Source organism: Nocardia vulneris (assembly GCF_001613425.1).
Lineage (GTDB): Bacteria > Actinomycetota > Actinomycetes > Mycobacteriales > Mycobacteriaceae > Nocardia > Nocardia vulneris.
The window spans coordinates 1-48235 of record NZ_BDCI01000006.1 but is presented as its reverse complement, the minus strand read 5'-3'; the positions used below and the strand labels follow the sequence as shown (position 1 = coordinate 48235).

Annotated in this window: 40 protein-coding genes; 23 read left to right on the top strand and 17 right to left on the bottom strand. The window is 69.4% G+C overall.

Features of this window, described 5'->3' with window-relative positions; all coding sequences use genetic code 11:
- Together NVU01S_RS09265 and NVU01S_RS09260 are read right to left on the bottom strand one after the other, a co-directional pair.
- A partial coding sequence (locus NVU01S_RS09265) for a hypothetical protein (protein ID WP_063048092.1) occupies positions 1–2018 on the bottom strand: 2018 nt, incomplete at its 3' end.
- Positions 2011–3756 (bottom strand): Hsp70 family protein, encoded by a 1746-nt coding sequence (locus NVU01S_RS09260; RefSeq protein WP_043670483.1) that lies wholly within the window; start codon positions 3754–3756, stop codon positions 2011–2013. The genes NVU01S_RS09265 and NVU01S_RS09260, both read right to left, overlap by 8 nt.
- Before the next feature lie 294 nt (positions 3757–4050).
- On the opposite strand from NVU01S_RS09260, the gene NVU01S_RS09255 reads away from it, so the two are divergent.
- From NVU01S_RS09255 to NVU01S_RS09245, 3 genes are read left to right on the top strand one after another with little or no spacing between them, the layout of a single operon-like run.
- Complete coding sequence (locus NVU01S_RS09255; protein WP_156161579.1) at positions 4051–5961, top strand: IniB N-terminal domain-containing protein; 1911 nt, start codon at positions 4051–4053, stop codon at positions 5959–5961.
- 47 nt (positions 5962–6008) lie between these two features.
- The gene (locus tag NVU01S_RS09250) at positions 6009–7871 is read left to right on the top strand and encodes a dynamin family protein (RefSeq protein ID WP_043670488.1); all 1863 of its coding nucleotides are present in this window, start codon (positions 6009–6011) and stop codon (positions 7869–7871) included.
- On the top strand, positions 7868–9412 hold the full coding sequence (locus tag NVU01S_RS09245) for a dynamin family protein (protein ID WP_052280597.1): 1545 nt from the start codon (positions 7868–7870) through the stop codon (positions 9410–9412). Before NVU01S_RS09250 ends, NVU01S_RS09245 begins: the two co-directional genes overlap by 4 nt.
- A 35-nt stretch (positions 9413–9447) precedes the next feature.
- Here the strand turns inward: NVU01S_RS09245 and NVU01S_RS09240 are convergent, their stop codons facing one another.
- The gene (locus tag NVU01S_RS09240) at positions 9448–10038 is read right to left on the bottom strand and encodes a TetR/AcrR family transcriptional regulator (RefSeq protein WP_043670490.1); all 591 of its coding nucleotides are present in this window, start codon (positions 10036–10038) and stop codon (positions 9448–9450) included.
- A 74-nt stretch (positions 10039–10112) separates the two neighbouring features.
- On the opposite strand from NVU01S_RS09240, the gene NVU01S_RS09235 reads away from it, so the two are divergent.
- Positions 10113–11351, top strand: a complete 1239-nt coding sequence (locus NVU01S_RS09235) for an FAD-dependent monooxygenase (protein WP_043670493.1) — start codon at positions 10113–10115, stop codon at positions 11349–11351.
- A gap of 65 nt (positions 11352–11416) precedes the next feature.
- Here the strand turns inward: NVU01S_RS09235 and NVU01S_RS09230 are convergent, their stop codons facing one another.
- Complete coding sequence (locus NVU01S_RS09230; protein ID WP_043670495.1) at positions 11417–12577, bottom strand: zinc-binding dehydrogenase; 1161 nt, start codon at positions 12575–12577, stop codon at positions 11417–11419.
- Between the two features lie 62 nt (positions 12578–12639).
- Positions 12640–13086, bottom strand: coding sequence for a winged helix-turn-helix transcriptional regulator (locus NVU01S_RS09225; RefSeq protein WP_043670498.1), 447 nt, complete (start codon positions 13084–13086; stop codon positions 12640–12642).
- 83 nt (positions 13087–13169) lie between these two features.
- Here NVU01S_RS09225 and NVU01S_RS09220 point away from each other — a divergent pair, with 83 nt between their 5' ends.
- Positions 13170–14615: an MFS transporter gene (locus NVU01S_RS09220; RefSeq protein WP_244467240.1), complete on the top strand. Its 1446-nt coding sequence runs from the start codon at positions 13170–13172 to the stop codon at positions 14613–14615.
- Between the two features lie 66 nt (positions 14616–14681).
- On the opposite strand, the gene NVU01S_RS09215 is transcribed toward NVU01S_RS09220, so the two are convergent.
- Complete coding sequence (locus NVU01S_RS09215) at positions 14682–16283, bottom strand: FAD-binding oxidoreductase (protein ID WP_043670501.1); 1602 nt, start codon at positions 16281–16283, stop codon at positions 14682–14684.
- A gap of 437 nt (positions 16284–16720) precedes the next feature.
- Between NVU01S_RS09215 and dnaK the strand changes: the two genes are divergently transcribed.
- From dnaK to NVU01S_RS09190, 5 genes are all read left to right on the top strand, one after another.
- The gene (gene dnaK / locus NVU01S_RS09210; RefSeq protein WP_029896915.1) at positions 16721–18568 is read left to right on the top strand and encodes a molecular chaperone DnaK; all 1848 of its coding nucleotides are present in this window, start codon (positions 16721–16723) and stop codon (positions 18566–18568) included.
- Positions 18565–19212, top strand: coding sequence for a nucleotide exchange factor GrpE (gene grpE, locus NVU01S_RS09205; protein ID WP_043670509.1), 648 nt, complete (start codon positions 18565–18567; stop codon positions 19210–19212). The genes dnaK and grpE overlap by 4 nt, the downstream gene beginning before the upstream one ends.
- Before the next feature lie 48 nt (positions 19213–19260).
- Entirely contained in the window at positions 19261–20421 is a 1161-nt protein-coding gene (gene dnaJ, locus NVU01S_RS09200; RefSeq protein WP_043670512.1) for a molecular chaperone DnaJ, read from the top strand.
- Entirely contained in the window at positions 20421–20828 is a 408-nt protein-coding gene (locus tag NVU01S_RS09195) for a heat shock protein transcriptional repressor HspR (RefSeq protein WP_014988845.1), read from the top strand. The genes dnaJ and NVU01S_RS09195 overlap by 1 nt, the downstream gene beginning before the upstream one ends.
- Before the next feature lie 552 nt (positions 20829–21380).
- Positions 21381–22550, top strand: coding sequence for an FAD-binding oxidoreductase (locus tag NVU01S_RS09190; protein ID WP_042258527.1), 1170 nt, complete (start codon positions 21381–21383; stop codon positions 22548–22550).
- A gap of 94 nt (positions 22551–22644) precedes the next feature.
- Here NVU01S_RS09190 and NVU01S_RS09185 read toward each other — a convergent pair whose 3' ends face one another.
- The 3 genes from NVU01S_RS09185 to NVU01S_RS09175 all read right to left on the bottom strand — a co-directional run bounded on the left by NVU01S_RS09185 (position 22645) and on the right by NVU01S_RS09175 (position 25761).
- Complete coding sequence (locus tag NVU01S_RS09185) at positions 22645–23427, bottom strand: FAD-binding oxidoreductase (protein WP_052280598.1); 783 nt, start codon at positions 23425–23427, stop codon at positions 22645–22647.
- 14 nt (positions 23428–23441) lie between these two features.
- A complete protein-coding gene (locus tag NVU01S_RS09180; RefSeq protein ID WP_014988842.1) occupies positions 23442–24599 on the bottom strand; it encodes a globin domain-containing protein in 1158 nt (385 codons plus the stop codon).
- A gap of 226 nt (positions 24600–24825) precedes the next feature.
- The gene (locus tag NVU01S_RS09175; RefSeq protein ID WP_052280599.1) at positions 24826–25761 is read right to left on the bottom strand and encodes an NADP-dependent oxidoreductase; all 936 of its coding nucleotides are present in this window, start codon (positions 25759–25761) and stop codon (positions 24826–24828) included.
- 156 nt (positions 25762–25917) lie between these two features.
- Between NVU01S_RS09175 and NVU01S_RS09170 the strand changes: the two genes are divergently transcribed.
- The 8 genes from NVU01S_RS09170 to NVU01S_RS09135 all read left to right on the top strand — a co-directional run bounded on the left by NVU01S_RS09170 (position 25918) and on the right by NVU01S_RS09135 (position 35774).
- A complete protein-coding gene (locus NVU01S_RS09170; protein ID WP_052280600.1) occupies positions 25918–27639 on the top strand; it encodes a Clp protease N-terminal domain-containing protein in 1722 nt (573 codons plus the stop codon).
- A 212-nt stretch (positions 27640–27851) separates the two neighbouring features.
- The gene (gene clpB / locus NVU01S_RS09165) at positions 27852–30407 is read left to right on the top strand and encodes an ATP-dependent chaperone ClpB (protein ID WP_043670519.1); all 2556 of its coding nucleotides are present in this window, start codon (positions 27852–27854) and stop codon (positions 30405–30407) included.
- Between the two features lie 122 nt (positions 30408–30529).
- On the top strand, positions 30530–31327 hold the full coding sequence (locus NVU01S_RS09160; protein ID WP_043670520.1) for a DUF5666 domain-containing protein: 798 nt from the start codon (positions 30530–30532) through the stop codon (positions 31325–31327).
- Between the two features lie 76 nt (positions 31328–31403).
- A complete protein-coding gene (locus tag NVU01S_RS09155) occupies positions 31404–32540 on the top strand; it encodes a TtfA family protein (RefSeq protein ID WP_244467241.1) in 1137 nt (378 codons plus the stop codon).
- A gap of 46 nt (positions 32541–32586) precedes the next feature.
- A complete protein-coding gene (locus NVU01S_RS09150; protein ID WP_043670526.1) occupies positions 32587–33399 on the top strand; it encodes an SDR family NAD(P)-dependent oxidoreductase in 813 nt (270 codons plus the stop codon).
- A 2-nt stretch (positions 33400–33401) separates the two neighbouring features.
- On the top strand, positions 33402–33983 hold the full coding sequence (gene pyrE / locus NVU01S_RS09145; RefSeq protein WP_052280601.1) for an orotate phosphoribosyltransferase: 582 nt from the start codon (positions 33402–33404) through the stop codon (positions 33981–33983).
- 44 nt (positions 33984–34027) lie between these two features.
- The gene (locus NVU01S_RS09140; RefSeq protein WP_014988834.1) at positions 34028–35086 is read left to right on the top strand and encodes a beta-ketoacyl-ACP synthase 3; all 1059 of its coding nucleotides are present in this window, start codon (positions 34028–34030) and stop codon (positions 35084–35086) included.
- Between the two features lie 4 nt (positions 35087–35090).
- A complete protein-coding gene (locus tag NVU01S_RS09135) occupies positions 35091–35774 on the top strand; it encodes a lysoplasmalogenase family protein (RefSeq protein ID WP_043670529.1) in 684 nt (227 codons plus the stop codon).
- Between the two features lie 9 nt (positions 35775–35783).
- Here NVU01S_RS09135 and NVU01S_RS09130 read toward each other — a convergent pair whose 3' ends face one another.
- The 3 genes from NVU01S_RS09130 to NVU01S_RS09120 all read right to left on the bottom strand — a co-directional run bounded on the left by NVU01S_RS09130 (position 35784) and on the right by NVU01S_RS09120 (position 38349).
- Entirely contained in the window at positions 35784–36230 is a 447-nt protein-coding gene (locus NVU01S_RS09130) for a DUF3592 domain-containing protein (protein ID WP_014988832.1), read from the bottom strand.
- 95 nt (positions 36231–36325) lie between these two features.
- A complete protein-coding gene (locus tag NVU01S_RS09125; protein ID WP_014988831.1) occupies positions 36326–36979 on the bottom strand; it encodes a LuxR C-terminal-related transcriptional regulator in 654 nt (217 codons plus the stop codon).
- Entirely contained in the window at positions 36976–38349 is a 1374-nt protein-coding gene (locus NVU01S_RS09120; RefSeq protein ID WP_043670533.1) for a sensor histidine kinase, read from the bottom strand. Before NVU01S_RS09120 ends, NVU01S_RS09125 begins: the two co-directional genes overlap by 4 nt.
- Positions 38350–38440: 91 nt before the next feature.
- Between NVU01S_RS09120 and NVU01S_RS09115 the strand changes: the two genes are divergently transcribed.
- The 3 genes from NVU01S_RS09115 (at position 38441) to NVU01S_RS09105 (ending at position 40835) form a co-directional block, all read left to right on the top strand.
- Complete coding sequence (locus NVU01S_RS09115; protein ID WP_014988829.1) at positions 38441–38779, top strand: DUF4190 domain-containing protein; 339 nt, start codon at positions 38441–38443, stop codon at positions 38777–38779.
- Positions 38780–38822: 43 nt separating this feature from the next.
- Positions 38823–39509 (top strand): TrmH family RNA methyltransferase, encoded by a 687-nt coding sequence (locus NVU01S_RS09110; RefSeq protein ID WP_043670536.1) that lies wholly within the window; start codon positions 38823–38825, stop codon positions 39507–39509.
- Between the two features lie 237 nt (positions 39510–39746).
- A complete protein-coding gene (locus tag NVU01S_RS09105) occupies positions 39747–40835 on the top strand; it encodes a glycoside hydrolase family 76 protein (protein WP_043670749.1) in 1089 nt (362 codons plus the stop codon).
- Between the two features lie 34 nt (positions 40836–40869).
- Here NVU01S_RS09105 and NVU01S_RS09100 read toward each other — a convergent pair whose 3' ends face one another.
- Together NVU01S_RS09100 and NVU01S_RS09095 are read right to left on the bottom strand one after the other, a co-directional pair.
- The gene (locus tag NVU01S_RS09100) at positions 40870–41520 is read right to left on the bottom strand and encodes a DedA family protein (RefSeq protein ID WP_052280610.1); all 651 of its coding nucleotides are present in this window, start codon (positions 41518–41520) and stop codon (positions 40870–40872) included.
- A gap of 52 nt (positions 41521–41572) precedes the next feature.
- Positions 41573–42232, bottom strand: coding sequence for a DedA family protein (locus NVU01S_RS09095; RefSeq protein ID WP_244467247.1), 660 nt, complete (start codon positions 42230–42232; stop codon positions 41573–41575).
- 373 nt (positions 42233–42605) lie between these two features.
- On the opposite strand from NVU01S_RS09095, the gene fbaA reads away from it, so the two are divergent.
- Both fbaA and NVU01S_RS09085 read left to right on the top strand, forming a co-directional pair.
- Positions 42606–43640 carry a class II fructose-bisphosphate aldolase gene (gene fbaA / locus NVU01S_RS09090; RefSeq protein ID WP_042258509.1) on the top strand — a complete coding sequence of 345 codons (1035 nt, stop codon included), beginning with the start codon at positions 42606–42608 and terminating at the stop codon, positions 43638–43640.
- A 34-nt stretch (positions 43641–43674) separates the two neighbouring features.
- Complete coding sequence (locus NVU01S_RS09085; protein ID WP_043670546.1) at positions 43675–44793, top strand: BTAD domain-containing putative transcriptional regulator; 1119 nt, start codon at positions 43675–43677, stop codon at positions 44791–44793.
- 6 nt (positions 44794–44799) lie between these two features.
- On the opposite strand, the gene NVU01S_RS09080 is transcribed toward NVU01S_RS09085, so the two are convergent.
- The 3 genes from NVU01S_RS09080 to NVU01S_RS09070 form a co-directional block, all read right to left on the bottom strand.
- Positions 44800–45105: an excalibur calcium-binding domain-containing protein gene (locus tag NVU01S_RS09080; RefSeq protein ID WP_244467242.1), complete on the bottom strand. Its 306-nt coding sequence runs from the start codon at positions 45103–45105 to the stop codon at positions 44800–44802.
- A gap of 62 nt (positions 45106–45167) precedes the next feature.
- Positions 45168–46241, bottom strand: coding sequence for a fused (3R)-hydroxyacyl-ACP dehydratase subunits HadA/HadB (locus NVU01S_RS09075; protein ID WP_043670549.1), 1074 nt, complete (start codon positions 46239–46241; stop codon positions 45168–45170).
- Positions 46242–46480: 239 nt separating this feature from the next.
- A complete protein-coding gene (locus tag NVU01S_RS09070) occupies positions 46481–47494 on the bottom strand; it encodes an Rv0361 family membrane protein (protein ID WP_244467243.1) in 1014 nt (337 codons plus the stop codon).
- Between the last annotated feature and the right edge of the window lie 741 nt (positions 47495–48235).

Here is a 48235-nt window from a genome sequence, read left to right as displayed (position 1 = left end):
CCGTACCAGTGGAAGGCGTTCGCCCAGGGCGGTGGTTCGCCCACCCGGCGCAGCAGCGCGAGCGCGGCGTCGACCAGCGGCGCGATCCGGCGTTCGTCGCGTAACCGGATGCCCGCCAGCCACAGCTCTCCGATCGGCAGCAGCGTGAGCAGATCGGTCTCGACGTCGTCGAACATCGGATGCGCGGACTGCCAGGCCCGGGCCAGCGCGACGTGGTCGCCGGTGCGCCGGGCCAGGCCGACGGCGACACCGTGTGCGAGCAGCCGGTCGCGCGGGTCGAGCGAATCGTGCTCGAGCGTGGCGACGGTGGCGGCCGCGGCGCGCTCGTCGCCGCCGAGCATCGCCGTCCAGGCGGCGAGCACCTGCAGTTGATGGCAGCGCAGGCCGCTGGCCGTGGCGCGGCGCAGTGCGTCACCGGCCCGGCGCGGCTCGCCGGTGCCGAGGCACAGCAGCGTCGCGATGGACACCGCGGTGCACGGGAGGAAGCGGTCGACACCGGAGTCCGCGTGCGCGGCCTGCACGAGCGCGGAGACCGCCGCGGCGCAGCGATTCGCGGATCGCGGTGCTGCGTCCGGGGTTTCGTGCCCGGTCAGGGTGTCCGCGAGCGCGCCCGCGATCAAGCGGGCGTGCGCGGTGGCCTCGGTGGGCGGCCACTGGGTCGCCGAGGCGGACATCTCCGCCGCGCCCGCCACGTCGCCTGCGAGCGCGAGCACGGTGGCGCCGACCGCCCAGTCCGCGCCGACCCGCTGCGCGCCGAGCCACGAATACAGTTGTGCCGCACGGGCGACCAGTCCCCGCCGGGTCAGCACGGCGGCGCAGATCCGCACCGCGTCGGCGAGCTCCGCGCCGGAGACGCCGGGGCGGGCGAGTACCGGCTCGGCCAGGCGCATGGCGGTCTCACCGTCCCCGTTGCGGCCGGCGGCCTCGGCCCAGCGCAGCGCGATACGGTCCGGGTCGGCGCCTGTGGCCGCGGCCGCCGCGTAATAGCGCACCGCCTCCCGGCCCGCCTTTTCCGCTGCCGTGGTGAGGAATTCGGCCAGGCGCGGATCGCGCACGCCCGATTCGGCCAGCAGCAGCGCGGTGTGGTCGCGCAGCAGGCCCGCGTCGAGCCGCGCGCCGAGCAGCTTGCGCTGCACGCCGACGAACCGGCGATCGCCGAGCAGGGTGCGCAGCGGTCCGACCGCGGGCGTGAGCAGCAGGTCCGCGTCGGTGACCAGGGCGCTGGCCCGGGCCCGATCGATGAGGTGCTGTGCGGCACCGGGTTCCACGCCCAGCACCTCGGTGAGTTCGCTGGCGTCCAAGCCGGTGCCCGTGGTGGCGACGACGAGGGTCTCCAGCAGATCCGGCTCCAGGTTGTCCAGCAGGGCGCGGGCCCAAGCGGCGACGGCGGCGTCCACCGCGCCGATGCCCGCGTCCAGGCGGGCCGAACAGGCGGCGGTCAGCGCGGCGACGACGCCACCGCGGATGCCGTCGGTCTGGCGGTGGATGTGCTGAGCCACCTGGCGCGGCACCATCATGCCGAGTTCCCGGGCGAACGGCGCGATATCGGTGACGCCGAGCGCGCGCAGCTCGACCACCCGGCCGCGCCGGGCGACGGTGTCGGCCAGGACGCGCAGGCGCGGATCGTGGGGCCGCTGCTGGGTGGCCAGCACCACCGTGCGGGTTCCGGATTCGATGGCGGTGCAGAGGAAGTCGAGATCGGACCGGCTCAGCGTGTGCGCGTTGTCGATGACCAGTGCCGGGCGGGGCGACCCGGCCGTGCGGGCGCCGCCGAAGCCGTTGCCCGCGACGGTGATCGGCTCGTCGGCGGTGGCGGCGGGCGCGGTCTCGGCGACCAGCGCGTCCTGTAGCGGGATGCCGCGGGCCCGCAGCCTGGTGCGAATCTCGTTGAGCAGGGTCGACTTACCGGTCTGCGAACGGCCGCGGATGAGATAGACGATCGGCTCCCGATCGGCGGTCTCCAGCTCCCGCAGGATCTCCCGCGCCGAGGGCAGGGTGTCGAAGGCGATATCAGCCACCGTTTCCTCCGAGGATCTGGCCGGGTGCGCGCAGGACGGTGCCGACCGTGCCGCCGACCTGATCGACGGTGTCGTTCAAGACGCCGGTCGGCAGGCTCGGCACGGTGGGCGCGGTCGGCGGCTGCGGCTGCGGGCCGGGACCCGGTGCTGGAGCCGGAGCAGGGGCGGGCTGAGGTTGCGGGGCCGGTTGTGCCGCACCGGGTTCCGCGGGCGGCGCCGCGGGCTGACCCGCGGCGGGCTGGCTGTTCACCACGGCGACGGTGGTCGCCGCCGGTGTGCCGGGCTGCCCCGCTTCGGTTTTCGGGCGATTCGCGGTCGGGGACGCCGGATCCGCCACCGCGACCGGCGCATTCGGATCCGTGGGGTCGCCCGGCGGGGCGCCGACGGTCGCGGCGATCTCGCCGGCTCGTGCGGGCGTCGAGGTATTCGTCGAAGCCGGATTCGATTGAATGCCAGTGCCGATCGCGACGGTGCCGGTGGCGAGCAGGCCGAGTACGACGACCGCGCCCGCGACCACGGCGAGTCGTCGCTTGCCGCTGCGCGGAGCGGCGGCCGCCGTCGGCAGGGGCGGCGTTGCCGAGGCAGCGGCAACCGCGGGCGTGGCCGAAAGTGCCACCGTGGGCAGCTCTTCGGTGTCCGACCCGATCGAGGCCGGTGGTGCGGCGGGTACCCGGGCCGCGGCGTCGGCCAGGTCCGCGGCCAGCAGTGCGGCGCCGCGGGCGCTGGTCTGCGCCGGCGCGGGCGCGGCCAGCACCGGGAGCCCGAACTCGGACGAGATCAGTTCGGCGACCAGCGGTATCGCACCGCCGCCACCGGTGAGCAGCACACCGCCGATATCGCCGATCGTCAAACCGGCCCGGTGCACCGCGTCACGGACCAGATCGGTCGAGCGCAGCAGCGGCGCGCGGAGCAGATCCTCCAGCTCGCCGCGGACCAGCCGCACATTGCTGCTGTGTGGGTCCGCGGGATTCAACCGCACCCGCACGACCGTGGCGGTATTGATCGACAGCTCTTCTTTCGCCGTTCGGCAGCGTTCGCGCAATGTCGCCAATTCGCGTTCCACCGCCGGGTCGAACGGATCCAAATCATTTGCGTCCGTAACATTTGCCAGAACGTAGCGCATGGTGAGCAGATCGAATTCCGCGCCGGCGATGTCCGTGCTCCGCAGCGGTGTGCCGAGCAATCCGGCGTGATCGCCGGTGCGCAACACCGAGACCGTGAGGCCGGTGGCACCGAGGTCGTAGACGACCACCGGGCCGTCGGTGCGCGGACCGTGAGCGGCGGTGAGCCAGCGCAGCGCGGCAATCGGTTCCGGCACCAGGGTCACCTCGCGCAGACCGGACCGATCGAAGGCGGCGCGCTGGATGTCGACGGTGTGCGCCGACCACCAAGCCGGGTGGCAGGCCACGGTCGAGCCGGGCTCGCGCGACCCGGTGGCCAGCTCGTCCATCAGGCACGTCACGGCGGTCGCGACGAGGTCGGCGGCCGAATGCGGCGTGCCGTCCTCGGCCAGCATGTCGACCGGATCGCCGACCCGGGCCAGGAATCCTTCGAGCAGAACCTCGCGGGAGTGCCGTCCCTCGCCGGGCGCGGTGGCGCCGAGGGTGGGCGGTGCGCCGGCGCTCAGTCGCAGCACGCTGGAACGCGTGCACACGCTGTAGCTGTCCTCCCCCGCTGCCGCCACGGCGACCGAATTCGACGCTCCGACAGTGATGCCGAGCGCCACACGCTGTGTCATTCGTGAACCCCGTTCGAAAACTCTGTGGTCGGGTCTCGCTGTTGTGTAGTCCGGGTGCGAAAGGCAGTGCGGGCACGCCGATGCATCAGTTGTTTCGGTAGCTGGCGGTCCGCCGTTACCTGCGTGGGGGAACTCGCGGGGAAATTCCCCTAATGCCGCGGCCGCCCCTAACGGCCGCACCGGGGGAGCAGTAGGGGTCGGCCCCGTTCCGCGTAACGAGTTGCGCCCCTAGCGTGAAATTCATTCCAACGACGCGGATCGTGAAGGTCCGCCAGCTCTCAGGAGATGTTTCCGATGACACCCAACGCGATTCTCGAGTTCATCCTGAATTTGCTTCGCGATCACGAGGCGGCGGTCGGCTACTGCGCCAACCCGACGGAGGCGCTGGTGGCCGCGGGTTTGCCTGCGGTGACACCGGAAGACATCGCTGCCGTCGCCCCGATGGTCGCCGAGTCGGCGCTGGTCGCCGGTGGTTCGCAGCTGTCCGCGATCGTGGCCGCGGGCGCCCAGACCGGTGTCGCTGCCGGGCTCGGCGCGGCGGGCGCGGTCGGGGCTGCCGCGGCCGCCAACGCGGGGCTGAACGTCGGCGCCGACCTCGGCCTCGATCTCGGCGGGCAGGTCGGCACCGGCATCGATGTCGACGCCGGGTTGCATACGGCGATCGACACCGGCTTGCAGATCGGCGCGAATATCGGTGCCGGGCTGGAGACGGCCGCGAACGTGGGCGCGGATCTGACCGGCGCGCTCGGCGGCGCCCTCGGCGCAGGCGCGCAGGCGGTCACCGGTCTCGGCGCGGGCCTGCAGGTGGGCGCGGACCTCGGCACCGGACTGCAAGGCGCGGTGAACAATGCGTTGCACCTCGGGACCGGGCTGGAGACGAGCCTGTCTACCGGCGTCGGCGGCGCGCTCGATGCGGCGGCCGGGCTGCAAACAGGTGTGGGCAGTCAGCTCGGGGCAGATCTGAACGCCGGATTGCAGAGCGCGGTGCACACCGCGACCGATCTGTCCGCCGGCCTCGGCGGCGCGGTGAACGCCGCGACCGGCCTCGGCGCGACCGTGGGCGCGGATCTCGGTACGGGGCTGTCGACCGGCTTGAACGGCGCGGTCGGCGCGGCCGGCGACCTGTCGGCCGGGCTCGGCAGTACCGTCGACGCCGCGGCGGACCTTTCCACCGGACTGACCGGCAATGTATCCACAGCCCTTGGCGGCGTGGGGAATTCGGCTGCACAGGTGAGCGCCGGCCTGGGGACGACTGTGGATGGTTTGATGCAGGCGGGTTCCGGTCTGGAGACCGGACTGTCCACCGGCCTCGACGGTGCATTCGGCGCCGGTGCCGAACTCGGTGCGGGCCTGGACACCGGAGTGGGCGGCACCGTCTCGGCCGCCCTTAGCGGCGTGGCGGATTCGGCCGCGCAAGTGAGCACGGGCCTGGGGACCACAGTGGATGGCGCGGTGCACGCCGGGGCGGAGGTGGGCTCCGGTCTGGAGACCGGCCTCGGTGCGGGACTCGACGCGGGCACCGATCTCGGCGCCGGTCTGGAAACCGGTTTGGGCACGACGATCGGAGCGGCCGCAGATGCGGGCGCCGTTCTCGGCGGCGGGCTTTCGGCCGGACTCGACAGCGCCGTGCAGGCGGGCTCCGGTCTCGAAACCGGTCTCGGCGCCGGGCTGGACGCGACTGCGCAGGCGACCACCGGTCTGGAGACCGGGCTGTCCACGGGCCTCGGCTCCGCCGCCGATCTCGGCGGCGAATTGTCCGGCAGTCTCGGTGGATCGGTGGATACCACTGCGGGACTCGGTGGTTCGCTGGGCGGTGCGGTGGATGCCGGCACGAATCTCGGTGGTTCGCTCGGTGGCACCGTGGACGCGGGTGCGAATCTCGGTGGTTCGCTCGGCGGGGCTGCGGACTCGGGTGCGAGCCTGGGTGGTTCGCTCGGCGGCACCGCACAGGGTGCGGTCGATTCGTCTGCGGGACTCGGTGGTTCGGTCGGTTCGACGGCGCACGGCACGGTGGACACGGCAGCGGGGATCGACGGAACTGTCGGCGCCACGGCGAATACCTGGTCGTCGCTGGATGTGTCGAGCGCGTTCGGTTCGGGGCTGGACAGCTCCACCGATACCGGACTGTTCGCCGATACGCACGCGAACACGGATCTGACCGGCGCCGCGGGCGCGGATCTCGGCGGCGACGCACTGCTGCACTGACCGCACCGAAAACCGTTCCGCACCAATCGAAAGAGGTCCATTCCGCGATGGGGACGCCAACACCGAACGCCACACCACCGGCGGTACCGCTGCTCGCGGTACTCGGCGAAACCATTGCGGCGGCGCGGGCCGCGGGCCGCACCGATCTGGTGGGGACGCTCGAGGTGGCGGCCGAACGGGTCCGGGATCCGCGGCGGCGCATCATCGTGGCCGGACAGCTGGACCAGGGCAAGAGCCGGTTCGTGAACGCGCTGTTGAACCTGGATATCTGCCCGGTGGGCGACGACGTGACCACCACGTTCACCACGGTGCTCGCGCACGGTCCGGCACCGAAGGCGGAGCTGGTGCTCACTGCCCCCGGCGGCGAGGCGGGTGGCCCCGAGACCCGGGTCGCGGTGCCGATCGACGAGATCGGCGGGCTGTCCGCGCGGTCGCCGCTCGCGCACGGACGCCGCATCCTGCGGTTGGAGCTCGAGGTGCCCAACCCGCTGCTGGCCGACGGCATCGTGCTGGTCGATACGCCGGGCGTGGGCGGGCACGGAAGTTCTTACGCGGCAAGTGTCTTGGGCATGGTGCCCGCCGCCGACGCGGTGCTGGTGCTCTCCGACGCGTCCACCGAGCTCACCGAGCCGGAACTCGCCTTCCTGCGGCAGGTCCGCGAATTGTGCCCGACGGTGGCGCTGCTGGTGACCAAGACCGACCTCTATCCACACTGGCGACAGGTGTACGAGGCCGATCGCGGGCATCTGGCCAGGGCGGGTGTGGACGTGCCGATGATCGCGGTGTCGTCGTTGCTGCGCAGTCACGCGCTGCGGTTGCAGGACCAGCAGCTCGGCCTCGAATCCGGTTTCGGACCGCTCTATCAATTCCTGCGCGAGCAGGTGGTGGCGCGCGACCAGCTCGCCACCGGGGCCGCCGTCGCCCGCGATATCCGCTCGGCGGCAGAGCATTTGGCCCTGGCGCTGGGCAGCGAGCTGGTCGCCGTGCGCGATCCGGCGCGCGGTGCCGCCGCGGTGCGCGAACTCCAGGCGGCGCGCAACTCGGCACAGGAACTGCAGCGCCGCACCGCCGCGTGGCAGCAGACGCTGGCCGACGGGATCACCGACCTGGCCGGCGATGTGGACCACGATCTGCGAGATCGGTTGCGCGGCATCGCCAGAACCACCGAGGAGTGGATCGACGAGCACGATCCGGGCCGGCATTGGGATCGGATCGCCGAACATCTCACCGGCACCATCGATACCGCGATCGGCGACAACCTGCTCTGGACGCACGCCCGGGCGCTGCAACTCGCGAAACGGGTGGCCGAGCACTTCACCGAGCTCGGCACGGTCGAACTCCCGCAGGTGCGCTCGGACGCCGCCGAAGGCGCGCACGCGAACGCGGGCACCCTCGCGGAGCTGGAACCCGATATCGGCTTCGGCAGCAAGCTGCTGGTCGGCATGCGCGGGTCCTACGGTGGCGTGCTGATGGTCGGCCTCGCCAGCACCTTCGCCGGGCTCGCGCTGCTGAATCCGATCTCCATCGGCGCCGGACTCGTGGTGGGCGGCAAGGCGTTCCGGGACGACAAGCAGGCACGGCTGGGTCGCCGCCGCAATGAGGCCAAGGCCGCCGTGCGCCGCTTCGTCGACGATGTCGCGTTCCAGACGGGTAAGGAGTCCAAGGACCGCCTGCACCGCATCCATCGGGCGCTGCGCGATCACTACGCGGGCATCGCCGACCGGAGCCTGCGGTCGATCGACGATTCGCTGCGCGCCGCGCAGGAGGCGGCGACCATGGCGAAGGCCCGTCGGGCCGAACGCTGCACGGTGCTGGAACGTCAGCTCCGGGTGGTCGCCGAACTGAACAGATACGCGGAGGCGATGCAGGCCGCGCTGCCGGGCGCGCCCGTCGGTACGGTTGCCTCGTGACACGAGAGGTCGGCGCGGCACCGGGAATTGTGGCCGAGGCGCATCGTCTGGTCGGCGCCGCGCGGGCGGCCCTCGCGAGCGAGCCGCGGCCGCGGGCGCTGCTCGCCGACTGCGCGCGCCGGCTCGACCAACCGTTGCGCATCGCGCTGGCCGGATCGCTGAAGGCGGGCAAGTCCACCCTGCTCAATTCGCTTGTCGGGCAAGACATCGCCCCGACCGACGCGACCGAGTGCACCAGGGTGGTCACCTGGTACCGCTACGGTTCCACGCCGAGCGTGACGGCGCACGCGGGTGACGGCGCGCGCGCCAATGTGGTGGTGCGCCGCGGCAGCGGCACCCATGGACTGACCTTCGACCTGGAGCGGTTGCGCTGGAACGCGCCGGCCCCGCGCGAGGTCGACCATCTCGAGGTCGAATGGCCCGCGGCGGCGCTGGCGCACACCACGATCATCGATACCCCGGGCACCTCGTCGCTGTCGCGGGAGGTGTCGCAGCGCACGGCTCGATTGCTCACCCCCGGCGCGGAAACGGCGCCCGCCGCGGCAGGACCGGCGATCCCCGGCGCCGACGCGGTGGTCTACCTGCTCCGCAGGCTCGACGCGGCCGACGTCCACTTCCTGGAGCGGGTCGGCGCCGGAACCGGTGCGGCCTCGGGAGTTTCGGGTCCGCTCGGCGTGGTCGGGGTGGTCTCCCGGGCCGACGAGATCGGGGCGGGCCGGATCGACGCCTTGCATTCGGCGCGCGAGGTCGCCACCCGATTCGCGGGGGAGCTGGAGCGTACCGGCCTGTGCCAGGCGGTGATTCCGGTCGCGGGCCTGCTCGCCTTCGCGGCCGCGACACTGCGGCAACAGGAATACGCCGCGTTCGAGGCGCTCGCGGGTGTGCCCGTCGAGGAGTTGAGCGCGGCGCTGCTGTCCGCCGACCGTTTCGCCCGGCCCGATATCGCTCTGCCGGTGCTGCCGGAGGCCCGAGCACAGCTCGCGGAGCGGTTCGGGCTGTTCGGCATTCGGATGGCGGTCACCCTGGTGCGGCTCGGTGTGCGCGATTCGGCCACGCTGGCAGCGGAATTGACCGCGCGCAGCGGTGTGGACGAGTTGCGCTCGGTGCTCGACGTGCAATTCGGGCAGCGGGCCGACCAACTCAAGGCGCACACGGCGCTCACCGCGCTCGCTCGCGTGCTCACCGCCTACCCGGGCAGCGAGGCCGACGCGTTGCTGCCGCGCGTGCGAACACTACTCGCCGACGTGCACGGATTCGCCGAATTGCGGCTGCTCGGGCGGCTGCGCACCGACGAATTGTCGTTGCCGCCCACCGATCTCGCGGAACTGCACCGGCTCATCGGCGGCTCGGGCGTCGCGCCGCACCTGCGGCTCGGGCTGCCGGTCGACGCCGCTCCCGCGACGCAACGCGAGCAAGCCATGGTCGCGGTTCGCAAATGGCGGGCGCGTGCCCGCCATCCGCTGGCCGACCAGTTCACCACGACAGCGTGCCTGACCGCTGCTCGCAGTGCCGAAGGAGCACTCGACGTCCTGTCCGGATAAGCCGGATCAGGAAGCGCGGCGGTGTTTTTCGCGCCTCATTCCGTGACCTCCCGAATCGCGGCGGCCAGATCGGCGCCGGTGGGTGCATGCTCGGGGTCGATCAGGCACTGGGCGGCCAGGCCGGTCAGCAGGATCTGGTAGAAAGCGCCGAGCGCCTGCGCTTTTCGCGGGTCGGCTGCGTGGGGGTCAGCGTCGGCATCGGCGTCGGCATCGGCCAGGAGATCGGCGAGACCGCCGCGGGCCTCGGCCATTCGGGCCGCGAGTTGGTCCTTGGTCGCCGGATCGTGTCCGGCCTGGGCGATGGTGTCGAACGTGGCCGCCCAGAGCCCGCGATGGGTACCGATCGAGTCGATCACCGCGCTCCAGCTCACCGCGAATCGATCCAGCGGTGTGCTGTCCGGCCGGCGTGCCTCGGTGAGCGCGCGCTCGAGTTCCACGCCCCATTCGCGGTTGGCTGCGGCGAGGGCCTCGTTCAGCAGGGCCTCTTTGGAGCCGAAGTGGTAGCCGATCGCGGCCATGCTCACCCCGCCCGCGGCGGTCGCGATATCGCGCACGGTGGTGCGGGCGTAGCCCTTCTCGAGCAGGCAGCGGCGGGCGCCGGCCAGTAGATCCTCACGGTTTCCCATGCTCGTCAGGGTAGCGCATGCGCCTTAGACGATCGTATTGCGCGTCCGCCTAAGACAAATGTACAGTTCTGCGCATGAGCAATCCCCGCCCTCCGCGCAATCGGAACGTCCTCATCTCCGGCGCGAGCATCGCCGGACCCGCGCTGGCCTTCTGGCTGAACCGCTACGGTTTCGCGCCGACGATCGTCGAGCGCGCGCCCGCCCTGCGCACCGGCGGGCAGGCCATCGACGTGCTCGGGACCGGCACCGACGTGGTGCGGAAGATGGGCCTGCTGGACCAGGTACTCGAGTCGAGCACCGGGAAACGCGGCACCTCCTACGTCGACGCGTCGGGCCGGTCTCGCGCCGATATCAGCAGCGAGATGTTCAACGGGGTCGGCGCGCACGGCGACACCGAGATTCAGCGGGGTGATCTGGCGCGGGTGCTCTACGACGCGACCCGCGACGATGTCGGATACCTGTTCGGCGACAGCATCACCGGGCTCACCGAGGATGCCGAGGGCGTGCACGTCACGTTCGCCCGTGCCGAGTCACGCACCTTCGATCTGGTGATCGGCGCCGACGGCGTGCACTCGAACACCCGCTCGCTGGTTTTCGGCCCGGAGCGCGAATTCCTTCGGCACATGGGCTATTACATCGCCATCTTCACCACGCCGAACCTGCTCGAGCTGGATCACTGGGAGCAGGACTACAACGTGCCCGGCAAGATCGCGGGCAGCTACAGTGCTCGCGAAAACGCCGAAGCGAAGGCGGTTTTCGCGTTCGAGTCCGGTCCGCTCGACTACGACTACCGAGATGTCGCACAGCAGAAGCGGATTCTCGCCGAGACCTTCGCCGGGGTGGGCTGGGCGGTGCCGCGCCTGCTCGCCCACCTCGACGCCGCCACCGACTTCTATTTCGACGCGATGGCGCAGATCAAGATGGACGCCTGGTCGAAGGGGCGGGTCGCGCTGGTCGGTGATGCCGGGTACTGCGCCGCGCCACTGTCCGGTCAGGGCGCGAACCTGTCACTGGTCGGCGCCTACGTCCTGGCCGGCGAACTCGCCGCCGCCCACGGTGACCACACCGTCGCCTTCGCCCGCTACCACCACGAGATGGGGCCGATGGTCGAGGCCTGTCAACGCTTCGCCGAAGGTGTCGGCAAATGGTATGCGCCACCCACCAATTCGCTGATCCGCCTGCGCAACCTCAACGTCCGCCTCCTGCCCTACCTCCCCTGGCGTGCCCTCATCGGCGGCGCACCCCAAAAAGTCGCCCGCACCATCCCCGCCAAGAACTACCGCCCCCACGAACTCCTCACGCCGCCGAACTGACCGACATCTCCACATGCAGCCCAGCGGCCGTCACCATTCAGCTCATCGGTATTGGGCGGCGTGGGTCAGGGTTGGGTGGCGGGGCTTTTGGGGTCGATGAGGATTTTGGCGTGGTGGTTGGGGGTGGCGAGGGTGGTGAAGGCGGCTTCGATGCCGTCGAGGCCTACGGTGCCGGTGATCAAGGGGGAGGGGTCTACTTTGCCGTCGGCGAGCAGGTGCAGGGTGTCGCGGAATTCGCCGGGGTCGTAGCCGAGGACGAAGTGCAGGTCGAGTTCCTTGTTGATGGCCACGGCGGGGTGGATGCGGTCGGCTTCCATGCAGACGCCGACCACGACGATGCGGGAGCGCGGCGGCGCCGCGGCGAGCACCCCGTCGAGAATTCCTGGCACGCCGACACATTCGAAGATCACCGGGCCCGCGGGGCCCGCGTCGAACTTGTCCGCGAGCCGGAAGACGTACCACCAGGGCAGTTTCGGCACTCGGCGCAGCCGCTCCATGGTGTCGAAGCCGAGATCGAGGATGTCGGTGACGCCCACGATGCGCCCCCGTTTCGGTGCCGCGGTCCACGGCGATTCGACGGCCGGGTCGACGACGATATCGGCGCCACAGGCCCGCGCGAGATCCCGGCGCCGGGGCGAGAAGTCGCTGGCGATCACCGTGCGCACGCCCGCCGCCTTCAGCATGCCGATCACCGCGAGACCGATCGGCCCGCAACCGATCACGAACGCGTTCTGCCCCTTGCCGACTCGGCCTTTGCGGACCGCGTGCCAGGCCACCGCCATCGGCTCGGTGAGCGCGGCGTGCTCGGCGGACAGTCCGTTCGGCACCGGCATCGTCATCGATTCCTGGACCACCACCTGTTCGGCGTAGCCCCCGGGCGCCGCGGCCGACAACCCGGTCAGCTCGGACTTCTTGCCGTGGCGCACGATCGGCAACGCCACCACGGGTGTGCCGGTCCGCCAGCGCTTCCGGCAGTCCGGCCCGTATTCGACTACCTCGCCGCTGAATTCGTGCCCGAGCACTACTCGCTGGGTCGACCGCATGAACCCGGCGTAGCCGGTGGCGTCGGCCAGGTCGGCCATGGTGTCGGCGTGGGCGCGGGCGTGCAGGTCCGAACCGCAGATACCGCAGCGGGATACCTCGATCAGCAACTGGCCGCGGCCCGGCACCGGCGTCGGCAGGTCGGTGACCTCGAACTTCGTCTCGGTGACGACGGCGGCGCGCATGGGCGGACTCCTCGGGTCGGCGGCGGGTCCACGCTACTGCGTCGCGCTGTCCTCGGGAAGGTTCAGCGGGCGGCGGTCAGTTCCTCTTCCGCGGCGGTGCGGCGGTCGTAGGCGTTGCGGGCCGCGACAATCTCGGGTTGATGGGTTTCGGTCCAGGTGACCAGCGCTTTGATGGTGGTGTGCAGGCTCGCGCCGAGCGGGGTCAGCGCGTAGTCCACCCGCGGCGGCACGGTGGGGTAGACGGTGCGTTCGACGAGCCCGTCGCGTTCGAGGTGACGCAACGTGCGGGTGAGCATCCGCTGGCTCACCCCGTCGATCTTTCGCTTCAGCTCGGTGAACCGCAGGCTCTGCTGATCCAGCAGCGCGATCACCAGCAGCGACCATTTGTCGGCGACGCGGTCGAGGATCTGGCGCACCTCGCAGTCGACGCGAGTGTCCCACTGGTAAACGTCGTAGTCGGCGTCGGTATCCCCGCAGTCCCCGGGTGACTTCAAAGTGCCGTCTTCCATGGTCGTCGATTCTGCCGGAAACTGGCTCTCGGTATCAAGAGGTAACCGACCCCACTGTGGGGAACCGAAATTGGGGAGTCGTGATGGTGAAAGCCAGAGCCGCCGAGGTCTTTACGGAGATGAACGGCCGCGCCTGGGGCGTGCTCGCGGTGCTGTGCGGCGCGATATTTCTGGAAGGCATCGATGTCGCGATGCTGAATGTGGCGCTGCCGTCGATCCGGGCCGAACTCGGGCTGTCCACCGGCATGCTCAGCGGGGTGGTCTCGGCGTACGTGCTCGGCTACGGCGGTTTCGTCCTGCTGGGCGGCCGGGCCGCCGACCTGCTCGGCCGCCGGCGGATGTTCCTGTTCTGGCTGACCGTGTTCCTCGTCTTCTCCGGGCTCGGCGGTTTCGCCACCACCGGCTGGATGCTGTTGACCGCGCGCTTCGTCACCGGAGTGGCCGCGGCGTTCCTCGCTCCCGCCGGACTTTCGCTGATCACCACGAATTTCGCCGAGGGGCGGGTGCGGGACCGGGCGTTGGTGGTGTACGCCGGTATCGGCGCGGGCGGTTTCACGCTGGGCATGGTGGTCGGCGGCCTGCTGACCGCGCTCGGCTGGCGCTGGGTGTTCTTCGTGCCGGTCCTGGTCTCGGCGTTGCTGCTCGCCGCCGCGTCTGTCCTGGTCCGGGATTCCGGTGTGCCGCAGCGGGTTCCCGGACTCGCGGGCTTCGACCTGCTCGGCGCGTTGAGTGTGACCGGCGCCATGTTGCTGCTCGTCTACGGCGTCGTCCGCCTGGAGCATCTCGCTGACGGACCGGCGCTCACCGCGGCAGTCTTCGCGGCCGGGTTCACGGCACTCGCCTTGTTCGTCCTGAACGAACGCCGTGCGGCCGCACCGCTGGTCCGCCTCGGCGTCCTGCGCTCGGTGTCGCTGGTGCGTACGAATCTGGTGGCCGTGCTGTTCATGGGTGCGTTCATGGGCTTCCAGTTCGCGGCGACGCTGTACTTCCAGGAGCTGCGCGGCTGGTCCACGGTGCAGACCGGTCTGGCGATGGCGGTGCTCGGCCTGGACGCGGTGGTCGCGCCACTGCTGACGCCGTGGCTGGTACGGACATTCGGCACCGGGCGGGTGATCTTCGGCGGCGTGGTGCTGGCAGCGCTCGCCTACCTGCTGTTCTTGCCGAGCGGACTGGACCGGGCCTACGTCGCCCTGCTGCCCACGCTGCTGTTGATCGCGCTGGCCTTCGCCCTGGTCTACGGTCCGCTCACCATCGCGGGCACCGATGACATCGCCGAGGAGGAGCACGGCCTCGCGGGCGGATTGCTCTACACCGCAATCCAATTCGGTGTCGCACTGGGTGTCTCCGTGGTGACCGCGGTGAATGTCGCCGCGGTGGACGCGGGCAAGGTCGGCATGGACGCGCTGCGCACCGCTTTGATCGTGCCGGTGATCGCCGCGGTCCTGGCGGGAGTGGTCGCCGCAACCGGCTTGCGTCGCAACGCAAAACCCGCGGTCGTGCCGAAACCGGAACAGCTCGTGCACGTCTGACGCGTCCGAAAGAGCAGGCCGGAGTGGCAATCCACTCCGGCCCGCGCGCGTGTGCAGGACGGCGGCTCAGATCAGGACGCCGGGATTGAGGATGCCCGCCGGGTCTAGGGCCGATTTGGTCGCGCGCAGGGCGAGAGCGAACGGCTCCGGCCGCTGCCTGTCGTACCAGGGGCGATGATCGCGGCCCACCGCGTGGTGGTGCGTGATGGTGCCGCCCGCCGCCGAGAGCGCCTCGGAGACAGCGGCTTTGATGTCGTCCCACTGGGCGAGCGTGCTACCCCAGCGGCCTGCGGCGTAGACGCCGAAGTAGGGCGCGGGACCATCCGGATAGACATGGGTGAACCGGCAGGTGAGCACGCCGGTGGCGCCGACGGCGCGGATCGCCTCGTTCGCCGCCGTCGTCACCGCGGCCTTCAGTTCCTCGAATGCGTCCCAGGTGCAGGCGGTTTCGAAGGTCTCGGTGATCATCGACTGGGCGGCGAGCGCGTCACGCTGGTACGGCATGCGCAGGAACGACGAGCGCCAGGTGTCGGCGGCCCCGGCCCCGTCGGTGTGCGCGTCGGAATCGGTGTAGCGCACCGGCTCCGGCAGCGTGCCGCCGTGCGCGCGCACGATGTCGACGGCCCGCTCCATCCAGGGCCGGGTCGGGTGGTCCGCGGATTCGAAGCCGAGCACCAGCACGCCGCCCGCCGTCGCCGCGCCCGCGTTGAGGAACGCCTCGGCGGGGTCGAGCAGACGGCAGTTCGTCGGGTACAGCGCGGACTGCGCGATCGCGCGGGTGGCCGCGACCGCCTTGGTGTAGTCGTCGAAGTGCACAGAAGCCGTTGCGCGCCACCGCGGCCGGTCCTGCAGCCGCAGCCAGGCCTCGATGATCACGCCGAGGATGCCCTCGGAGCCGAGGAACAGCCGGTCGGGGGCAGGCCCGGCCCCGGAGCCGGGCAACCGGCGGGATTCGCTGACCCCCGCGGGCGTCACCACCCGCATGGCTTCGACGAGATCGTCGATGTGGGTGTAGAGCGTGGCGAAGTGCCCACCGGCCCGGGTGGCCAGCCAGCCGCCGAGCGTGGAGAACTCGAACGACTGCGGGAAGTGCCGCAGCGTCAGATTCGCTTCGCGCAGTTGGTCTTCCAGGGCGGGGCCGAGTACTCCGGCCTGGATGCGGGCGGCTCGGCTGGTGTGATCGATCTCCAGCACCCGATCGAGCGCGCCGAGATCGAGGCTGATCGCACCGGCGAAATCGCCGTCCAGCCGCGGCTCCACGCCGCCGACCACGGACGTGCCGCCGCCGAACGGAATCACGGCGACGCCGCAGCGGCTCGCCCAGTCGAGCACGTCGACGATATCGGCCTCGGTGCGCGGACGGATGACGAGGTCGGGCGGTGTGCCGAGGTCGCCCATCAGGTTGCGCACCACATCGCGGAAGGCTTGGCCGTGCGCGTGTGCCGCGCGATCGGCCGGATCCGCCGACGCGAGGTCCGCGAGCGCGTCCGGCACGGTGATCCGCGGCGCGGGCAGCGCGAGCGATTCGATCGAGGGCGGTTCGTGCGCGGTGAGGTCGGCGTCGGGCAGGATGGCCGCGACCCGCCGGGTCAGCGCCGCTCGCTCGGCCCCCTCGACCGCGTCCTCGACGTTCCCCCAGCCCCACCACGATCGCGTCTTCGCCGACACCCCGACTCCTTCCCGCCGGGCTCGGGCCCGTCGCGCGGCTATTGCACCACGGATGCGCGCCCTGGGGCAGTCGCCGTAGCTACCGGTAACCCCTGCTCAGGGTCGTGTCGTTATCGGTAAGTGCTGGTAGGTGGTGGTGTCGGGGACGAGAATGGCGGACGGACGAAATTCTTGCCGGGGTTCGGGAATGATCCGCGCCGGTCGTCCGTTGAGCTATTCGACAACGTTGAGTGCAACGGGCTCAAGTTTGAGTTGACCCGAGCGAAGATCGGGTGCAGGATTGAGCCGACCACGCTCAGCGTTGCTGGGACCGTGCTCCGTCAGGTGCTTGGGGCGAGGTCTCGCGGCACGAACAGTCCCGATGCGGACATCCGGCCGCAGGGCGACAGCCCGCCCAGGCACCGACACCAGTAGGTACGTCAATAGGAGGAACCACAATGGCTCGTGCGGTCGGAATCGACCTCGGGACCACGAACTCGGTCGTCGCCGTTCTCGAAGGCGGAGAGCCGGTCGTCGTCGCCAACTCGGAAGGATCGCGCACCACCCCGTCGATCGTCGCGTTCGCGAAGAACGGCGAGGTGCTGGTCGGCCAGCCGGCGAAGAACCAGGCCGTCACCAACGTCGACCGCACCATTCGCTCGGTCAAGCGCCACATCGGCACCGACTGGACCGTCGAGATCGACGGCAAGAAGTACACCCCGCAGGAAATCAGCGCGCGCACCCTGATGAAGCTGAAGCGCGACGCGGAGGCCTACCTGGGCGAGGAGATCACCGACGCGGTCATCACCGTGCCGGCCTACTTCGAGGACGCTCAGCGTCAGGCCACCAAGGAAGCCGGCCAGATCGCCGGCCTGAACGTGCTGCGCATCGTCAACGAGCCCACCGCGGCCGCGCTTGCCTACGGCCTGGACAAGGGCGACAAGGAACAGACCATCCTGGTCTTCGACCTCGGTGGCGGCACCTTCGACGTCTCGCTGCTGGAAATCGGCGAGGGCGTCGTCGAGGTCCGCGCCACCTCCGGCGACAACCACCTCGGTGGTGACGACTGGGACGAGCGCGTCGTCTCCTGGCTGGTGGACAAGTTCAAGGCCAGCGCGGGCATCGACCTGACCAAGGACAAGATGGCCATGCAGCGCCTGCGTGAGGCTGCGGAGAAGGCCAAGATCGAGCTGAGCTCCTCGCAGAGCACCTCGATCAACCTGCCCTACATCACCGTCGACGCCGACAAGAACCCGCTGTTCCTCGACGAGCAGCTGACCCGCGCCGAATTCCAGAAGATCACCTCGGACCTGCTCGACCGCACCCGCGCGCCGTTCCAGTCCGTGATCAAGGACGCGGGCATCAACGTGGCCGATATCGACCACGTCGTGCTCGTCGGTGGCTCCACCCGCATGCCCGCCGTCTCCGACCTGGTCAAGGAACTGACCGGGGGTCGCGAGCCGAACAAGGGCGTGAACCCGGACGAGGTCGTCGCCGTCGGCGCCGCCCTGCAGGCCGGTGTGCTCAAGGGTGAGGTCAAGGACGTCCTGCTGCTCGATGTCACCCCGCTCTCGCTGGGCATCGAGACCAAGGGTGGCGTGATGACCAAGCTCATCGAGCGCAACACCACCATCCCGACCAAGCGCTCGGAGACCTTCACCACGGCCGACGACAACCAGCCCTCGGTGCAGATCCAGGTGTTCCAGGGCGAGCGCGAGATCGCCTCGCACAACAAACTGCTCGGCTCGTTCGAGCTGACCGGCATCCCGCCGGCCCCGCGCGGCGTGCCGCAGATCGAGGTCACCTTCGACATCGACGCCAACGGCATCGTGCACGTGACCGCGAAGGACAAGGGCACCGGCAAGGAGAACACGATCAAGATCCAGGACGGCTCCGGCCTGTCCAAGGAAGAGATCGACCGGATGGTCAAGGACGCCGAGGCGCACGCCGCCGAGGACAAGGCCCGCCGCGAGGAGGCCGAGACCCGCAACCAGGCCGAGTCGCTGGTGCACCAGACCGAGAAGTTCATCAAGGACAACGAGGACAAGGTCCCGGCCGAGATCAAGACCAAGGTCGAGGCGGCCATCGCCGAGGCGAACGAGGCGCTCAAGGGCACCGACATCGCCGCGGTCAAGGCGGCCGTGGAGAAGCTGGCGACCGAGTCGCAGGCGCTGGGCCAGGCGATCTACGAGGCGTCGGCCAACGAGTCCGCCGCGTCGAGCAATGGCGCCTCCGCGACCCAGGACGATGATCAGGTCGTGGACGCCGAGGTCGTGGACGAGCCGGTCGACACGGAGAAGAAGTGACCAACGGCAAGCATTCGGAGCAGCGCGACACCGAGCAGGAGCCGGTCACCTTCGTGGACAACCGCAAGATCGATCCGGAGACCGGTGAGGTTCGTGAGCCCGCGGCGGAGGCCGCCGCGGGCCCCGAGGCCGGGAACGGAACGGCGGCCGAGGCTCCGGCCGACGCCGCCGGCGGTGAACTCGCCGAACGCACGGCCGATCTGCAGCGGCTGACCGCGGAGTACGCCAACTACCGGCGCCGCGTCGAACGCGATCGCAAGACCGCGATCGATGCCGCCAAGGCCGCCGTGGTCACCGAATTGCTCGGCGTGCTCGACGATCTCGATCGGGCCCGGGCGCACGGCGACCTCGATGCCGGACCGCTCAAGTCGGTGGCCGACAAGCTGGCCGCCGCCCTGCAGAAGCAGGGCCTCGAGGAATTCGGTTCGGCGGGTGAGCCGTTCGATCCGACCCTGCACGAGGCCGTGCAACACGAGGGTTCCGGGCACGAACCGGTGATCGGGCTGGTCATGCGCAAGGGCTATCGGTTCGGCGATCGGGTGCTTCGGCACGCGCTCGTCGGGGTAACCGATGCGGTGGCCGAGCAGACCGGGTCTGCGCAGACAGAGGCATCGGATGCTGATGCCGGTGCGAACAAACAATAACGGCGCGGCGCGCCGCAACCCCAGGACTGTGAGAGGAGGAGATATCCGGTGAGTCAACGGGAGTGGATCGAAAAGGACTTCTACAAGGAGCTGGGTGTCTCCTCCAGCGCCTCACAGGACGAGATCAAGAAGGCGTACCGCAAGCTCGCTCGCGACTTGCATCCGGATGCCAACCCCGGCGACAGCAAGGCCGAGGAACGGTTCAAGACCGTCAGCGAAGCGCATGCGGTGCTGTCGGATCCGGCGAAGCGCAAAGAGTACGACGACACCCGGAAGTTGTTCGCGGGTGGCGGATATCCGCGCGGCGGCGGGTTCACCCCCGGTGCGGGTGGCGGCTTCTCGCAGGACTTCAACATCGGTGACATCTTCGGCAACGCGAATGCGGGCGACGGTGGCCTCGGTGACCTGCTGGGCGGCCTGTTCAACCGGGGCGGCACGCGGACCGCGAGCCGCCCGCGCCGCGGGGCCGACGTGGAGACCGAGACGACCCTCGGTTTCCGGGAGGCCGCGCAGGGCGTCACCGTTCCGCTGCGGATGACCAGTCCGTCGCCGTGTACCACCTGTCACGGCAGCGGCGCCAAGCCGGGCACCAGCCCTCGGGTCTGCCCGAACTGCAACGGAACCGGCATCATCAGCCGCAACCAGGGCGCCTTCGGTTTCAGCGAGCCGTGCGATGACTGCCGGGGCACCGGCTCGATCATCGACGACCCGTGCGTCGACTGCCACGGCAGTGGCATCCAGAACCGGACCCGGACCATCACGGTGCGGATCCCGCCGGGTGTCAGTGACGGACAACGGATTCGGCTCGCCGGTCAGGGTGAGGCCGGTTTACGCGGCGCGCCGTCGGGCGATCTGTTCGTCAGCGTGCACGTCAGCCAGGACAAGGTCTTCGGCCGCAACGGCGACGACCTGACCCTGGTGTTGCCGGTCAGTTACAACGAATTGGTGCTCGGCACAACGGTTTCCGTGCCGACCCTGGAGGGGCGCGTCGGCGTCAAGGTGCCGCCCGGCACCGCGGACGGCCGCATCCTGCGGGTGCGCGGCCGTGGCGTGCCCAAGCGCGGCGGCGGCGCCGGTGACCTGCTGGTCACCGTCAAGGTCGCGGTGCCGCAGAAGTTGGATGACAACGCGGCCGAGGCGCTACGGCGCTACGCGGACGCGGAAAAGGCCAGCGGATTCGATCCACGGGCAGGATGGGCAGGTGCTTGATGTCCAATGATCCGAAGCGGGCGTCCGGTGGGGCGTCCCGAGCCGAGTTCTTCATGATCTCGGTGGCGGCGCAACTGGCGGGCATGCACGCGCAGACGCTGCGCACCTATGACCGACTGGGACTGGTTACGCCACAACGTACTTCGGGCGGCGGGCGACGCTACTCGACCAGGGACGTCGAACTGCTGCGCGAGGTGCAGCGGTTGTCCCAGGACGAGGGCGTCAACCTGGCGGGCATCAAGCGCATCATCGAGCTCACCAATCAGGTCGAGGAACTGCAACAGCGCGTCGCCGAGCTGGCGGCCGAGCTGGATCGGCTGCGCGCGGGCTACCGGCCCGATCTCTCGCCGCCGCAACGCAGTACCGCGCTGGTGGTGTGGCAGCCCCGTAATCGTCGCGGAAGCTAGATCTCGCGCAACAACGCTGAATACGGCTGGCTAACCATCGGGCCCCTTGTCCCGGCACACGATTCGTGTTCCGAGGTCAGGGGGCCCGATGGCGTTGCGGGAGCATCGTCGGCAAGGTTAACCAAGGATAAGCCGAGAGCCGGTGTGCGGCAGTGCTTCGGGCATCCGGTCCGCGCGGTCCTGCTCGTCGCCGAATTTCACCGCCGACCCCCGCGGTCCGGCCGTGCCCGGCGTCTGCTCGGCTGACCAGCGGATGGTCCAGAAGTTGCCACAGGGTCGCTCCGAGGCCGAGTTTTTCACAGCGGGCCTTGCAAATTCAGTGTGTCTGTGACCGATTTCACCTGTTTTTACGGTCTTTCAGTATGTTTGCACGGCGTTTCACGCTGTGGATCCTCGTTTCAGGGGAATTACACGCTTGATGTTTAAACGGAGGATTCCGTAGCTGGCAAACCTCGCATACACTCCTTGGCAACGGCTGCTGACGAGTGTCCCGCAGCACCTCACTCGCCGGCACAGCTTTGTGTTCGAGTGCGAAATGGGGTTGTGACACAAATGGATTCGCGGACTGTCGCTTTGATCAGAACGACGTTCAAGGCGGTTGCTGCGGAGGAAGGGGGGCAGGAGAAATTAGCGAGATCGTTCTATTCGATCCTCTTCACCGACTACCCCCAAGTCCGCGATTTCTTCCCGGCAGCCATGGACGCACAGCGTGATCGCCTTGTCAAGGCTATCGGCTACGCGCTGGACCGGCTCGAGGAGCCGAACAAACTGTTGCCCTTCCTCGCTCAGCTCGGGCGCGACCATCGCAAATACGGTGTGCAGCGCGAGCATTACGCCGCGGTCGCCAACTCGCTGAAGACCGCGATGCGGCTCTACGCGGGCACCGAGATGTGGACCGACGAGGTGGACCGGGCCTGGGACGAAGGCCTGACGATCATCGGCGACACCATGATCGGCGCCGCGGAGAAGGAGACCACGCCGCCGGTCTGGACCGGCACCGTCGTGGAAAGCCGTGCGGTACTGCGCAATCTGTCCATCGTGCGGCTCCAGCTCGACCAGCCGATGCAGTACGCCGCGGGTCAGTACATGAGCGTGCAGGTGCCGTCGCGGCCGCGGATGTGGCGCTATATGTCGCCCGCCGTGCCGGCAAATGCCAACGGCGAGATCGAATTCCACATTCGCAGCGTGCTCGGCGGCTGGGTCAGCTCGGCCATCGTCGGCCACACCGCGATCGGCGACAAGTGGTTGCTCGGCGCGCCGCTCGGCGGGCTCGGCATCCCGCGTAACGCGAAACGCAAGATGTTGATGGTCGGCTGCGGCACCGGAATCGCGCCGCTGCGCGCCCAGTTGATGGCGATGGCGCAGCGCCGGACCAACCCGAAGGTGCACCTGTTCGTCGGCGGCCACCATCCGTGCGACCTCTACGATCTCGACACCCTCAACAGCCTGGCCGTCGCGAACCGCTGGCTGACCGTGACGCCGGTGACCGAACACGAGGAAAACCCTTGGTGGTACCAGGATTCCGGCGCACTGGCGCCGAACTGGACCGGCTTGGAGCCGCGGTTGACCGGCCAGATCGGCAAGGTGGTCGCCGGCTACGGCGCCTGGGCCGACCGGGACGTGCAGATCGTCGGCTCACCCTCGATGGTGCAGACCACCAAGTTCCGCCTGATGGCCGCGGGGACGCTCACCAAGAACATCCGCCACGACCCGCTGTTCTGACCGGCCGTCCGGGATTTCGACCCCTCCCGTAATCCCGGACCGACCCGGAATCCGGCCGTGCCCAGTACCGCGGCCGGATTCCGGTCTCCCGGGGTTACAGACCTTCGAATTGGATGCGCTCCGGCGGAGTTCCGGTTTCCAGCAGGCGGTCGACGGTCGCGCTGACCATCCGCGGCGACCCGCAGACCAGCACCTGGTGATTCTCGAAGGCGCCGTGCGAGCCGACCACTTCGGCGAGGGTGCCGAACAGCATGTCGTCGGGCGGGAAGCCGATGTCGACGCGGCTGTGCTCGTACCACTCGTCCACCCAGCTCGGGTCGTCCGGGCTCTCCACCACGGGAATGACCGTGAGCCAAGGCAATTCGTCGGCGAGCAGGTACAGCATGTCGGAGGCGTAGAGCTCGCGCGGCGAGTGCCCGCCGAAGAACAGATAGGTGCGCGGCGGTTCCGGAGCGCGCGCCAGGTCCAGGATCTGCGCCCGCATCGGCGCGAGTCCGGTGCCGCCCGCGATCATCACCACCTCGTCACCCTCGGGGTCGACCGTGAAACCGCCGAGGGGCGCGCGGATCTTCCACTCGTCGCCCGCGGTGGTGTCGGCCACGATGGAACCGCTGCACCAGCCGCCCGGCACGGTGCGCACGTGGAACTCCAGCTTGCCGTCCAGCGAGGGCGGCAGCGCCGGGGACAACCGGCGCCGCATACTCGGTTGCTGCGGCACCGTCACCTCGACGGATTGCCCCGCGACGAACGGGACGAACTCGCCGATCAAGCGAATCACCGCCAGGTCGTGGCGGATTCGATGATGCCCGACCACGGTCGCGGTCCACTCGGGCGGCTGCGGTGCGCCGTTGCCACGCGCACCAGGGTCCCCCACCATTGGGGCCTCCTTCATCACACAGGATCGGAGCTGATGATGTGCTCCGGAGTACCGACCGCGATCAACGCCCGGCGGGTATCCGCGATCATCTTCGCCGATCCGGCGATCTGGATCTGCCGGTCCGCCCACGCGCCGAAGCTCGCGACCACCGCGCCCAGGTTACCGATCAACCGCCGATGCATGCCGTACGGCTCTTCCTGCGGCGGATGCGGATACCACCACGGGTTGGTCTTCTGTTCGCAGACCGGAACGATGGTGAGCCACGGATTGCTCTGCGAGAGCTGCCACATGTTCTCCACGTCGTAGAGATCGCAGGGGTAGCGGCCGCCGATGAAGAAGTGCACCCGCGGGTTGATGCCCCGCTGGCCCATCTCGATCAGCTGGGCGCGCAGCGGCGCGATACCGGTGCCCGCGCCGATCATCAGCACATCGCGGCCGCTTTCCCGATCCACGTGCAGGCCGCCGAGCGGACCGGCGATCTGCCAGCGGTCACCGACCCTGGTCTCGTTGACGATGGCGGGGCTCACCCAGCCGCCGCGGATCTTGCGGATGTGGAATTCGATCTCGCCGTACGGGTTCGCGGGAATCGCGGGCGAGAAATAGCGCCACATCTTCGGCCGCTGCGGCACCGTGAGCGGCACGTACTGACCGGCCTGGTACGGGATCGGGCTCTCGGACTGCAACCGCACGATGGCCAGATCCTCGAGCACCCGCCGGTGCCCGACCACGGTCGCCTCCCAGAACGGCTGCGATTTGTCGGAATTCGCGCCGATCGCCATGGACGCCGAGATCAGGATCGTGATGTCGCGCCAGCCCTCCTCCAGGCCACGGTGCCAGGCGGCGCCGTTGTAGGCGCGGAAGGCGGACAGCAGCGCGCGGCCCGCCGCGTCGTAGTGCGCCGCGTCGACGCCGTACTTGCGGTGATCCCGAGCCAGCTGCTCGAGGAACTTCTGCGCCCGTCCCCAATCCTCCAGATGGTCGAGCACATACTGGATGGCCGTGACGATCCGCTTCGCCTGCATGTCCATCGCAGGCGGGAAGAGTTCACGCAGTTGCGGGTTCTCGGCGAACAAATGACCGTAGAACGCACTGACCAACCGCTCGGATCCGTTCGGCGCCTCGATCACCGAACGGAAGTTGGCGCGGACCAGCGCAGCCGAACGCGCATCCACGACGCGGTGTTTCCTTTCCCTCAGTTTCTGCCCGGGGACCTACCCGTAACCGGCTGTCCTCCGCGGACCAGTATCCCTGAATTCCCCGTGGTCGGGGCGGGTATGTCCCTGAAGCCCAGACCAAACGGTAACCGTCGGGCTAACGCCATCTGTTACGGCCTTGATGCGGAAATCACATCACGGCAGTCGCGGCTTGTCGGGAGCGCGCTGCCGCTGTCGAGGGTACTCAGATCGCGAGGACGGTTTTGCCGCGGGCACCGGTGGCGCCGAGCACGCTCACCCCGTCGGCGAGGGGGATGGTCGCGTCGATCGGCACCACCACGTCACCTTCGGCGACCCGGTCCAGCAACCGGGCCAATTCCGCTGCGCCGCCGCTGGATTCGAGGTTGCCGCCGCGCAGTCCCTTGGCTCGCAGCGCGTTCTCGTCGGTGGACCAGATGGTGGAGTACACCGCGCCGCCGGGGCGCACGAGGCCGAGCAGGTCGGCCAGCGCCGCGGGCGGGCTGACCAGGTCGTAGAGCACGTCGATGCCGTCCGGGTGCGCGGCGGCGACCTGCGCACCGATCGAACCCGCGGCGTAGTCGACGGTCTCGGCGGCGCCCAGCCGGGTCATCTGATCCGCGACCGCGGCGCGGGCGGTGGCGATGACCTGCGCCCCCGCCATGTTCGCCAGCTGGACCAGGAAGGAGCCCACACCACCGGTGGCGCCGACGATCAGCACCGTCTGGCCGGGCTCGATCCCGGTGGCGTCCACCAGGTCCTGTGCGGTGACGCCCGCGGTCGGCACCGCGGCGGCCGTCGCGGTCGGCACGCCGTCGGGGACGGGTACCAGGATGCCGCTCTCGGGAACCACCGCGAACTCGGCGAAGCTGCCGTGCCCGGCGGGCGGCGTCAGGAATTTGCCGACCACCCGGTCACCGACGGCGAAGCGGCTGACGCCGGGCCCGACGGTGGCGACGGTGCCCGCGCCGTCGACGCCGAGGATCATCGGAAAATCATGGGGCATCTTGCCGTCCAGGATGCCGTCGGCCATTTTCGCGTCGAACGGGTTGACCCCCGCCGCCTCGATCTGCACCCGGACGGTCCCCGGTCCCGGCTCGGGAACCGGCATGTCGACCAACTCGGGTGTCGCTCCGAACTTCTGTACCACGATCGCGCGCATGCATTCGCTCCCTCGGTCGGGTGAAGAGTGATGCATCAACTAACGGCCAGGCTCATCGTATGCATCCATACCCCGTGGGCACTGTGATTCATCGCATTGACGGGTGTCGCGGCGTTCCGGTTCGGGCCTGCCCCGCCGTCGGCTAGTAGTGGAGCGGTGGACACGTTCAATCCGACCAGCAAGACCGAGGCTTCCCTGACCACCGCGTTGCAGTCGGCGTTCGCCGCGGGCAATCCGGAGATCGCACCCGCGCACCTGTTGATCTCGATGCTCGATCAAGTCGACGGCACGGTCGCGGCGCTCCTGCAGGCCGTCGGCGCCGACCCGGGCGTCGTGCGCCGCGGCGCGCAAGATCTCGCGGACCAGCTGCCGACCACCGCCGATGCGAGTGTCGTCCCGCAGCTCGGTCGTGACGCGCTCGCGGTGTGCAGTGCGGCGCGACGGGCCGCGACCGAATCCGGGGCGGTGCACGTTTCGACCGAGCACCTCGTGCTCGGCCTGGTGGCAGGCGACACGGCGGAGGCGGGCCTGCTCGCGGCACACGGTGTCACCGCCGAGACGCTGCACGGCGTGCTGCCCGCGGACCCCGGCGGTGTGATCGCCGACGCCGATCCGGCGAACAGCCGCTGGGCGCTGCGCAAGTACACCACCGACCTCACCGAGTCGGCCCGCAGCGGCGAGCTCGACCCCGTCGTCGGGCGATCCGCCGAAATCCGCCGGCTGGCTCTGGTTTCGAGCCTGCGCAGCAGAAATGCCGCGGTGCTCGTCGGCGCCGACGGTGTCGGCAAGACGTCGATCATCGCGGGCCTCGCGCAGCGAATCGTGGCCGGTGAGGCACCGGACCTGTTGCGCGACAACGTCGTTGTCCTGCTCGATCTGGCCGCGATGATGGCCGGGGCCGGCGGCTTCGGGGAGTTCGAGCAGCGGCTCACCGCGGTGCTGGACGGCATCGAGGACCGGGCCGCGCGCGCTGTCGTCGTGATCGATGAACTGGCCACACTCGCGCCCGTGGCCGACGCCCTCGCGACGACCACCACCATCGTGCTCGCGCCGGTACTCGCGCGCCCGGCGCTGCGCCTCGTCGGTACGGCCACACCCGAGACGTATGCCCGGCTCGTCGCGCGCGACAGCGCGCTGACCCGGGTCTTCCAGCGGATCGAGGTGCGGGCGCCGGACCACGCCGATGCCGTCGCCATGCTGCGCGGCGTCCGGCCGCGCTACGAGGCGCACCATCAAGTGCGGATCACCGACCACGCGGTCCAGGCCGCCGTGCTGCTCGCCGACCGCCATCTGCCCGGGCCGTTGCCGGACACGGCGATTCACCTGATCGACGCGGCTGCCGCGCAGCTGCGCATGGCGACACTCGATCGGCCGGTCGACGTCGACGAGCTCCAGGACGCGATCCGCCGCCTCGAAACCGAACAGGCGGCGCTGAAGCAGGAGCCGGCGGAGCAGGTCGCCGAGCGTTCGAGCCGGCTGCGGTCGGAGCTCGCGACCGCTCGCGCCCGGCTTGCCCAACTGCTGAACGAATGGCGGGACCGGCAGCGGGCCGTCGATCAGATCATGGACCTGCAGGACGACCTGACGCGGAGCACCGCGGGATGGCTGGAGAAGGACCGCATGGTCGATCGTGACCTCGCGCAGCAATTGGCCGACGCGCGGGCCGAATACGAGCGCGCCGAACGCACCGGCGATTTCGGCCTGGCGTCCAAGCTGCGCTACAGCACGATTCCGCACCTGGAGCAGCGCGTAGTCGAACGAGCGGAATCCGCCGGAGCACCCCCGGCAGTGTCCGTCGGACAGGTCGAAGACTGGCACATCGCCGCCTTGGTCGCGGAGTGGGCGGGCGTCCCGCTCGACCGGTTGAACCTGAGCTGACCATTCGGCATCGACCCGGCGCGAGCGGCGGGATTCGTCCTGTTCGCCCGCGTCCCGGCGTACCGTTTCACCGCACGGGAAAACAACTGAACTTGAGCGGAACAGACTCAACCTTTCCGACGTTGGACGTTAGGAACGGCACGGAGCCGTGCGAAGGGTTTCGTGCGGATCAGGCTCCGGAGCCGCCACATCGACTAGCAGGAAGGTGACTTGTGGACTCGTTCAATCCCACCACCAAAACCCAGGCGGCCCTGACCGCCGCACTGCAGGCGGCCTCCGCTGCGGGCAACCCGGAGATTCGTCCGGCCCATTTGCTGGTGGCGTTGCTGGATCAGACCGACGGCATCGCCGCCCCGCTGCTGAAGGCCGTCGGCGTCGACCCGGCGTCGGTCCGGCGCGAGGCCCAGGACATCGTGGAACGGCTGCCCAAGGCGAGCGGCGCCACCACCACACCGCAACTCGGCCGCGAGGCGCTGGCCGCGATCACCGCCGCCCAGCACCTGGCCACCGAGCTGGGCGACGAGTACGTCTCCACCGAACACGTCATGGTCGGGCTGGCCAAGGGCGATTCCGACGTGACGATGCTGCTGGTGAAGTACGGCGCGAACGCCGACGCCCTGCGCGAAGCGTTCACCACCGTGCGCGGCAGCGCGCGGGTGACCAGCCCGGAACCCGAAGGCAGCTACCAGGCGCTGGAGAAGTACTCCACCGACCTCACCGCGGCCGCGCAGGAGGGCAAGCTCGACCCGGTGATCGGGCGAGACGCCGAAATCCGCCGCGTGGTACAGGTTTTGAGCCGTCGCACCAAGAACAACCCGGTGCTCATCGGTGAGCCGGGCGTCGGCAAGACCGCCATCGTCGAGGGTCTCGCGCAGCGCATCGTCGCCGGCGACGTGCCGGAGTCGTTGCGCGGCAAGTCCGTCGTCTCGCTGGATCTCGGCGCGATGGTCGCCGGTGCGAAGTATCGCGGCGAGTTCGAGGAACGGCTCAAGGCCGTGCTCGAGGACATCAAGAACAGTGCGGGACAGATCATCACGTTCATCGACGAGCTGCACACCATCGTCGGCGCCGGTGCGACCGGCGAGTCCGCGATGGACGCGGGCAACATGATCAAGCCGATGCTGGCCCGCGGTGAACTACGCCTGGTCGGCGCGACCACGCTGGAGGAGTACCGCAAGCACATCGAGAAGGACGCGGCCCTGGAGCGCCGCTTCCAGCAGGTGCTGGTCGGGGAGCCGTCGGTGGAGGACACCATCGGCATCCTGCGCGGGCTCAAGGAGCGTTACGAGAACCACCACGGCGTGCGGATCACCGACTCCGCGCTGGTCGCCGCGGCCAGCCTCAGCGACCGCTACATCACCTCGCGCTTCCTGCCGGACAAGGCGATCGACCTGGTCGACGAGTCCGCGTCCCGGCTGAAGATGGAAATCGATTCCCGCCCAGTGGAAATCGATCAGATCGAGCGCGCGGTGCGCCGGCTCGAGATCGAGGAACTCGCGCTGACCAAGGAGACCGACGAGGCCTCCAAGCAGCGCCTGGAGAAGCTGCGTTCCGAATTGGCCGACGCCCGTGAGGAACTCAACCAGCTGACCACCCGCTGGCAGAACGAGAAGAAGGCGATCGATCAGGTCCAGGTGCTGAAGAAGGAACTGGAGGTGCTGCGCGGCGAGGAGGAGCGCGCCGACCGCGAGGGCGACCTGGAGAAGGTGTCCAAGCTGCGCTACAAGGACATTCCGGAGCTGGAATCGCAACTGGCCGAAGCCGAACGCACGTCGAAGACCGCGGGCGACGGCGACGTGATGTTGAAAGAGGAAGTGGGCCCGGACGATATCGCCGAGGTGGTCGCCGCCTGGACCGGTATCCCGGTGGGCCGGCTGCTCGAAGGCGAGACGCAGAAGCTGCTGCGGATGGAGCAGGAGCTGGGCAAGCGCGTGGTCGGCCAGACCGAGGCGGTGCAGGCGGTGTCGGACGCGGTGCGCCGGGCGCGCGCCGGGGTCGCGGACCCGAACCGGCCGACCGGCTCGTTCATGTTCGTCGGACCGACCGGCGTCGGCAAGACGGAGCTGGCGAAAGCGTTGGCGGACTTCCTGTTCGACGACGAACGCGCCATGGTCCGGATCGACATGAGCGAGTACAGCGAGAAGCACGCGGTGGCTCGGCTGGTCGGTGCTCCGCCCGGCTACGTCGGTTACGACCAGGGCGGGCAGCTCACCGAGGCGGTGCGGCGCAGGCCGTACACGGTGGTGCTGTTCGACGAGATCGAGAAGGCGCACCCGGATGTGTTCGACATCCTGCTCGCCGTGCTCGACGAGGGACGGCTCACCGACGGCCAGGGCCGCACGGTGGACTTCCGCAACACCATCCTGATCCTGACCTCGAACCTCGGTGCGGGCGGCGAACGCGAGTTCGTGATGAACGCGGTGCGCTCGGCGTTCAAGCCGGAGTTCCTCAACCGCCTCGACGACGTGGTGATGTTCCACGCGCTAGACGAGGAGCAGCTGGAGCACATCGTCGACATCCAGCTCGATCAGCTGCAGAAGCGGCTCGCGCAGCGCAGGCTGAAGCTGGACGTGAGCGATTCGGCCCGGTTCTGGCTGGCCGTGCGCGGCTACGACCCGGTCTACGGCGCGCGGCCGCTGCGCAGGCTGGTGCAGCAGGCGATCGGCGACACGCTCGCCAAGGAGCTGCTCTCGGGTGAGGTCGCCGACGGCGACACCGTGAAGGTGACCGTCACGCCGGACGGTGACGGGCTCATCGTCGGCAAGTAAGGCACGACGGCGCCCTCGGTCCGGTCGGACCGAGGGCGCCGTGACGCTGTTATGCGGACGCAGTCCGAATTCCTGTCGCGCATGACCCCGGCGCGGGCCCGCCAACGCCTAACCTGGAGTCCATGACCAACCCGAACGATCCGTGGGGACAGCGGCCGGAGGATGCGCCGACCGAGCACCTGGCGGGCAAGTCCGGGTTCGAGCAGCCGCTGCACACCACGGAGTATTCCGAGGCGTACGGGTCCGGCGCGCCCTCGGCGTATCCGGCGACCGAGCAGTTCGAGCCGTGGTCACCGCCCCCACCGAACGCGACCCGCGAATTCCCGCCCGCCGACAACCAGTGGGGTGGCTACGAGAGCACCTACGGAAACCAGTGGGCCGCCGCGCCGGTGGACGCGCCACCGGGCGGTCCGGTCCCGCCCGGTCTCGGCATGCCGCCGGAGCCGCCGAAGCGCAACACCGGTTTGTGGATCGCGCTGGGTCTCGCGGTCGTGCTGCTGGTCGGTGTCGCCGGTGTGGTCGCGGGTGTGGTGCTGAGCGGCAAGGACTCCGATTCGTCCACGGCCGCGAACACCTCGGCCCTGCCGACCGCCAACCGGACGCCGGTCACGCCGCGTACCGGTCAGCCCAACCCGACTGTGCTGCCGAGCCTGCCCGGGCTGCCCGGCATCGATGCGCTCGGCACCACCATGGGCACCATCACCGCCAACGACGGCGGCACCCTCACCGTCAGCACGCTGACCAACGCCACGGTCACCGTGCGCACCGATGCCAACACCCAGGTGATCTCGGTGTCCGGCACCAAGGTCGCCGACCTGCCCAAAGGCGATATCGTCCTGATCCAGGGCGACAAGGGCGCCGACGGGACGATCCACGCCAAGGTCATCATCAGCACGTCGCTTCCCGGAGGCCCGAGATGAACCGGCTCGCTTTCACACGCTCGGCGCGCGGCCGAGAACAGACCGCCTCCGGCCGCTTCCATTAGGCTGGACGGCGATGACGGCAATGTGGTTCGGCTTGGCGGCGATCGCACTCGTGGGTGCGATCGTGCTGCTGTATTTCGATCGGATCCAGCGGCAGCGGACCGGTCACGCGCGGCAGGTCTGGGCGAAATCCCAGGGCTACACGTATGTGTCGGTGGAGCCGGCGCTCCCTTCGACCTGGCGGCGCGGTGCGCTGGCGAAACTGGGTTACCTGTCCGCGGTGGACGTGGTGTCCGGTATTCGCAAGGGCGAGAAGTTCGTGCTCTTCGATCTGGAGGACGCCGCGACGCTGATCGCGGTGCGGCGCCAGATCGGTTCGGACATCGACGTGGACATGCGGCTCAAGACGGCCTCGCCGCCCAAGGACGCCGACCTCGAACTGCTCGGCGCGATCGGCGACCGGGTGGTCTTCGCGACCAACCCGGAAATCGCCAGGCACGCAGTCGATCAGCGGATGGTCGCGTTCATCGAGACGCTGCCCGACACCGTGCAGATGCTGTGGAGCGAAGGCAACTGGACGCTGGGCATGCTGTCGGTGGGCACCTCCTCGCGCGAATGGGAGACCTCGATCGACGCGGTGCTGCGCCTGTCCGGGCTGCTGCACGTGCTGCCGCCGGTCAGCGAACCGCGCTTCGACAGCGGTGATCACGACCCCGGCCGGCCGCGGCCGCGCGGCCGGGCCCGCGACGAGGAACTCGACGAGGACGAACTCGACGGGCCGGTGGGCGCCGGCCGCGTGCAGCCGCCGCGGCTGCGCAAGGACGAGGACTACGACGAGCCGCCTTTCGTCGAGCAGGACTACGACGGGGACTTCGACGAGCGCGCCCCGCTGTCCACGCCGAACGAGCCGGAACCGCCGCGCCGCCCCTCACTCGCCGTCGTGCCCGACGCGCGCGCCCGGGTCCGCGAAGAGCCGCGGGTCCGGGAAGAGCCGCGCGTGCGTGAGGAGCCCGAGGCGGCCGACGACTGGTCGCCCGCACCGCGCGATACCTGGTCGCCCGCACCGCGCGACGAGCGCGCGGACGACGACTGGGCCGACGAGCAGCCCGACCGCCGCCAGGCTCCGCGCGAGGACGATCGTGCGGCCGAACCGCCGGGTGGGCCGTTCCACCCCGGGTTCCGTCCGTATCAGGGACCTGTGCCGCAGTGACCGGCCGTGTCGGCAGGGTGACCGCCGTCCGACCGACCGAGCGCCGATGACCGAACACCCCGTGCCGCCGCGCCTGCCCGGCGCGAGCAGGCCCGTGGCGTTGATCACCGGACCCACCTCGGGTATCGGGCACGGCTACGCGATGCGCCTGGCCTCGCTCGGCTACGACCTGGTGCTCGTCGCCCGGGACGAACAGCGCCTGGTGACCCTCGCCAACGCGCTGCAGCACCGGTTCGGCACCCGGTGCGAGGTGCTCGTCACCGATCTGACCAGTCCGGCGGCCCGCGAGCGGGTGGCGGCCAGATTGCGGGCCGGCGTCGAATTCCTGGTCAACAACGCCGCATTCGCGCATGCCGAGCCTTTTTGGGCGCTCCCGCCCGCACAAGTGCAGGCCGAGGTGGACGTCAACATCACCGCGGTGGTGCAATTCACCCGGGCCGCGTTGCCCGCGATGATCGCGGCGGCGAACGGCTCGGTGATCAATCTGGCCAGTGTGGCCGGGGTGATCCCCGGACGTGGATCGACGTATTCGGCGGCCAAGGCCTACGTCGTATCCTTCACGGAAGGGTTGGCAGGTGGACTGGCCGGAACGGGTGTCCGGGTCCAGGCCCTGTGCCCGGGATTCGTGCGCACCGAATTCCACGAGCGAGCCGGCATCGATAAGTCGTCGCTGCCGAAAGCCTGGTGGCTCAGCGTCGACCAGGTGGTTGCCGGTTCCCTGCGTGATCTGGAGAAAGGCCGGGTACTGAGTGTGCCCGGCATGCAGTACAAAGCGCTCACCACCGTCGCCGGAATGATCCCGCGAAACCTGGCGGCCCGACTGAATCGCGGCTTGTTCAACGCACGCGGAAGGACTTAGGAATGATCGACGAGGCAACCACCAACGAGTCGGCGCTGGGCACCCCCGCCGGTTCCGACCGAGATAGATTGGCCGCGCTGGTGCGCGAGCTGGCCGTGGTGCACGGCAGGGTCACCCTGTCGTCGGGCAAGGAGGCCGACTATTACGTCGACCTGCGCCGGGCGACGCTGCACCACGATGCGGGACCGCTGATCGGCAAGCTGCTACGCGAACTGGTCGCCGACTGGGACTTCGACGCCGTCGGTGGCCTGACCATGGGCGCCGACCCGGTCGCGTTCGCGGTCATGCACGCGCCGGGCCGGCCGATCGACGCGTTCGTGGTGCGCAAGGCCGCCAAGGCGCACGGCATGCAGCGCCAGATCGAGGGCCCCGACATCGTCGGCAAGCGGGTGCTGGTCGTCGAGGACACCACGACCACCGGAAACTCCCCGCTCACGGCCGTGCGCGCGCTGCGCGACGCGGGCGCGACGGTGGTCGGCGTCGCGACCGTGGTGGACCGGGAAACCGGGGCTGATCAGGTGATCGCCGCCGAGGGCCTGGAGTACCGCTCCATCCTCGGTTTGAAGGATCTGGCGCTGAGCTAGCCTGGACAGCGGTCTAGTTCTGCAAGGGTGAAGGGTCATCGTCAGTGGTGAGCATTGCAATCAACAAGAATCGCGACAACGTTGCGATGCTCGGTATCGGCGCCTATCGGCCGGAGCGCATCGTCAGCAACGCCGACGTGTGCGAGGTGCTGGACTCCAATCCTGAGTGGATCTACGACCGCACCGGCATTCGCAACCGCCGCTGGATCAGCGGTGACGAGACGCTGCGGTCGATCGCGGCCGCGGCGGGCGAACGCGCGCTGGTGAACAGCGGAATCGACCGCTCGAAGATCGGCGCGCTGATTCTCGCGACGTCGAGCTGGCTCATGCTCACCCCGCACGGCGCCCCGTCCATCGCGCACGACCTGGGGATCAACGGCATCCCGGCCTTCGACCTGACCTCCGGCTGCGGCGGTTTCGGCTACGGACTCGGCGTCGCGGCCGACCTGATCCGGGCCGGCTCGGCCGACTACGTGCTGCTGATCGGCGCCGAGACCATGACGGTCGGGCTCGACCCCACCGACCGCGGCACCGCGATGATCTTCGGTGACGGCGCGGGCGCGGTGGTGATCGGGCCGAGCGAGGAGAACGGCATCTCGCCGACCGTGTGGGGCAGCGACGGCGAGAACGCCGCCGCGATCGCCCAGGACGTGAACTTCCTCGACTACATGGAGAAGGCGCAGGCGATGCAGGGCACCGATCCGGCGGTCGAGCCGATCGGCCGGATGTCGCTGCGGATGGAGGGCCCGCGCGTATTCCGTTGGGCCGCCGTCACTTTGCCGCGCGCGCTGTCCACCGCGCTGGAGGTGTCCGGGGTGGCCAAGGAGGACATCGAGGTGTTCATCCCGCACCAGGCCAACGCGCGGATCAACGAGTTGATGAAGAAGAACCTGGGCTTGGCCGACGATATCCCGATGGCCAACGACATCGAGAACACCGGCAACACCTCGGCCGCGTCCATCCCGCTGGCCATGGAGGAGATGCTGGTCACCGGCAAAGCGAAGGGCGGTCAGCTGGCGCTGCTGCTCGGGTTCGGCGCCGGATTGAGCTACGCGGGGCAGGTCGTCACCCTGCCGCCGAAGCCGGTCGAGCCGAGCTTCTGAGCCGATGCGAAAGTTCCGGGCCGGGTTCCTGGCCGCGGCCGCGGTCACCGTCTACGGCGCGGTGACCGGCCGCGAGCGGGCACAGTGGCTCGCGAAGCCGCTGCTGATGCCGCTGCTGGCGGCAGACGTCGCCACCAGCGACGCGGCGCTCGACAAGACCGATCGCACCGTCCTGCTCGGTGCGCTCGGCGCCGCGACACTGGGCGACATCCTGCTCATCGACCCGGACGACGACCGGCGCCTGATCGCCGGGGCGTCCTCGTTCGCGGTGATGCAGGCCGGATACACCGCGCTGTGGTTGCGTAAGGGCGCCCGGCCGCGGGCCGCCATCGCCGGGCCACGGTTGGCGGCCTGGCTCGGCGCGGCCGCGTTGTTGCGGGCCAAGGCGCCCGCCGTGGCGCTGCCGCTCACCGCCTACGGCGCGACGCTGGGCACCGCGGGCGTGCTCGCCTCCGATCCGGCCCTGGCGCGCGACGCGAAAAACATTGCGGGCGTGAACATCCCCAATGCCGATCCGCGCAGCAGGCTGGCGCTCGGCGCGCTGCTGTTCACCGTCTCCGACGGACTCATCGTGGCGCGCAAGCTGTTCGCGCGCGGCGAGTGCAGTCGCCGGGTCACCGAGGGCGTCATCCTCACCACCTATGCCGCCGCCCAGTTCCTGCTCGCCGATCCGGACGCGCACGCCTGAACCACCGGCTCACAGCACGACGATGATCCGATCCCGGTTGGCCGGGTCGACCCGGATCGAAATGGTCTCGCCGACCGCGAGTTTCGGCTTGTCCGCCGGGGTGACGTCGAAAACTATGGTGCCCCGGTAGGTTTCGGATCCGGGCACGGTGAGTTCCAGGTCCAGTTCGGTGAGTTCGCTGTGATGATCGGTGGGCCGCAACGGATGCACGCCGTGCACGGTCGCCCAGCCCTCCAGTCCGTGCCGCCAGAGTCGCCGATCCGCCTTGGACGGCCGGGCCGCCAGCATCATCCCGATGCCGAGGCAGGTGCCGAAAAGCCCGACCAGCGCGACGATCTGGTACGGCAGCGTGCCCGGCGGCGTGTGGTGGACCAGCCACCCGAGCCACAGGCCGAGCAGCACGAGGTAGCCGGCGGTGACTCCGAGCACCGTGCGCAGGATCCGCCCGTGGTCCATACCAGCCTCCACCCCGACTGTCCGGCTTCCAGGATAGGCCCGCAGTGGCGCTGACATGCGCGGATCGGGGTCGATAGGGCGGTGACGGTAGGGGGTCAGCCCTTGAGGCGCAGTACCGCGAGCACGCGGCGGTGGTGGGTGTCCGAGGGCGGCAGATCGAGTTTGGTGAAGATGTTGCCGATGTGCTTTTCCACCGCACGTTCGGTGACGGTGAGGCTGGTCGCGATGGCGTTGTTGGACAGGCCCTGCGCCATCAGTTCGAGCACCTCGCGTTCGCGCGGCGTCAGGCGGGTCAGCGAGTCCTGCTGTTTGGAGGCGCCCATCAGTTGGCTCACCACCTCTGGGTCGAGTGCGGTGCCGCCGGTGGCGACGCGGTGCAGGGCGTCGACGAAATCGCGGACATCGGCGACCCGGTCCTTGAGCAGATAGCCGACGCCGCTCGCGCCGCCGGCCAGCAGCTCGGTGGCGTAGCGGGTTTCGACCCACTGGGAGAAGACGAGCACCCCGGTCATCGGATATTTGCGCCGCAGCTCGATCGCGGCGAGCAGGCCCTCGTCGGTGAAGCTGGGCGGCATCCGCACGTCCACCACGGCGACGTCGGGATTGTGCGTACCGACCACATCGCTCAACGTCGTCGCGTCGCCGACCATCGCGACCACCTGGTGGCCGCGTTCGGTCAGCAGTCCGGCGAGTCCGTCGCGCAGGATCGCGCTGTCCTCGGCGATCACGATGCGCAGTGACTCGGTCATCGTGAGCCTTCCTTCGGGAGCAGGATCGTGATCACGGTCGGGCCGCCGGTGGGGCTCTGCACGGTCAGCGACCCGTCGACGGTGCGCGCCCGCGCGGCCAGCCCGGAAAGCCCACTGCCCGCGGCGAGTTGGCCTTCGGCCGGTTGCAGGACGCCGCCGATGCCGTTGTCCCGCACGGTGATCGCGATGGTGTGCGCGTCGCTCGGCAGCACCGACACCCAGGCGTGGGTCGCCGCGGCGTGCCGGACCACGTTGGTGAGCAGCTCCGCGACGGAGAAGTAGGCGATCGCCTCGACCGCCGGGTTGGGCCGCTCGGGCAGGTGTACCCGCAGTTCGGTCGGCACCGAGCAGCGCGCGGTCAGCGTTTCCAGCGCCGGTCCGAGGCCGAGTTCCAGTGCGGGCGGATGGATTCCGCGCACCAGCTCGCGCAGCTCGGTCAGCGCCTCTTTGGACGAGGCGTGCGCGTCGGCGATCAGATCACGCGGATCGCCGCCGGCCTCGAGCCGGTCCTCGGCCCGGCCGAGCGCCATGGCGATGGTGACCAGCCGGGCCTGGGTGCCGTCGTGCAGGTCGCGCTCGAGCCGGCGCAGGGTGGCGGTGGAATCGTCGACCGCGGCCTGCCTGCCCTGCTGCAGTTCGGTGATCCGCCGATCGCGGGCGGTCGCGCTCAACAAGGCCATGGCCAGCAGCCGGTGCAGCCAGCAGAGCGCGCGCAGCAGCCAGGGCAGCGCGAAGCAGCCGAGGACACCGAGGGCGGCGAAGCCGAGCACGCGCGGCCAGGTGTCGATGTAGAAATCGCCGAACTGGGCGAACGAATGATGTTCCACGCCATCGGCATCGACGTTGATCGGATCGAAGAGCACCCACAGGATCGGCGAGACCGCGACGAACACCGTCATCGCGACCACGATGAGCGCGAGATAGCCGACCACGACGCCGAGTACCGCCTGCGCGATGAGGAACAGCGTGGCCCGCCAACTGGCCAGATCGGTGAACGCGCTCTTGAGGAAGCCGACCAGGCCCGGCGTCGGCGCGAACGTCGTCGGCGGCGGCAGCGGCGTGCCGAGCAGGTCCTTGACCAGCGCCCGGTAGATCCGGCCCCAGAAACGCCCGCCGAGCAGGACCAGCGCGAGAATGGGCAGGCCGATGATCGTGAAGGAGATCAGCAACCCGCCGCCCCACCCCGCGTACAGATAGGCCACGGCGATGCAGCCGAGCACGAACGCGGTGAAGACGTAGACGAGTTCTTTCCAGAATCGCGCCTGGAACGGCGCGCGCAGGACGGCACGAAGCGCCTGCTCGGCCGTCGACCGGGTTTTACCGGTCATCGGGTCGAGCACCAGCGTGGGTTCGGCGTGTGTCTCGGTCATGGCTCCATGGTTGTCGGCGCGGCGTCGCGATTCGATGGAGCTGTCCGCCGGATGTGTGGTGTAGCCAGCTACACCCACTACCATCCTGCTGATGAGCTACCCGCCGCAGCAGCCGCCATACGGCTATCCAGCCTACGGGGCCTACGGACCGCCGCCGGATCATCCGCAGGCCACCACGATCCTGATCCTCGGCATTCTCGGTCTGGTCTTCTGCCAGATCCTCGGCCCGGTGGCCTGGGTGATGGGCAAGCGGGCGCTCAACGAGATCGATGCCTCCGGCGGTGCGATGGGCGGCCGATCCAACGTCATGGTCGGTTATGTCTGCGGCATCATCTCCTCGGTGCTGATCATTCTCGGCATCCTGTTCGTCGTGCTGTTCGTGGTGCTGGGCCTGCTCGGCGTCTGGGCGGGGTCGAGCACCAGCTACTGAGCCGGGCGTTTCGCGGTTCGGCCCCGGAATTAGCATCGGCGGAGTGAATCACGCAGTGCCGGACGCGGCCGAGCAGGACCCACCCGGGCCCACCGAATGGGGCGAGCACCCACACGGTGTCGGGCCGTGGTCCGACGAGCACGCCGAGCCGCCGCCGCAGGATCCCCGGCTCGACGCCGAGCTGCTGGCGGCGGGCGACCGCCGCAACGTGGTCGACGCCTACCGCTACTGGTCACGCGAGGCGATCATCGCCGATATCGACCGGCGCCGGCATCCGTTCCACGTGGCGATCGAGAACTTCGGGCACGACGCGAACATCGGCACGGTGGTGCGCACGGCCAACGCCTTCGCGGCCGCGGCCGTGCATATCGTCGGGCGCAAACGCTGGAATCGGCGCGGCGCCATGGTCACCGACCGCTACCAGCACATCGAGCACCACGAGTCGGTGGCCGAGCTGCTGGCCTACGCGGCCCGCACCGGGCTGACCGTGGTGGCCGTGGACAACGTCCCCGGTTCGATCCCGCTGGAGACGGCCGAACTGCCCCGGGACTGCCTGCTGCTGTTCGGGCAGGAGGGCCCCGGCGTGACGGCCGACGCGAAAGCGGCCGCGGCCATGACCGTTTCGATCGCCCAGTTCGGGTCGACGCGCAGCATCAACGCGGGCGTGGCCGCGGGTATCGCCATGCACGCGTGGATCCGGCGGCATGCCGATCTCGCCGACGCGTGGTGAGTCGCGACCTATAGCCCAGACCTGAGAATTCGGCGGGGATTTCGCACGCTGTGTCATTCGAGCATCGTCTTTGTAACAAATCGGGCGCGTAAAAGCGTTCCAAACTGGCACCATTGACGCATGACCACGCGGAAGGCCGAGGACCCGCAGCACGCGACAGCACGGTCGCTGGGTGAGCGCGCGCGGGCGAGCCGGGATGCGGTCGCGACCGCCGCGGTCTGGTCCGAGCGCGCCGATATGGCCGAATCCGCGATCATCTCCCGGCATCTGCGCGCGCTATGGGCGCTACCCGGCACGCAACTGGGCGTGGTCGGCTGGCCGGCGACCAAGCGCGAGCGCGCGTTCGGGTCCTGGCACTACTGGTGGCAGGCGCATCTGATCGACTGCGCGGTGGACGCCGCGAACCGCACGCCGACCCCGGTGCGCCGCAAGCGGATTGCCGCGATCGCGCGCTCGCACCGGATCCGCAATCTCACCGGCTGGACCAACCGGTACTACGACGACATGGCCTGGCTGGCCATCGCCCTGGAACGCGCGGAACGGATCGCGGGCGTCACCGAGGTGCGCAGTGGGCTGCTCGCCCTGGAGAAGCCGCTGTACGAGGGCTGGAATCCGGAGGTCGGCGGCGGCCTGCCCTGGCGGATCGGCTCGGACTACTACAACGCGCCCGCCAACGGCCCGGCCGCGATCGCGCTGCTGCGGCTCGGGCGGCAGCTGCGCGCCCAGGAGATGGCCGACTGGCTGGACGAGACGCTGCGCGATCCGGAATCCGGGCTGATCCTCGACGGCATCCATCTGCCCGCCGGCGAGATCGAACGTCCGGTGTTCACCTACTGCCAGGGCGTGGTGCTCGGCGTGGAAACCGAACTCGCGGTGCACACCGGCGAGGCGCGGCATAGCGAGCGCGTGCACCGGCTGCTCGGCGCGGTCGAGGAGCACATGACGACCCGCGGCGTGATCAACGGCGGCGGTGGCGGCGACGGCGGTCTGTTCAACGGCATCCTGGCCCGCTATCTCGCGCTGGTCGCGCTCATGCTGCCCGGCGAGGACGAGGCGCGGGCGGCCGACCGGCGGGCCGCGGCGGCGATCGTGCGGGCCTCCGCGACGGCCGCGTGGGCGAACCGGCTCCAGGTCGAGGGCGAACCGCTGTTCGGCCACGATTGGAGCCGGCCCGCGACGCTGCCCGGCGGTACCGCCGGGGCCGGTCACTTCACCCCGGGGGGTTCGGTCACCGCGTCCCGGGTGCCCGAACGCGATCTGTCCGTGCAGCTTTCGGGCTGGATGTTGATGGAGGCCGCCTACCAGGTCAGCGCGGCCGGCCTGTAGACCGGCCGCCGCTGTTCGTGGCGGGCGAGTGCGGTCAGCTCTCGGCTTCGACGACCCGGATCGGCACCGTCTCGAAGTCGAAATCCTCGGCGGGCTTGGCCATTTCCTGCCGGTAGTGCCGAATCCCGAGCACGGTGCCCACGATCAGGCCGAGCACCAGCGTGCCGATCACGATCGGCATCAACCACGGCACCCGATCGAGGAAGCTGCCCGCGTAGTAGCCGATCAGCAGCAGCACCGGCGCCCAGATGATCGCGCCGATCGTGCTCGCGACGGTGAACTTGCGATGATCCATCCCGGCCGCGCCCGCGACCGTCGGGCACAGCGTGCGCACCCACGGAATCCAGCGGGCGACGAGCACCGCGACGAAGCCGTGCCGCTGCAGCAGTTCGGTGACCCGCTGCAGATTCCTCGTGTTGATATAGCGCCCGTTCTTGCGGGCCACCAGGTGGTGCCCGGTGCGCTGGCCGATGACGTAACCGACCTGATTGCCCGCGATGGCCGCGAGCATGGTGCCGACCGACAGCGCCCACACCTGGGTCTCGCCGGAGGCGTGCGAGGCCATCACCACGCCGGCCGTGATCAGCATCGAGTCGCCGGGCAGGAACAGCCCGAGAATCACCGCGCATTCGAGAAAGACGAAGGTCAGCACCACCGTCCAGACGAGCGCCGGGCCCGCTGACATCAGCGGATCGAAATTGCCCACTGCTAGGGGCGAGGACGCCACGAACACGCGCTCAGCGGGTCGGCTCGCTCGTCGAAACGGTCAGCTCGGCTTCGGGGGCCGCCACCGGCGCCCCGCCGCCACGATTGAGCAGCCGCTTCGCCACCGCGAAGATGCCGGGCAGGATCGAGACGAACACGATGAGCAGGAAGATGGCCTCGACGTGGTCGCGGATGAAGTCGATGTTGCCGAGGAAGTAGCCGCACACCGTCACGCCGCCGCCCCACAGGATCGCGCCGACGATGTCGAAGGCGACGAACTTGCGGTAGTCCATCTTGGACACACCGGCCAGCACCGGCATGAACGTGCGCACGATCGGCACGAACCGGGCCAGGATGATGGTCTTGGGCCCGTGCTTCTCGAAGAATTCGTGCGTCTCGGTGACGTAGTGCTTCTTGAAGAACCGGGTGTCCTCCTTGTGGAACAGCGCGGGCCCGATGCCGCGGCCGATCCAATACCCGGACTGGTCACCGGCGAAGGCGACGAGGGTCACCAGCGGCAGCAGCCACCAGATCGAGACCGGCGGATTCGACTGCGCGGCGAGCAGGCCGCCGGTGAACAGCAGCGAATCGCCGGGCAGGATCGGGAAGAGCAGGCCGGTCTCGATGAAGACGATCGCCAGAATGGCGGGAAGCACCGCGTTCTTCAGCCACGTCTCCGTGAGCAGGTGCATCGGGTCGAGCAACTGGGTCAATGCGATGTTGCTCGTCACCGATTCTGTCGCTGCCAGCAGAATCACGCGGTCTCCTGTTCTGGGTACGGCCGGCCTGATCGCTCACCCTCGCATCGGGAGCCGCCAGCGCAATTACCGGCACCACAGTACCGGGTTCGGCTGAGAATGCCCGTGCTGTGCGCGAAACTACCGGCTGGTCACCTGATGGTTCCGCGGCGACCACGGCGCGGCCACCCTGTGGGTCGGTGGCGGTGCGCGCCGGCGGTGGCCCGCGGGAGGTTCGTCTGCCTCCCTGGATACCAGGAGAAACCCCGCTGTCCTAGGGTAGTGCTGACAAAATAGGTCTTTGCCGCAACAACACGGAGGTCTTACTGTGCCCATCGCGACTCCGGAGGTCTACGCCGAGATGCTCGGTCGGGCCAAAGCGCACTCCTTCGCCTTCCCGGCCATCAACTGCACGTCGTCGGAGACGATCAACGCGGCCATCAAGGGCTTCGCCGACGCGGGCAGCGACGGCATCATCCAGTTCTCCACCGGTGGTGCGGAATTCGGCTCGGGCCAGGGCGTGAAGGACATGGTGACCGGTGCGGTCGCGCTGGCCGAGTTCGCGCACGTGGTTGCCGCGAAGTACGACATCACCATCGCGCTGCACACCGACCACTGCCCGAAGGACAAGCTGGACGGCTTCGTCCGGCCGCTCATCGCGATCTCCCAGGAACGGGTGAAGAACGGGCAGCATCCGCTGTTCCAGTCGCACATGTGGGACGGCTCCGCGATCCCGATCGACGAGAACCTGGAAATCGCCAAGGAACTGCTCAAGGCCTGTGCCCAGGCCAACATCATCCTCGAGGTCGAGATCGGCGTCGTCGGCGGTGAAGAGGACGGCGTCGAGGCCGAGATCAACGACAAGCTCTACACCTCGCCCGAGGATTTCGAGAAGACCATCGACGCGCTCGGTGCGGGCGAGAACGGCAAGTACCTGCTCGCCGCCACCTTCGGCAACGTGCACGGCGTGTACAAGCCGGGCAACGTGGTGCTCAAGCCCGAGGTGCTGGCCGAGGGCCAGCGGGTCGCCGCGGCCAAGCTCGCGCTCGGCAAGGACGCGCAGCCGTTCGATTTCGTCTTCCACGGCGGCTCCGGCTCGCTGAAGTCCGAGATCGAGGATTCGCTGCGCTACGGCGTGGTGAAGATGAACGTCGACACCGACACCCAGTACGCGTTCACCCGTCCGGTCACCGGCCACATGTTCAGCAACTACGACGGTGTGCTGAAGATCGACGGCGAGGTCGGCAACAAGAAGGTGTACGACCCGCGCAGCTACCTGAAGAAGGCGGAAACCTCGATGGCAGCGCGTGTCACCGAGGCATGCAATGATCTGAAGTCCGCGGGAAGGTCGATCAGCGCCTGACCCGATCATCAACCCACCGGGGGCTCGACAGCTCATGTGTCTGGATGTGCGCGTGCTCGGGCCCGTCCGGTTGCTCGTCGGCGGTGAGCCGGTGGCGGTCGGCGGGCCCAAGCCGCGGGCGTTGCTCGCCGCGCTCACTGTGAATCGACGGCGCGCGGTCTCTTCGGCCGCGCTGGCCGACATGGTGTGGAACGAGGATCCACCCGATTCGTACGCGGCGAGCCTGCAGGTATTCGTCTCGAATATTCGTAAAGCGCTGCGTAATTCGGGTGTGGACCCGGCGCAGGTGCTGCGCACGGAATCCTCGGGCTATCGGCTCGAAGTGGCCGAGACCGCGTGCGATCTCGGCCGTTTCGAGACGGCACGGGAGGCGGGCAGCCGCGCGGCCGCGCTCGGCGATCACGCCGGTGCCGCGCAACTGTTCGGCGCCGCGCAGCGCGAGTGGAGCGGCCGCGCGCTGGCCGATCTCACCGGGCTGCAATTCGCCGACGGCTTCGCCACCGCGATGGAGGAGGAGCGCCTGGCGGTCGCCTCCGCGCGGATCGACGCCGAAATCGCCCTCGGGCGTGCGTCATCGGTGATCGGCGAACTGGTCGCGATGACCACCGAGCATCCGCTGCGCGAGCCGCTGTGGGGTCAGCTGATCACCGCGCTGTACCTGTCCGGCCGGCAGGCCGACGCGCTCGACGCGTGCCGCCGGGTGCGGGCCGTGCTCGCCGACGAATTGGGCATCGATCCCGGCCCCGCGCTGACCGAGCTGGAACAGCGGGTGCTGCGGCAGGAGCCGCTGAGCACGGTCGAACTGCGCCAGGCCGAGCGGATGGCGGCAGCGATGACCGAGACGGTCACCGAGGCGCCGCGCGCGGTGCGCAGCGGGCAGTTGCGGCTGCCCGACGGCCGGGTGGTCTCGATTGCCCAGGGCGGCTTGCGGATCGGCCGGATGACCGACAACGATCTGGTCCTCGACGACCCGAAGGCCAGCAGGTACCACGCGCACATCATGCCGAGCCGGGCCGGGCTGCTGATCAAGGATCTGCATTCGGCCAACGGCGTCTACGTCAACGACGATCCGATCGAGAACGGCGCGCTGCTGGCCGACGGCGATCAGATCCGGATCGGCGCGACCATGCTGACTTTCCAAGCCGCGCAATAGCACCGGCTACTCGTTGCAGGCGATGCCGTCGTTGTCCTGATCGAGGTAGGCGTTGTAGCCGCGTTCCCCGCGGTACAGCGGGCCCGCGCCTTCGGCCCGCACCTGGTCGCAGCTGGTGTACATCCGGCGCTTCTTCTTGTCCTTGCCGCTGTCTTCCGGATCGTCCTTGGGTAGCGAATCCGGGCGGGCGGCACTGGCGATGGTGGGCGAGGTCGCGGCGGCGGCGGTCGGCGGCACCAGCGTGAGTGCGCCGACCATCAGACACGCGGCGCCGAGCGCGGGAGCCACGCGGCGTACTACTGAATTTCTCACGCCTCCATCCTGCGCCGAAATCGCGCAGTTGTGGGGTGTGAATTTTTCAGACCGCGTGGGCCTTAACTGAAACGGACCTCGGCGATCGCGCGCCCGAACAGCTTTCGCTCCTCCGAGGTGCCGCCGAGCACGATCGTCGCGGTGCGGGTGCGCGGGTCGAGTGCTTTGATCCGGCCGGTGAACTCGACCGTGCTCGCCGCGTTCGGGGCGACCGGGACGAAGCCGGCGAACCGCACGCTGAATTTCTCGATGGCCGTGGGGTCGCCGAGCCAGGCGGTCAGGTAGCCGCTCGCCAGACCCATCGTCAGCATGCCGTGCGCGACGACCGTGGGCAGGCCCACCAGTTCGGCGGCGTGATCGCTGAAATGGATGGGGTTGGCGTCGCCGGACACTCCCGCGTAGTTGGCCAGGTCGCCGCGGGTCAGCCGGAAGCTCCCCGGCGCGAGCTGATCGCCGACCGAGAGCCGGTCGAAATCGGGCAGCGTATGCACCGGCGCGGGCACCCGATCGGGCGCGGGGCCGGGCAGCGCGCCCTCGCCGAGCGGGATCAGCGCCGAGCCGTCGGCCGATGCGCTTCCCGCGCTGGGGAATTCGACGACCTGACCGTGCATCATGATGTTGTCCACCACGTCGGCCACGCTCGGATCCACGTCGACGCCGCGGCGGGCCACGATCGTGGTCGAGCCGATCAAGGCCAGTTCGCCGTGCTGGTTGAGCAGGGCCGAACGCACCACGACGAAATCGTTGTCGCCGAACTGGCGGATGGATTCGATCAGGATCTCGCTGCTCAGCCGGTCGCCCGCCTGGATCGGCCGAAAGGCCTGGAAAACCTGATCGGTCTGCAAGATCTGGGACAGATCGTATTCGGTGAGCACCGATTCGAGCAGGGAACGGGTGCCGGCCGAACCGATCACCGAGGCGAAAGTCGGTGGCGCGATGACATTCTCGTGGCCCAGCCGCAGCGCATCGGATTCCTGCTGATGTGCGCCGTGGTGGTTCTGCACCGCCCGCGCGAATTCGCGGATCTTTTCCCGGCCGACCTCGTAGTGGTCGCGTACCCGGAACCGTTGTCCGGACAGTGTTGCCGTCTGCTGCGTGCCATCGGTTTCTAGCGAAAGCGTTTGTTCCCTGACCATGATGCGGCCACGCTACTAATGAACCGGACCCGTGACCAGCTGTGTGTGAGCAGCGCTACCGTCGATCGATATGGAATTGCTATCGAGTTTGCCGGTTCTTCATTTGCGCTGCGGGTCCGAGGTGTGCGTCACATCCTGTCGGTAATTCGGTATCGCTATAAAAGAACTCGGCGTCTCGATGGCCCCTGTGAGGAACAACCGAGACGCCGAACCGAGTCGACGACGATTCCGGGTCGCCGCTACTGCGGGCTCGTCGGCGGATCGCAGACCTTCCAGCCGCCGTCGGTGTCCTGCAGATCGAAGGTGCGGGCCGAGCGCTTGGCCGGATCCGCCTCCGTATAGACGGTCGCCTGGGCGATCGCGGTCTTGTCGGTGATCCGGATGGCGTCGATGCCGTCGATCACCGGAATATTGCGCCGATCCATCGACAACTGATGTACGCCGGCGAACTGATCGGCGGGAATGCCCTGGTAAAAGTCGTGCAGTGGGCCACACGTGGTATCGCGCAGTGCGTTCAGATCACCCTTTTTCAGTGCCTGCGTGTAATCGGTGATCGCGGCGCGCACCTTCTCCTCCGGCGAATTGCCGCCCGAACCCGTGATCAACACCACGGCCACGCCGATCAGCACCACCACCAGCACGGCGGCACCCGCCACCGCCAGCAGCCAGCGCTTCGAGCGGCCCGCCTGCGGGGTGGACTCCGGGGTGGCAGGGGCCTGCCCGGTGGGCGTGATCCGCTGCGGTTGCGCGATCGGCCGCGGTTGCGGAGGGCGCGGGCCGGCCAGCGATTGCGCGGGCAGCGTCGGCTGGATATCCGCGGGCGACGGGGCCGAACCCGGACGCTGCTGCGGGGGACGCGCGTCCTCGACCGGAGCGGGACCCGGACGCTGTGGCGGGGGAGCGGGCCGGGCATCTTCGATCGGCGCCGGACCGCTCTGCGGCGGCGCCGAAGGTCCTTGCGGGCCCGGCTGTTTCGGCCCGGCTGCCGGACGCGGAGTGCTCGGCGGTTTGGTGATCGGCACGCGCCCGGGGCTCGGCGCCACCCGATCGGTGCCCGCCTGCTTCGGCGCGTCAGGCCGCTGGACTGGCAGCGCAACGGTTTTCGCGTCATCCGGTTTGATCACCGGCATGGCCACCGTCACGTCCTCGGACGCAGGCGGATTCTGGCCCCCATCCTTCGCCGTCGACGCCGTCTGCATCCTGACGGTCTCGTCCTCCGCCCCCGCGTCCGCAGGCGGCACTGGCTGCTGCACCCGCATCACCGTCGTCGGCGCATCATCCGAAGCCGCAGACTGATGCGGAGCACCCGCTACCGGAACGCCCTGCGCTGAAGCAGCTTGCGCCCCACCCTGCCCCGCCGGACCGCCTTGCGCAGGAGCGGCTTCTGCCCCGCCCTGCGTTGCCGGAGTGCCTTGCGCCGGAGTGGCTCCGCCCTGCCCCGTCGGAGCACCTTGCGCCGGGGCGGCCGCTGCCCCGCCCTGCGTTGCCGACGTGCCTTGCGTCGCAGCGGCTCCGCCCTGCCCCGTCGGAGCACCTTGCGTAGGAGTAGCTTGTCCGCCACCCGGCGCCGCCGGAGTCGCAGCGGCTCCGCCCTGCGTCGACAGAGTGCCTTGCGCCAGCGCAGGTTGTGCGCCACCTTGCCCCGTCGGAGTGCTTTGCGCCTGGGCGGCTTCTTCCCCGCCCTGCGTCGCTGAAGTGCCCTGCGCCGGAGTGGCTTTTGCCTCACCCTGCGCCGCTGTCCCGCCACCGAACCAGGGACTGCGCTTCTGCTGCGCCCCCTCTTGATCCCCCCTGCGAATCTCCTCGGTTTCCGCCGCGGCGCTTCCCGCCGCCTCCGCACTCGACTGCCCCGGCGCCGCCTGCCGGACGCCCGGCTGCGTAGCCGCTGCCGCAGCACCGGTCTGCGCGACCGCACCTTTGGCATCACCCTGCCGCCCGGTTTGGATCGGTGCGCCGGGAACGGTGGGCTCCGTCCCTGCCGCGCCTGCCGCGCC

Bases quoted from the DNA above. Each gene is read 5' to 3' on its own strand.
- dnaK (WP_029896915.1), top strand. From the start codon at position 16,721: ATGGCTCGTGCGGTCGGAATCGACCTCGGGACCACGAACTCGGTCGTC.
- NVU01S_RS09260 (WP_043670483.1), bottom strand. From the start codon at position 3,756: ATGACACAGCGTGTGGCGCTCGGCATCACTGTCGGAGCGTCGAATTCG.
- NVU01S_RS09225 (WP_043670498.1), bottom strand. From the start codon at position 13,086: ATGGAAGACGGCACTTTGAAGTCACCCGGGGACTGCGGGGATACCGAC.
- NVU01S_RS09250 (WP_043670488.1), top strand. From the start codon at position 6,009: ATGGGGACGCCAACACCGAACGCCACACCACCGGCGGTACCGCTGCTC.
- NVU01S_RS09130 (WP_014988832.1), bottom strand. From the start codon at position 36,230: ATGGACCACGGGCGGATCCTGCGCACGGTGCTCGGAGTCACCGCCGGC.
- NVU01S_RS09190 (WP_042258527.1), top strand. From the start codon at position 21,381: ATGGATTCGCGGACTGTCGCTTTGATCAGAACGACGTTCAAGGCGGTT.
- pyrE (WP_052280601.1), top strand. From the start codon at position 33,402: ATGATCGACGAGGCAACCACCAACGAGTCGGCGCTGGGCACCCCCGCC.
- NVU01S_RS09155 (WP_244467241.1), top strand. From the start codon at position 31,404: ATGACGGCAATGTGGTTCGGCTTGGCGGCGATCGCACTCGTGGGTGCG.
- NVU01S_RS09220 (WP_244467240.1), top strand. From the start codon at position 13,170: ATGGTGAAAGCCAGAGCCGCCGAGGTCTTTACGGAGATGAACGGCCGC.
- NVU01S_RS09160 (WP_043670520.1), top strand. From the start codon at position 30,530: ATGACCAACCCGAACGATCCGTGGGGACAGCGGCCGGAGGATGCGCCG.
- NVU01S_RS09135 (WP_043670529.1), top strand. From the start codon at position 35,091: ATGCGAAAGTTCCGGGCCGGGTTCCTGGCCGCGGCCGCGGTCACCGTC.
- NVU01S_RS09230 (WP_043670495.1), bottom strand. From the start codon at position 12,577: ATGCGCGCCGCCGTCGTCACCGAGACGAAGTTCGAGGTCACCGACCTG.
- NVU01S_RS09235 (WP_043670493.1), top strand. From the start codon at position 10,113: ATGAGCAATCCCCGCCCTCCGCGCAATCGGAACGTCCTCATCTCCGGC.
- NVU01S_RS09105 (WP_043670749.1), top strand. From the start codon at position 39,747: ATGGCCGAATCCGCGATCATCTCCCGGCATCTGCGCGCGCTATGGGCG.
- NVU01S_RS09075 (WP_043670549.1), bottom strand. From the start codon at position 46,241: ATGGTCAGGGAACAAACGCTTTCGCTAGAAACCGATGGCACGCAGCAG.
- NVU01S_RS09125 (WP_014988831.1), bottom strand. From the start codon at position 36,979: ATGACCGAGTCACTGCGCATCGTGATCGCCGAGGACAGCGCGATCCTG.
- NVU01S_RS09095 (WP_244467247.1), bottom strand. From the start codon at position 42,232: ATGCACCTGCTCACGGAGACGTGGCTGAAGAACGCGGTGCTTCCCGCC.
- NVU01S_RS09115 (WP_014988829.1), top strand. From the start codon at position 38,441: ATGAGCTACCCGCCGCAGCAGCCGCCATACGGCTATCCAGCCTACGGG.
- NVU01S_RS09100 (WP_052280610.1), bottom strand. From the start codon at position 41,520: ATGTCAGCGGGCCCGGCGCTCGTCTGGACGGTGGTGCTGACCTTCGTC.
- NVU01S_RS09195 (WP_014988845.1), top strand. From the start codon at position 20,421: ATGTCCAATGATCCGAAGCGGGCGTCCGGTGGGGCGTCCCGAGCCGAG.
- NVU01S_RS09185 (WP_052280598.1), bottom strand. From the start codon at position 23,427: ATGGTGGGGGACCCTGGTGCGCGTGGCAACGGCGCACCGCAGCCGCCC.
- NVU01S_RS09150 (WP_043670526.1), top strand. From the start codon at position 32,587: ATGACCGAACACCCCGTGCCGCCGCGCCTGCCCGGCGCGAGCAGGCCC.
- NVU01S_RS09085 (WP_043670546.1), top strand. From the start codon at position 43,675: ATGTGTCTGGATGTGCGCGTGCTCGGGCCCGTCCGGTTGCTCGTCGGC.
- NVU01S_RS09240 (WP_043670490.1), bottom strand. From the start codon at position 10,038: ATGGGAAACCGTGAGGATCTACTGGCCGGCGCCCGCCGCTGCCTGCTC.
- NVU01S_RS09120 (WP_043670533.1), bottom strand. From the start codon at position 38,349: ATGACCGAGACACACGCCGAACCCACGCTGGTGCTCGACCCGATGACC.
- NVU01S_RS09255 (WP_156161579.1), top strand. From the start codon at position 4,051: ATGACACCCAACGCGATTCTCGAGTTCATCCTGAATTTGCTTCGCGAT.
- NVU01S_RS09175 (WP_052280599.1), bottom strand. From the start codon at position 25,761: ATGCGCGCGATCGTGGTACAGAAGTTCGGAGCGACACCCGAGTTGGTC.